The sequence below is a fragment of the Achromobacter seleniivolatilans genome, from assembly GCF_030864005.1.
Taxonomy (GTDB): domain Bacteria; phylum Pseudomonadota; class Gammaproteobacteria; order Burkholderiales; family Burkholderiaceae_B; genus Achromobacter; species Achromobacter seleniivolatilans.
Genome location: NZ_CP132976.1, coordinates 1,377,377 through 1,432,882, shown reverse-complemented (window position 1 = coordinate 1,432,882; position 55,506 = coordinate 1,377,377). Strand labels below are relative to the sequence as shown.

Genomic DNA, 55,506 nt, shown 5'->3' with positions numbered 1-55,506 from the left:
CACCTTGAACGCGTGCGTGAACAGCGGCATCAGCGGCTGGACGCAATACAACAAGGAAAAGGTGGAAAAACCGGCGGCGAACAAGGCCCATTGCGCGCGGCGCAATTCGGGCGTGCCACGGGCAAGATACTGCGGGGACGCGGTATCGCTGGGGGTGGCGGGACTAGCAGAGGCGGTAGACATCAGATTCTCGAATGACAACGGGCATCGAGCCCGTGCAATCAAAGTAGACTTTTGCCTTGCATATGTCCAATATATGAAACTTGCATAGCCCATACTTTAAAACGATGGAACTCCGCCACCTGCGCTATTTCACGGCCGTTGCCGAAGAACTGCATTTCACGCGGGCTGCCGCCCGCCTGGGCATCGGCCAGCCTCCGCTCAGCCAGCAGATCCAGCAGTTGGAGCGCGAAATCGGTACGCCGCTCTTTCTTCGCTTGCCCCGGGGCATTGAAATGACTGAGGCGGGCGTCCAGTTCTTGGAAGATGCCCGGGCAATTCTCACCAGCGCCGACCGCGCCATCGACACCGCCCGCCGCCTTGGCCGGGGAGAACGCGGAGCCGTCACCGTGGGTTTTACCGCTTCGGCCGTGTTCCACCCCTACCTGCCACGCGCCATCCGCGCCTATCGGGACCGCTACCCCGATGTGCGCGTGACGCTCACCGAAAGCAACACGATTTCACTGTTGCGCGGCTTGCGGATGGGCGACGTGGATGTTGCGTTTGTGCGGCCGCCCTACGTGCTGGACCCGGAATTCGAATCCGAACGGGTGTTGGACGAACCCATGCTGATCGCCCTGCCCCCTGATCACCCCTTGAGCCGACGCCGCAGCGTGCCCATTGCGGCGCTGGCGGAAGAAAACTTCGTGCTGTATCCCCGTCCCATCGGCGCTGGCCTATACGATGCGATCCAGTCCGCATGCCAACGCGCAGGCTTTGCGCCCAGGGTCATTCAGGAAGCCCCGCAAATGGCTTCCATCGTCAGCCTGGTTGCTGCCGGCGTAGGCATTTCGGTGGTTCCGGCCGCGATGCGGCACATGGGTGCGCAGGGCATCGAATACCGTCCGATCAAGGGCGACGCGCCGCACGCCTTGCTGGATATGGCGTACCGACGCCATGACAAGTCGATCGCCGCCGTCAATGCGGTGGAATTGCTTCGCGCGCTGGCTCACCCTGAGCGGTCCGAATGAATAAAAGCACGGGCGGAAAACCAAGGATAAAAACGGGGCGGTATTGCTCTGTCGCGTTTGTCATTTTCTGTAAACCCGTATTCCTGGCCGTAATGTAAATTTGCGCGCTATTGGCGATCTGTCCCTGACTTTGGGGCGGCGCTGTCGAACTCAACCTGAATAAAGGTGCCTCACCGTGCGACGTTCCCTTCTGGTCTTGGCCATTGCTGCGATTCCCGGCCTTGCCGCCGCAGCCGGGTTGCCGTCTTCCATCGGCGCGGTGACTGTCTACCAGGACCGCGCAGTCGTGACCCGGTCCGCCACCAGCGAACTCGCCGCAGGCGAGCATGAGCTGGTGCTGGAGAACCTGCCCGCGTCATTGCAAGAGAACTCCCTTCAGGTATCGGCCAAAAGTACAGGCCAGGCATCCCTGCTGGACGTGAAGGTGCGCGATGCCTATCAAGCCGAAAGCGCCAATGCCCGCGTTCGCCAATTGGAAGACCAGTTGCGCAAACTGGAAAGCCAGCAAGCGGAACTGGACGATCAGGCCGCCGTGCTGGACAACCAGCGTGAGCTTGTTCTGATGATGCAGCGCGGCGCGACGGAACCCGCGAAAGATGGCACGCGCCTGACTCTGGAAGAACTCAAAGCCATCCAGACGTTAAGCGCAGATACGCTGGGCAAGACGCTGGCCGCGTTGCGCAAGGTTGCGGAACAAAAGGAAGCGCTGGAACGCGAACAAGCTGTGCTCCAGAATCAATTGGGCACCGTGCGCAATCAGCTGAATCGCCGCACCAAGACCGTGACCTTGCGAGTGAACCTTGCCCGCGCCGGCAAGGTGGATCTGGCCGTTTCGTATGCGGTGGGTGGTGCGCGCTGGACACCGGCCTACGACGCCCGCTTGCGCCCCGCAGACCGCAATGTGGACCTGGGCTACTTTGGCGTGATTCGCCAGAACACCGGCGAAGACTGGACGAACGTCAAACTGACCTTGTCCACTGCCCGCCCGGCTCTGGGCGGCGGCGCTCCGGCGCTGCGCCCATGGGTCATTGATGTGGCGGCGCCTCCTCCGCCTCCCGTAGCGATGGCCGCGCCTGCTCCCGCCATCACCGGCGAGGTATCGGCCAAACGCTCGCGCCCGGCGCCGCTGGCCAGAGTTACCGCCGACGAAATGGTGGCCCAGCCCGAGCCCGAAGCCATCGAAGTGGCGACCGCCCAAGTGCAAAACGAAGCCACAAGCGCTTCGTTCCAGATCAAGAATCCGGCAACGCTGCTGTCCGACAACACCGCACAACGCGTCGCCATCGCCACCGCCAAGCTGCCCGCCACGTTGCAATACCAGTCCACGCCCGCCCTGCGTGAAGCCGCTTTCCTGACGGCGCTGGCTAGCAACAACACCGAATTTCCGTTCCTGGCCGGCCCGTTGAACACCTTCCTGGATGACGCCTTCGTTGCCTCCAGCGCAATGAAGTCGGTCATGCCCGGTGAAAAAATCGAACTGGCCCTGGGCGCTGACGAAGGCATTTCTATCAAGCGCCAGCTGGTAAACCGGTTTACCGAAAGCACGGGTTTTTCCGGCAGCGGCAAACGGGTCACCTATGAATACAAGATCACGGTGAAGAACAACAAGGCCACCAAGGAACAGGTCACCTTCAAGGACCGCCTGCCGGTGTCGCGCAACGAGAAGATTGTGGTCAAGCTGCTGTCGCCCGCTGATCGCGACATCAAGCGCGAAGAAGACGGCAAGCTGGTTTGGGATTGGGAAATGGAGCCCGGCAAATCACGCGAAACCGTGCTGAAGTTCTCGGTGGACTATCCGGGCGACATCGACGTGTCGGGACTCTGACCCGCGCAGCGCCTCTGCCGCCTCAGTGCTGGCGGCAGAATTCAATAAACGCGCCGGGTTCCAGTGGCATGGAAACGCCATAACCTTGCGCGATCTCGCAGCCCAGCTCACGCAGCAACTGCACATCGCGCTCCTGCTCCACGCCTTCGGCCACGACGCGGCGGCCCAGCACCCGGCCCATTTCAATGGCTGCGGCCACGACCGCGCGCGAGGCGGGTTCGCGGTGCATGTGTACGATGAAATCGCGATCAATCTTCAATTCGGTAAACGGCATGGCGGAAAACAGGCGCATGGACGCTATGCCCGCGCCAAAATCATCCATGGCCAGTTCAAAACCGCGCACGCGCAGCAGATTCAACGCGGACGACAGCGCCAGCCAATCGGTAACCGGCTCATCTTCGGTCAGTTCGATCTTGACTAATCGAGCCGGCAGTCCCGCCTGCCCTACCCGCTGCTCCAGCAACTCGGGCAGATCGCGGGAGCACAACGTGGACGCCGATGCATTGATGGCAATCGGCACGGCGATGTCATCGTCGTGCATGCGCCTTAATATCTCAAGCACGCGATCGGTCACGCGAGTGAACAGCATGCGGTCCATGCCCAGCCGGTGGGCTGCGGGCACGAAGTCGGCGGCGGCGATGGCGCCCAACTGCGGATGATCCCAGCGCGACAAGGCTTCGGCGGCCACCACGCGCCCCGATGACAGGCTGATCTGCGGTTGCAGCACCAGGCTCAAGCCTTCACCCGTAATCAGCGCCCGCGACAATTCGGCTTCAATGACCTCGCGCCGCACGGATTGCTGACGCGGCGATGTCACATCATCCACGCTATGCAGCGCCACCTTGATCGCATGCTGCATGGCAGATCGAGACACCGGTTTGGATAAGGCTTGTGCCGACGGGCAACCCGCCTGCAATGCCAGCCGCACGTGGGATTGCAGCAGTTCGTCGCTCAGACTGCTGATCCAGATGATGGGCGGCATGCTCTTTAAGCGGCCCACGTCCACCAGGCGGCGCAGCTCATTCGGCAGCCTGGTGCCGTCGCCCTCGCCCATGACGATGTCACTGACCACCACGTCATAGAACTGGCGGGCCAGCGCACTGATGGCCTCAGTGCTGCTTCCCAGACCCGCGACGCGGCGGTAACCCAACGCCAGCAGCATGTTCTGCAAATAAGCGCGTTCAACGGGGTGATCTTCAACCAGAAGAATCCGTCGGGTCGCTCCGGCGTCGGGCTTAGGCATCGCTTACCGTCCGAATGTGATGGGGCGGACCCTTACAGGCAGCCACTTGAAATCTCTGGACTCCATCCTACGTGAACTATGCCGTCAGTGTCCCCATCGCTAACGGGTTAATGCAATTTTCGCGCCAATAGGCTTAGGTTTTGGAGCATCGGCAGGCCATAGTCGGATATCGTTGCGCGGCTGCGACGCGAGCGCTAATCCAGACGGACGCCGCCGCCCGTCGCACTGCCCTGCGGCGGGTGCGATAATAGTGGACTTTTTCCGCATCTACGGCACGGAGCATCCCTTGACCCGCATTGACGACCCCCAGCACGACCGCGAGGTCGGCACGGCCGACTCGACCCAGGACAATACGCGTACCGACGACACCCGCATCAGCGCCGTGCGTCCGCTGATTTCGCCTGCGCTTCTTCAGGACGAGCTGCCCGTTTCCCCCGCCATCCAGAACCTGGTTGAGCAAAGCCGCACCGAGATCGCCGACGTGCTGCATGGCCGCGACGACCGTCTGGTACTGGTGGTTGGCCCCTGCTCCATCCACGATCATGGCCAAGCCATGGAGTACGCGCGCCACCTGCGCGATGCCGCCGAAAAGCACAAAAAAGACCTGCTGATCGTCATGCGCGTGTATTTCGAAAAGCCCCGCACCACCGTCGGCTGGAAGGGGTATATCAACGATCCGCGCCTGGACGGCAGCTTCCGCATCAACGAAGGGCTGCGCCGCGCCCGTGAGCTGTTGCTAGATATCAGCGGCCTGGGCCTGCCCACCGCTACCGAATTCCTGGATCTGCTGAGTCCCCAGTACATCGCCGACCTGATCGCCTGGGGCGCTATCGGCGCGCGTACGACCGAAAGCCCCAGCCATCGTCAGCTGAGTTCCGGCCTGAGCTGCCCGCTGGGGTTCAAGAACGGCACTGATGGTGGCGTGCAGATTGCCGCCGACGCCATGGTGGCCGCCAGCGCCAAGCACGCATTCATGGGCATGACCAAGATGGGCATGGCCGCCATCTTTGAAACCCGCGGCAACGAGGACACGCACGTCATCCTGCGCGGCGGCAAGCAAGGCCCGAACTATGACGCCGCGAGCGTGGACGCCTGTTGCGCCGCCCTGCGGGCCGCCGGCCAGCGTGAACAAGTCATGATCGACTGCTCGCACGCCAACTCCAACAAGTCGCACCTGCGCCAGGTTGATGTGGCCAACGACATTGCCGCCCAGCTCGCTCAAGGCGACGCCCGCATCACCGGCGTCATGATCGAAAGCCATCTTGAAGAAGGCCGCCAGGACTTGAAGCCGGGTCAACCGCTGCGCCCCGGCGTGTCCATCACCGATGCTTGCCTGGGCTGGTCCCAGACCGAGCCGGTGCTGGAAACCCTGGCTCTGGCCGTGCGTCAGCGCCGCGAAAAGGCCGCAACCCGCGCCTGATCAGCGGCGTACACCATAAGGCGCCGGGTCCATATCCGGCGCCTGGCCCGTGATCAGGCTGGCCAATAGCTTGCCTGTCACCGGGCCCAGCGTGAATCCATGATGCGCATGGCCAAATGCCAGCCACAACCCGGCATGATTGGGCGCAGGCCCGATCACCGGGCGCATGTCTGGCATGCACGGCCGGCTGCCCATCCACGGTTCGGCCTCGACAGCGGCGCCCAAAGGCAACAACTGGCGAGCCAACACGCTGGTGCGCTGAATCTGAATGGGTGAGGCAGGCGCGTCGCGGGGCGCGAACTCTGCGCCCGTCGTCAGCCGCACGCCCAAGGTCATGGGCGTCACCAAAAAGCCGCTTTCAATATCTGCCACAGGGTGGGACAGCGTCGCGCCATCTTCCAGCGCAAAGTGCTGGTGATAACCCCGCTTGACCGCCATGGGAATGCGGTAGCCCAAAGGCCGCAGCACATCTGGCGACCACGGCCCCAGCGCCACGACGGCATCACGGGCTTCGATCAAGCTGTCCGCACCCTGCACCTGCCAGCCCTTGCCCGCCGCCTTGAGGCTGCGCGCGTCTCCGCGCACAAGTTGGCCCCCGCGCTGCTCGAACAGGGCGGCATAACCGCGCGTCACCGCGCCGGGGTCCGACACATTCACCGGGTCCAGCCAATGCACCGCGCCCGCCATCCGGTCGGACAACGAGGGTTCGACAGCCGCCAGCGCCTGGCGATCCAGCACACGGTAGTTCAACCCATAAGGCGCCAGATCTTCCGCTTCGGCAATGGCACGGGCCAGTCCGGCCTCGCTGCGCACGCCGTCGATCCAACCATTGCGGCGAAACAGGTGCGAGATCTGCGCGTCCGCCATCAACGCCTCATGCTCGGCTACGCTGCGCTCGATCAACGGCAACATGGCCTCGGCCGCGCGCGCCAGCCGCGCTGGCGACGAATGCCACCAATAGCGCAACAGCCACGGCGCAATGCGCGGCAAAAATCGAGTGTGATAGCTGACGTCCGGGGTGTTGTTTTTCGCGTATCGCCACAAGCTGCGCCAGTCTCGGGGAAACGCATACGGAATGACGCTGGCTCGTTCAATCAGGCCGGCATTGCCATAGCTGGTTTCTTCACCCGGCCCGCGCCGGTCCAACAGCACCACCGACCGGCCGCGAGCCAGCAGATGCAGTGCCGTACTGACACCCACAATGCCCGCGCCTAGAACCACAACGTCTGTTTTCATGCGCCGCATTCTGCGCCTCGCCTTCGGGTTCGGCAAGACGTCAGGCGTAGTATCTTTTACTGCGCGCCATTCGAAGGAGCCCGCCGTCATGCTGCCACCGCTGCAACCTGTCACCCTGCAAGGCGATATTGTCCGTTTGGAACCCATGTCCGCGCATCACGCGCAAGCTTTGGCGGATGCCGGCCTGCATCCAGAGCTCTGGCGGTTGCAACCCGAACCGATGACCTCACTGGCCGACATGCAGCGCTACGTGGATCGTGCGTTGGCGGGGCAGCAAGAAGGTTCGTGCCTGCCGTTTGTCATCGTGCAGCAAAGCACGGGGGCCATCATCGGCACCACGCGGTATATGGATATTGCGCTGACGCACAAGCGATTGGAGATCGGCGCAACGTGGCTGACCCCGTCCAGCCAAAAATCCGGGGCCAATACCGAAGCTAAATTTCTTTTATTGCAACACGCCTTTGACACAATTGGTATCATACGGGTCGTGTTCAAGACGGAGTTGAGCAATACGCAATCGCGTCAGGCCATACTCCGTATCGGCGGCGTCGAAGAAGGTGTGTTTCGCAAGCACCTCATCGCGCAGTCGGGACGCACCCGTGACATGGTTTACTTTGCCATCCTCGATGAGGACTGGCCGTCGGTGAAAGCGCGCTTGCAGGCGCGTCTGCATCGCCCCCGGTAATCGGCGCCTTTCGTTCTTTTCGCAGCGGCTCCAAGTTGACCCAACCTGGAACCGTTATCGCAGTATCGGCGGGTATGCGGGCATCTTGCGTCCGCCCCGCCTTTTTCAAGTCAGATATGGATAGCACTCCCCTTGTTCCGGCCGCCAAGCCCTTGGCACGCCACAGCATTTTTATCTATACGGAAGAACAGCGCGGCAACCAGTTGGTCGAGTCGCTCGTGGTCGGCATGATGTCCGACGTTTCGGGCTCTGAAAAGCTGATCGTGGTGCAAGACCCCCACAGCAATCTGAAGTTCATCTATCGCATCGATAACGAAAGCAGCAACCTCGATGCGGCCGCTATCACGGAACAGGAAGAATCCGTCTTCAACGGCAAGACTTCCGTCCAGATCAACAGCATGTCCTACCGTTTGGGCACGGCTGAGAACGCCATGAAATTGCTGCGGGGCAAAACGCACTGGATTCAAGACAAGGGGGCGGTGCTATCCGTCCTGCTGCAAAACGCCGCCGCCAGAAAGACCCGCTTTTCGCCGCCGCGCATAGAGCGCGACCGCGTTCGCAAGGTGCCGGAAGGCGTGCCGGTCGAGCGATTGGCTACATAAAAAGGATAGTGCCGGCTGTGCGAGTTTTATCCACAACTTCTGTGGATAAAACTCACGCATACTCACGGCCCCTGGCCGTTCGGGCGATGCTGTTCGGACTGGTCATTTTTTGATCAACCGAATATTCTGGCACGTGCGGATGACATCCAAAATTCATGTCGCGCCGCCGCATCTGCGTTGATGATATTCTCCGCAAGCGCGAACGATACAAAATCTATCGCGCCCCTTCCGGGCGAGCGCCCGCGCAAGCGGACTCTCACTCTATAAGAAGCGCTAGCATGTCAGGAGCGGAAAGCGTGTTTGCCCTTGGAGCGTCTCGCGATACATCGCTGGCGCGTGCCGCGCCGTGACTATCATCATTGTTGATGACCACGGGGACTGGCGCGACACCATCGCCGAATACATCCATGACCTCGGACTGGACAAGGCGATACTTACCGCCGGATCGCTGGCCGAGCTGGATCAGCTGCTGCTGACCGTGACGCCAGGCATTCTGGTGCTGGACGCCATGCTGCCCGATGGCGATGGCCTGACCCGTGTATCGCATCTGCGCACCACGTACCCGTCCATGGGCATCATCATGCTGACGGGCCGCCTGCTCAGTGAAGACAAGGTGTCCGGCTTGAGCCTGGGCGCCGATCACTACCTGACCAAACCCGTCAATCTGGCCGAACTGGGCGCGACGCTGGTGTCCCTGTCACGCCGCTTGCGCGTGGTGCCCCCCGCTGACGCGGACGACGCAGAGTCCGATGCCTGGCGCTTCGATCCTGCCCGCCGCGTCCTGATTTCGCCCAAGCTGATACGGGTGGACATCACGGACACCGAATGCCGGCTGATCGGCGCGCTGATTCAAGCCGCGCCCTTGCCTCTGTCACGCACACGCCTGGTGGAAGCGCTGGGCGCCAGCGCCGAGGCCTACGACACGCACCGGCTTGATGCGCACATGCACCGCCTGCGCCGCAAACTGCGTGCCCAGGCGGGCGGTGACATGGGCATCCGCACCGTCTACGGTGTGGGTTACGTGTGCACCACTCCCGTCCAGATCGTTGGCAATTCCAAGAACTGATATGACAAGCCACAAAACCCTTGTCCGGCCCCGCCGTTCCGTCCTGTACATGCCGGGCGCCAATGCGCGCGCGCTGGACAAAGCCCGCAGCCTGGATGCCGACGCCCTGATTCTGGATCTGGAGGATGCGGTCGCACCCGACGCCAAAGAGCAGGCCCGCAGCCAGGTCGCTGCCGCTTTGCTCCAGGGCGGCTACGGGCGCCGCGAGTGCATCGTGCGCATCAACGCGTTGAACACGCCCTGGGGCTCAGACGACGTGCAAGCCATTGCCCGCGCCGGCGCGGATGCAGTGCTGCTGCCCAAGGTGGAATCAGCCGCCCAGCTTGCAGCGCTGGCCGACGCGCTGGACGCCGCAGGCGCGCCTGCTGGCTTGCCTATATGGGCAATGGCCGAAACACCGTTGGGTTTTTTGCGGCTGGACGCGATTGCAGGCGGCCACGCCAGGCTGGCGGCAATCGTGGTCGGCACGTCCGATCTGGTGAAAGACCTGCATGCGCGCCACACCCCATCGCGCGAAGAAACCCTGCTGGCCCGCTCGATGGCTGTGATGGCTGCGCGAGCACATGGGCTCGCCGTGCTGGATGGTGTCCACCTGGACTTGCAGGACGACGCCGGGCTGGACGATGCGTGCCGGCAAGGCCGCAACCAGGGGTTCGATGGCAAAACGCTGATCCATCCCAAGCAGATCGCAGCGGCCAACGCCGCGTTCGCTCCAACAAATGAAGAATTGGCCAGCGCCCGCAAGCGTCTGGACGGCTGGCGCGCGGCCCAGGCAGCCGGGCTGGGAGTGGCGGTGGTTGATGGCGCGCTAGTGGAAAACCTGCACGCCGAGGAAGCTGAACGCCTGCTGGCGCTTGCCGCCGCCATCGCGGCTCAATAGCGTTTTTCACGCAGTCGCGCCCCATTTATTCACCGCCCTTTAGCAAAGGCGCGCGCAGCCCGGTACAATACTGCCCACGATAGGACGGCTTGCCCGTCTATTTGGTCTTTCGCGCCTGGCGTTTTTTCACTCGCGCGCGATCCCGCCCCGGTTCCCTTTTTTGCGCCGCGCCTTGTGGCGGGAGCCTTGCCGCGCGCCTGCCGCGCCACCCCCTGCCACACGATTCATGATCCGCTTCCAACAAGTTTCACTCATGCGCGGCGTCAAGCCCTTGCTCGACAAGGTTGACCTGCTGTTGAACCCCGGCGACAAGATCGGCCTGATCGGCGCCAACGGCGCCGGCAAGTCGAGCCTTTTCGGCCTGCTGCGCGGCACCCTGCACGCAGACCAGGGCGACCTGGACTATCCCGCCAGCTGGCGCATGGCCTATGTGGCGCAGGAAACCCCCGCGCTGGACCGCCCCGCCATCGAATACGCGATTGACGGCGACGTCACGCTGCGCAAGCTGGAAGCCGAACTGGCCGCACTGGAAGCCGAGCCGGAAAGCGCCGAAAACGGCCTGCGCATGGGCGACATCTACGCCGCGCTGGCCGATGCGGATGCCTACACCGTGCACTCCCGCGCAGAACAACTGCTGACCGGCCTGGGTTTCACGCAAGCGCAAATGCACTTGCCGCTGACGAGCTTTTCCGGCGGCTGGCGCATGCGCCTGAATCTGGCCCAGGCGCTGATGTGCCCGTCCGACCTGCTGCTGCTGGACGAGCCCACCAACCACTTGGATCTGGACGCCATCATCTGGCTGGAAGACTGGCTCAAGCGTTACCCGGGCACGCTGCTGGTCATTTCCCATGACCGCGATTTCCTGGACGGCGTGGTCAACGTCATCGTCCACATCGACGAGCGCAAGCTCAAGCGCTACTCGGGCAACTATTCGTCCTTCGAGCGTCAACGCGCCGCTCAGCTGGAGCTGGCCCAAGGCATGATGGAAAAGCAGATGCGGCAGCGCTCGCACCTGCAATCCTTTATTGACCGCTTCAAGGCGCAAGCCAGCAAGGCGCGCCAGGCGCAAAGCCGTATCAAGGCGCTGTCCCGCATGGAAGAAATGGCGCCTTTGCGCGCTGCCGCCGAATTCTCGTTTGAATTCCGTGAGCCGCTGCGCGCGCCGAATCCGCTGCTGACCATGGACAAGGTCAGTGCGGGGTATCGCATCGAGGATGAAGAGACCGAAGCCGTGTCCGACAAAATCATCGTGTCGGGCATCAATTTCTCTTTGCAGGCTGGCCAGCGTATCGGTCTCTTGGGCATCAACGGCGCAGGCAAGTCGACGTTCATCAAAACCATTGCGGGTGAATTGGGCTCGCTGGCTGGCGACACGCAATTCAACAAGGGTTTGTCGATTGGCTACTTTGCCCAGCATCAGGTAGAGATGCTGCGTCACGACGAATCGCCCTTGTGGCACATGGCGAAGATTGCACCCACAGTCCGTGAGCAAGAACTGCGCAACTTTCTGGGCAGCTTCAACTTCAACGGCAATATGGCCACCAGCTCCATCGCGCCGTTCTCCGGCGGCGAAAAGGCCCGGCTGGCGTTGGCGCTGATTGTCTGGCAGCGCCCCAACCTGCTGCTGCTGGATGAACCGACCAACCACTTGGATCTGGAAACGCGCGAAGCCTTGACCACCGCGTTGGCTCAGTTCGAAGGCACGCTGATGCTGGTGTCGCACGATCGCCACCTGCTGCGCGCAACGACCGACGAATTCATCATCGTGGCCGATGGCGCGGTCAGCCCCTTCGACGGGGACCTGGATGACTACAAGGATTGGCTCTACAAAACGAAGTTGGCCGCCAAGGCTGCCTGATCGAGTTACAATCCCGCGAATTGCACGCTGTTTGCCGCATCCGGCCATAGCGCAGCAACCTTCAACCACGTCCCGCTGTATGCGGGACGCGTTTTTTTAGCGCTCGTAGATGACGATCAAAGACCAACTATTTCTCGCCAGCCAGTATCTTGCGCCCCACCACCTGGTGTCGCGCTTTTTCGGATACGCATCCGACTGCCGGGAACCCGCGGTCAAGAATTGGATGATCTCGCGCTTTGTCCGCAAGTACGGCGTGGACATGCGCGAAGCGGTGCAAGAAGATCCGCTGGCCTACGAGTGCTTCAATGACTTCTTCACCCGCGCGCTTAAAGACGATGCCCGGCCGCTGGACGACGAACCGGGCTCGGTGCTCTGTCCGGCCGACGGCGCGATCAGCCAGATGGGCGCCATCGAGCAAGGCCGCATCTTTCAGGCCAAGGGACACAGCTACGGCCTGACCGATCTGCTGGGCGGCGACAGCGAACGCGCTGCACCGTTTCAGGGCGGTGAATTTGCCACTGTCTATCTGTCGCCCAAGGATTACCACCGCGTGCATATGCCCGCCGCCGGCACCTTGCGTGAAATGGTGCACGTGCCCGGCCGGCTGTTTTCGGTGAATCCGCTCACCGCCCGCAATGTGCCGCGCCTGTTTGCACGCAACGAGCGTGTCGTCTGCATTTTTGATACCGAGCACGGCCCGATGGCCGTGGTGCTGGTCGGAGCCATGATCGTGGCGTCGATTGAAACCGTCTGGGCCGGGCTGGTCACGCCGCACAAGCGCCGCGTCAAAGCCGTACGCTATGACGACGCGGCGCGTGCCCCCATCCATCTGGCCAAGGGCGCGGAGATGGGGCGCTTCAAGCTGGGTTCGACCGCCATCGTGTTGTTCGGACCCGGCCAGATTCGCTGGACGGACGCAGTGCCTGGCCCGGTACGCATGGGCGAATTGATGGCGCTACCGGCTGGCGCCTGATCTGCTGGCGCAGAGGATGCCCGCCATCCTTTGCGCTTCTTCGCTTTAAGCGAAATAACTTATCGCTATATATTCGCTATATACGATCAAGCGGCGTTGCTAGATTACGGGCTTTTACCGGCCCGCCATGACATCAACTGCCCTGCCCGCCTCCACAGCCTCCGCCGTTGCCGCCCCACGCTTGTCGCGGGCGCTTACGCGCATACTCAGCCTGGATGACTTTGAAGCCGTTGCGCGGCGCCGCCTGCCGCGCCCCATCTTTGGCTATGTGGCGGGGGCTGCGGAAGACAATCAGTCATTACACGGCAACCGGCAGGCGTTTGCGCAATATGCGTTCGCGCCGCGAGTCCTGGTCGACGTGTCCCAACGCACACAGCAGATCGAACTATTCGGCCGCACCTACGCGTCGCCATTTGGCATCGCCCCCATGGGCATCAGCGCCCTGTCGGCCTATCGCGGCGACATTGTGCAGGCGCGTGCGGCACGCGCACAGAATATTCCCGCCATACTCAGCGGCACATCGCTGATCCCGCTGGAAGATGTGATCCGCGAGGCGCCCGGCACGTGGTTTCAAGCCTACCTGCCCGGTGACCCCGTCAAGATCGACGCGCTCGTCGAACGCGCCCGGCGCGCAGGTTATGAGACGCTGGTGTTGACCGTGGACATTCCCGTGTCCGCCAATCGCGAGAACAATGTGCGTACCGGATTCTCCACGCCGCTCAAACCCAGTCTGCGGTTGGCCTGGGACGGCTTGACGCACCCGCGCTGGCTGGCCGGCACGTTCCTGCGCACGCTGATGGCGCATGGCATGCCGCACTTTGAAAATTCCTTTGCCACCCGTGGCGCTCCGATCGTATCGGCATCGGTAATGCGCGACTTCACGGCTCGCGATCACCTCAGCTGGGAACATGTGGCGCGCATCCGCCGCCAATGGCCGGGCACATTGATCATCAAAGGCATCCTGCACCCGCAAGACGCTGCGCTGGCGCAGCAGCACGGCGCGGACGGCATCATCGTGTCCAATCATGGCGGCCGCCAACTGGACGGCGCGATATCGCCGCTGCGCGCTCTGCCGGGCGTGGTCGCGGCGGCGGGCGGCATGACCGTGATGATGGATAGTGGTGTGCGCCGTGGCAGCGACGTGCTGAAGGCCCTGGCGTTGGGCGCGCGCTGCGTGTTCGTTGGCCGGCCCTTCAACTACGCGGCGGCTGTTGGCGGAGAAGCGGGCGTTTCCCATGCCATCGCGCTGTTGCGCGCCGAAGTCGACCGTAACATGGCCATGCTGGGCATCAACCGCGTCCGCGAGATGGACGCCAGTTACCTCTGGCGCGACGGATTGGCCCCCGCCTGAACCCGGGCAGCCTGGACCGCAATCACGTCCCGCGGCATAGAATGGCGATTCCCTTGCTACGCGCGCGTCAGCCCAACGGGCGGGCGCGACCTTGTTGCCGCCCGTGTCCCTACGCCAATCCTCGTTTTTCCTGCGCTTTCTGACGCTCGGCGCCCTGGCCCACGTTTACGTCGGCGCCCGCCTGATTCCAGACGCCCTGATCAGTGACGCAGGCGCCGTCGCCGCCGCCCTTGCCTTGCTGCTGTCGTGCATCCTGATTCCGTTGGGAATGCTGGGACGCTCGTCCGTGCATCCGCCCTGGGGCGACCGTATTGCCTGGGTCGGCTTGATCGCCATGGGCTTGTTCTCGTCCTTGTTTGTGCTGACAGTCATTCGCGACGCGCTGTTGCTGCTGACCTGGCTGGCCAATTTGATGATCGGCGCAGACCTGCCCTGGATCACCTTGCGGCGTGTCAGCGCCTGGGCCGTAGCCGGTCTGGCCTTTGCCGGTACCGTGCTGGGCTTCTATAACGCGCGCCGCCGCGCCCGCGTCGTGGATGTGGATGTGCCGGTTGCAGGCTTGCCGCCTGATCTGGACGGATTCACGATCGTGCAGATCAGCGACATCCATGTGGGTCCGACCATCAAGAAACACTACGTACAGGCCATTGTTGATGCCGTGAACGAACTGTTGCCCGACGTGGTTGCCATCACCGGCGATGTGGTCGATGGAAGCGTTGAACAATTGGCGTCGCAAGCCAGCCCGCTAGGCCAGTTGCGCGCAACCTATGGCGTGTATCTGGTGACTGGCAACCATGAATATTATTCAGGCGCCACGCCCTGGGTGGCCGAATTCCGCCGCATGGGTCTGCGCGTGCTGATGAACGAACATGTATTGATTCACCCGTCCGGTCTGCCAGTGGTTGTGGCGGGAGTCACCGACTTCAGCGCGGGAGCGTTTGACCCGCAACAGCGCAGCAACCCCAAGGCTGCCTTGGCCGGGGCGCCGGCGGACGCCTGCCCCAAGATCCTGCTGGCGCACCAGCCGCGCAGCGCGGTCGCGGCCGAGCCCGTGGGCTACCACTTGCAGCTGTCCGGCCATACCCACGGCGGGCAGTTCTTTCCTTGGGGATTCTTCGTGCGTTTTCAGCAGCCGTTCACGGCTGGCTTGAATCGGCTGGGCAATATGTGGGTCTATACCAGCCGGGGAACGGGCTATTGGGGTCCGCCCAAGCGCCTGGGAGCCCCATCGGAAATCACCCGCCTGCGCCTGCGGGTGGCAAAGGCGCGCTGATACTGCCCGAGGCTCGCCGCCAGCTTGCGCGTTGAACGCGCCTGCGGGTCACGCGTCGTCCGGCAATGGACCGCGCTCCAGGTAGCTGGTCAGCGCGATGTCGCTGGTGGTGTTCGTGATGCCCTCAATCTGATGGATGCGCGCCAGCAGCAGTTCCAAGGCTTGGGTGTCGCGCACCCGCACCTTCAACAGCATCGCGCTCTTGCCGGTGATGGTGTGTATCTCTTCGACTTCGGTCAGCTCCGCCAAGCCCAGCACCTGCTGCGTGATGGTCCAGTTGTTGGTGTCCACATGCACGAACGCCAGCAAGGGACGGCCGATGCGGGCGCCATCCAGCTTGGCGGCGATGCCTTTGATCAGCCCATCGCGCTTTAAGCGCTTGACGCGTTCGTGCACTGCGGGCGCCGACAGGTTCAGCAACTTGCCCAATTCGGCATAACTGGGAGTGGCGTCGTCGGCCAGCAGCGTTAATAGTTTTCGGTCGCGATCGTCTAGGTCTGGCATTGGAATCAGGTTCTGCCGAATGGCATTCGAACTTTTATGGAATAAGGAAATACAGGAGTTAACCCTTATTTTATTCCAATAGAATCCGGGCATGCAGAATCGTAGCAACCGCAGCACGCAAGTGCCCTCACCCGTACCTGCCTTGATGTTCGCCGTCAGCGTCGTCGGCTCAAACGGATTGGCGCTCAGTCCCATTTTGAGCGACGTGGCGCGCACATTTTCCACGTCCGCACTGACCATCAGCACGGCCATCTCCGCCTATGGCGCGGCCACAGCCGCCAGCGCGTTTTTCCTGGCTGCGCGCATTGACCGCATCGGTATCCGCCGTTCTCTGTTGGGCGCGATGGTGGCGCTGATTGCTGCACTGATCCTGTCTGCCTGCGCTCCGCACTGGATGGTGTTGACGCTGGCGCAAGCGTTGGCTGGCGCCGCCGCCGGCGTGATTCTGCCCGCGGCATACGGATCGGCGTCGCTGGTAGCCGCGCCTGGGCAAGAGGCGCGCACACTGGGTCGCGTCATTGCGGGCTGGTCGGTATCGCTGGTGGCAGGCGTGCCCCTGTCGGCCCTGATCTCAGACGCCGTGGGCTGGCGCGTCACGTACGGCACCTTGGCGCTATGCGCGGCGATTGCGCTGCTGGGCCTGCGCAAGCTGCCTGAGCGCCGGGCCGAAAACCCCGCGCCGCTGCGCCTGTCGCGATTGCTGGCGCCGCTGTCCTACCGCGACGTGCCCGCGCTATTGCTGGCCTGCCTGGCATTCTCTTCCGCTTTCTATGGCGTCTACGCCTTTCTGGCGGACCACGTCCGCACCTTGCTGGCTTTGTCGGCCGGGCAAGTGGGCTTTATTGCCTTTGCCTATGGCGCGGGCTTTTTGCTGGCGGGTTTTGCTGGCGCGCCGCTGATCGAACGGCTGGGGCCGCGCCGCGCGCTACCCTTGGCCTTGGGCGCCATTTCACTTGTCTATCTGGGATTGCTGCCGGCGGCCCATTCGCTCACCGCCGTGCTGGCCATTGCCACACTCTGGGGCGCCGCGTCGCAACTCAGCTTGAATCTGCTGGTGTTGCTGCTGTCGCGCGCACGCCCCGAAGAGCGTGGCGCTGTGCTGGGTTTGAACACCTGCACAACGTATCTGGGCGCCAGTGTGGGCACCGCAATCGCGGGCACCCTCTACACCCATGTCGGCTTTGATGTGCTGGGCTTATGCGCGGCCGCCGCTCTGGCCGTTGCCGCGCTCGCGCTGCATTGGCGCCTGAACGGGCGCCGCCGCAGTACGAGCGAACAAGCCGCAGCCTGAAGGTTGTGCGGCGCCCGCAAGGCGCCAGCCCTTACCAGGGAAATGTGATCAGATCGCCGTACAGCCGCTTCAAGGTGGCCTTTACCTCGGGCGAGTTCTGATAGATCGAGATGAACTTCAACAAGCGCGGGTCCTGCACCTTGTCCGGCGTTGTCACCCAGCGGATGGCATAACGGCGGATGCTGGCCGGATCGGTGTTGTCGAATGCCAGCCCATCCTTTTCATTCAGCCCGGCTTGCTTGGCAAACGTCGTGTAGGTGACGGACGCCGTCACATCGTCGAACGTACGCGCCGATTGCGAGCCCTCAATCTGAACAAACTTCAGTTGCTTCGGATTCGAGACCACATCTTGCAGGGTCGCCTGATGCGCCACGCCGGGCGTAAGCTTGATCAGCCCGATCGATTGCAGCAACAGTAAGGCGCGCCCCGTGTTGACCGGATCATTCGGCACCGCAATCGTGGCGCCGTCCGGCACCGTGTCGCCCTTTTTGAGTTTCTTGGAAAACAATCCGATCGTGGTCGAGTACCCGTAGGCAATCGGCGTCAGGCTGGCATTGCGCCGCTGATTGAACAATTGCAGAAACGGTTCGTGCTGGAAGAAATTGGCATCCACCGAGCCATCGGCCACTGCGATATTGGGCAGCACCCAATCATTGAATTCGACCAGTTTGACGTCCAGCCCTTCTTTCTTGGCCTGGGCTATCGCAATTTCCGTAGCTTCGTTCGCCACACTGGGAATCACGCCGATGCGCAGCGGCTTGTCCTGTGCCATCGCATTCGCGCACGCCGCCAGGCCCAGCGCCGCCACGGCCACGCCGCGCGTCAGTTTCAAAAGCAAGTGGTGCAAAACCATGAAGATCATCCAGGGATAACTGAGAACACGGGAAAACCGGAATAAACCCGGCGCAGGCGCTATTGTGCAGCAGCTTGGACGCGGCGCCTGCAAAGGCCTTTGTCACGCAATGGCAATGCCACGCCCGGCACAGCGGCGCTAAGATGAACACAATCCGCCCCCGGGAGCCCCCCTATGAGCGCCGTTCTGACCACCCTGCCCGCCGCGCGCGCCGCCGCCCGGCGCCGCGACCAGATCGAAGACCAGCTGGGCGCACACAACTATCATCCATTGGATGTCGTGATCTCCCGCGGCAGCGGCGTCTGGCTGTACGACGTGGACGGCCGCAAGTATCTGGATTGCCTATCGGCCTATTCGGCCGTCAACCAAGGGCACTGCCACCCCCGCATTCTTGCCGCCATGATCGAACAGGCGCAGAAACTGACACTGACCTCGCGCGCGTTCCGCCATGATCAGATGGCGCCTTTGTACGAGGACCTGGCCCGCCTGACCGGATCTCACAAGATCCTGCCCATGAACAGCGGCGCGGAAGCGGTGGAAACGGCCATCAAAGCGGTGCGCAAATGGGGGTACGAGGTACGCGGCGTGCCGGCGGACCAGGCCGAGATCATCGTCTGCGCCAACAATTTCCATGGCCGTACGCTGGGCATCGTGGGGTTTTCCACTGACCCCGACGCCTATGGCCACTACGGCCCGTTTGCGCCCGGTTTCAAGGTGGTGCCGTTTGGCGACTACGAAGCCTTTAACGCCGCCGTCACGCCGAATACGGTTGCTTTCCTGGTCGAACCGATTCAGGGCGAAGCAGGCGTCGTGCTGCCGCCTGCCGGATATTTCAGCCGCGTGCGCCAGCGCTGCACCGAGCAAGGCATCACGCTGATTCTGGATGAAATCCAGACGGGGCTGGGGCGCACCGGCAAACTGCTGGCAGAAGAACACGAAGGTATCGAGGCCGATGTCACATTGATTGGCAAAGCGCTGTCGGGCGGCTTCTATCCCGTGTCTGCCGTACTATCCAACGCTGACGTGCTCGGGGTGTTTCAGCCCGGCCAGCACGGCAGCACCTTTGGCGGCAACCCGCTGGCCTGCGCCATTGCGCGTGCGGCACTGCAAGTACTGACCGACGAAGGCATGATTGAAAACGCCGCGACCGTCGGCGCCTATTTTCTGGAACGCCTGCGCGCTTTGCCCGGCCCTGTCCGCGAGGTGCGCGGCCGCGGCTTGATGCTGGCCGTGGAACTGGAACCCGACGCCGGTGGCGCCCGCCTCTGGTGCGAACGCCTGCAGGCACGCGGCATGCTGGTCAAAGATACGCATGGCCACACCCTGCGGCTATCGCCGCCCCTGATCGTGACGCGCGAGCAGATCGACTGGGCGTGTGACCAACTGGCCGCGGTACTATCCGCCTCTTGATGAACCCCACCGGAGTCCGCCTCTTGCAGAACACCGCCAGCTTGCCCACTCACATCTCCCTGATCGGCGCGCCCACTGATATCGGCGCAGGCGCACGCGGCGCGTCCATGGGCCCGGAAGCCTTGCGTGTGGCAGACCTGGGGCCCGTCATAGAAGCCCAAGGTTTTCAAGTGACGGACCGCGGCAATTTGTATGGCCCGGCCAATCCTTGGCTGCCGCCTGTGGACGGCTATCGCCATCTGGACGAAGTCACTGCCTGGAACCGGGCGGTGCACGATGCGGTGTACGAAGAATTGAGCCAAGGCCGCCTGCCGATTTTGCTGGGCGGCGATCATTGTCTGGGCATCGGGTCGATCAGCGCGGTAGCGCGTCATTGCCGCGCAGCTGGCAAGAAGCTACGCGTGCTGTGGCTGGACGCGCACGCGGATTTCAACACCAATGCGCTGACACCCACCGGCAATATCCATGGCATGCCCGTGGCTTGCCTGTGCGGCTATGGCCCGGCGCAGATTACCGGCATGTCGGGCCAGACGCCGGATATCGAACCCGGCTGGGTCCGTCAGATTGGCATACGCAGCGTAGACCAGGGCGAAAAGCGCCTGGTCCACACGGCAGGCCTGGAAGTCTTCGATATGCGCTATCTGGACGAAATGGGCATGCGCGCCACGATGGAAGCGGCACTCGCCGGCCTGGACGCCGACACCCATCTGCACGTGAGCTTTGATGTGGACTTTCTGGACCCCGAGATCGCTCCGGGCGTGGGCACGACGGTGGCCGGCGGACCAACCTATCGCGAAGCGCAGTTATGCATGGAAATGATCGCCGACACGGGGCTGATGCGTTCCCTGGATGTCGTCGAACTGAACCCCGCGTTCGACGTGCGCAACAAGACGGCGGAGCTGGCGGTGGACCTGATCGAAAGCCTGTTCGGCAAGTCCACGCTGATGCGTCGCGGGTCTTGAGCGCCCGTTCCTAACCCGCACGGGCGCGGCGGATCAGCTCTGCCGCCGCGACCAAAAACTCCACGTTTTTTTCGTGCTGGCCCCAAACGCGCGGTGTGGGGCCAGCCATACATAGGGCGTACCACTCGCCCCCCAGATCCAGCGCTACAGCCAGCCCCGTCAGGTCAGCCACGCTTTCCCCGACATTCGACGCCCACCCCCGCGCCTGAACTCGATCCACATCGGCCAGCAGCGCGTCGCGGCTGATCAATGTGCGTTCCGTATAGCGCGTGTAAGTTGCGGCCGCCAACGCAGTGTCGCGCTCGGCTGGCGGCAGGCGCGCCAAAATGGCCTTGGCCACCGCACTCGTATGCAAGGGCCGGCGCTCACCAGCGCGCGCTGCGTAGTGCACGGGTTGGGTCGACTCCGCCACATCTACAAACACCACTGCCCCGTCCTGGATCTTGCCCAGCATCACGGTCTCGTTCGAGGTGTCGCGCAGCGCGGCCAGTTCCGGACGCACTTGTTCCAGCCAGGGATCACCGCTATTGATTTGCACGCTCAAAGCGTGCAGCTTCGCCGTCGGGTAATAACCGCCCCGGCGGCGCACTTCATACAAATAACCCCGCGCCACCAGCGTGCGCACCAGCGCCAGGCAGCTAGACATGGGCGCGCCCAGTCCTTGCGCCAGCTCAGTCAGCGGCATCGGGCGGCGCGCCTGTGCAAACAGTTCGATCAGCTCCAGCGTGCGAGCCACTAATTTCACTTCCATGGTGGCAACCCCTGTTTGGATTTACCTGAGCAGAACCCGTCAATCTGCTAGGTAATCCACTATGTTGACTTTTCATATGGGCGAACCTAAATTCTTGCACAGGAATTTACTTTCACCAATAAGAAAGATTTTTCAGCCGGCTGGAGAACCGGCGCCCCGGTCCGCGGTATTGCGTCATCACCAAAATTCAATCATTCGGCCCGCACAGCGGCTGGGGAGACAAACAGATGCGTATCAAACCCGTTTTGGCGGCCGTGGCCGCGACGATGGCCGCCTGCGCGGCCCATGCACAATCCGATGTGGTTCGACTGGGCGTGTCAAACGACCGTTCAGGCATTTATTCGGACCTGGGCGGACTGGGCTCTGAAATGTCGGTGCGCATGGCCGTCGAGGATTTCGGCGGCAAGGTAGCCGGCAAGACGGTGGAAGTGGTGGGCGCAGACAACCAGAACAAGGCAGATGTGGCCTCCGCTCTGGTACGCCGCTGGTTTGATACGCAGGGCCTGGTCGCGGTGGTGGACGGCGGCGCCAGTTCCGCAGGTCTCGCCGCGCAAGGCGTAGCACGGGAAAAAGGCGGCACCGCGCTCATCAGCGGCGGTTTCGCGGGCGACTTCAGCGGCAAGCAATGCAGCAACCTCAGCACGCAATGGGCGCCCGATACCTATGCGCTAGCCAACGCGGTCGTCAAAAGCGTGGTCGAAGGCGGCGGCAAATCCTGGTACTTCATCACGACCGATTACGTGTTTGGCAAATCGCTGGAAAGCAACGCGACGCGCTTTGTGCAGGATGCCGGCGGCAAAGTGCTGGGCAGCACGCGGCACCCGCTGGGCGCCATGGACTTCGCCTCATTCCTGGTGCAGGCGCAATCGTCCAAGGCCGATGTGGTGGGCCTGGCCAGCGCGGGCGGCGATCTGGTCAACTTGATCAAGCAGGCACAGGAATTCGGGCTGACGGGCAGCAAGCAACGGATGCTGACCTTCCTGACCTTCATCAACGACGTGCAGGCCATGGGCCTGCCGGTGGCGCAAGGTTTGACGTTTCCCACCGGTTTCTATTGGGACGCCGACGAAGATACCCGCGCCTGGACACAGCGCTGGCAGAAGAAGATGGGCGTGACGCGCCCGCCTTCCATCGTGCAGGCGCTCAGCTATGTCGCCACTACGCATTACCTGCAGGCTGCGCAGGCCGCCGGCACTTTTGAAGGCGCCGCCGTCAACCAGAAGATGCGCGAGTTGCCCATCACCACGAAACTGATCAAGAATGCCCGCATACGTCCCGAAGACGGACGCGTCATCATGGATCTGTATCTGGTTGAAGTGAAGAAACCCGCCGAATCCAAGTACCCTGGGGACTTCTACCGCATCTTGTCCACGGTGCCGGGCGAAAAGGTGTTCGTGTCGCTCGCCGACAGCGAATGCCCCTTGGTCAAAAAGTAGTATCCCCACGCCGCGCCCATGCGGCGGGTCAGAAAAAATAAAGGAGACATCCCATGAAGTGCTATTGCGTCGTCAACTTCCGCGAACCCTTGCAGGAGATGAACCCGCCCACGCCCGAGCCGCAAGGGTCGCAGGTGCTGCTGAAAGTTCGCGCGGCGGGCGTATGCCACAGCGATATCCACTTATGGGAAGGCGGTTATGACCTGGGCCAGGGCCGCACCTTGTCGTTAAAGGATCGCGGCGTTTCACTGCCGCTTACGATGGGTCACGAAACCGTGGGCGCCGTGGTGTCCGCCGGACCGGATGCGAAAGGGCTTTCCGCCGACCGCAACTACCTTGTCTATCCATGGATTGGCTGCGGTAAATGCGTGCCCTGCACCGCAGGCATGGAAAACCACTGCGCCGCGCCAGCTTGCCTGGGCGTGCATCGCGCGGGCGGCTACGCCGACCACATCGTGGTGCCGCATCCGCGCTACCTGATCGACATCGGTGACCTGGACCCGGCGCAGATCGCGCCCTATGCCTGCTCCGGGCTTACTACCTATTCCGCGCTGAAGAAGATTGGCGCCGAGGTCTACCGCGAACATCCCGTCGTCATCTTCGGCGCGGGCGGTCTGGGCCTGATGAGCCTGACCTTGATCAAGGCGCTGGGCGGCGCGGGCGCCATCGTCGTTGACATCGACCCCGCCAAACGTCAGGCAGCGCTGGATGCTGGCGCATTGGCCGCAATCGACGGCGCGGCGCCCGATGCCGCGCAACAGATCATCAAGGCGGCAGGCGGCAAGCCCGTGCAGGCCGCGATCGATCTGGTGGGCGCGCCCGCCACCACGTCACTGGCCTTCGACTTCCTGACTAAGGGCGGCAAGCTCATCATCGTGGGCTTGTTCGGCGGCGCGTCGTCGTGGCCGATCGCGTTGATACCCATGAAGGCAATGTCCATCATCGGCAGCTACGTCGGCAACCTGACCGAGCTGCAAGAATTGATGGAACTGGTGCGGGCGGGCAAAGTGCCGCCGATGCCCGTGCATCGCCACGCACTGGACGAAGCCGACAGCGTGTTGGCTGCGCTGCGGGCCGGAAAGGTCGTGGGCCGCGCCGTCCTGACGGTGGACTAAGACAGGCGGGGATCGTAGATAAACCGTTCGCGCCGCACCACAACGATGTGGGCGGCATCGGGATGGGCCGGATTGATCAGCACATTGCAATCCGGCACACCCGTATGCGGCACGATGGCGCTGGGCAGTTCCAGCAACGCCGAAACGCCGGAGGCGACCCAGTTGTCGCCCACGGCCTGTGACGCCTCGGCAAAGGGCACGGCTTCCCAAAACGGGTAGTCCTGCTCCAGCTGCCCCAAGGTCAGCACCTGCCGCGCGTCATGCACAGCGCGGGGTACTGCCAGCTCGATCAGATAGCGGTTGGCCTGCTCTGATGCGCGCACGGCAAAATGCACAACCGTTTCCAGCACCGCCAACGCCACGCTTGATGAGCTATAGACAACGGCGGTGCCGGGGCTGTTGTAGCGGCCGCCTACGGCCGCGGCCCCAGCGCCGCTCAGATCATCCGCACGATAGGTGCCGGCCGTGGTGCCGATGCGCCACAACGAGACTAAGTCCGTCATGCGTAGACGCCAGCCGCCGCACGCGCCAAGGTATCTTCAACGATGCGGCTGCTGGCATCGGACGTCAACAAGGACAAGGGTTTTGCGTTGCCCAGCGCAGGCACGGGCGTGTTCAGCCACAGCACGGCTTCTTCGTCGCTGCCCAACACCTGCCGCGCCACGCGCGCCACGCGGGCAACCCGGGCCAAACGATCGGATTCACCCAGCGGCAGCATCTGCCCTTCCCGCGTCCAGCGCGACAAGGACGCCGCCTTGACCTCGGTGATGGCCATGATTTCCGATTTGGGCACTCGCAGGTAGTCGGCGGCGTCATCCACCATTTGCGCAGGCAGGCCCCGGCGCACGTCGCGGGCAATATCCGTCAACGGGCTGTCGACCAGCCCCAGGAACAGCTGCTTGCTGCGTACCGCCGCACGGCGCGGCGGACGCCGTACCGGCGCGGCGCGCTTGCCGGCGGGTTTATCAGCGATGGCGATGGTCATGACACACTCCGGTAGAGCCGGGCGCCCATCATGTGGGACGCTGGCCCAATGCTTCAAATCATATTCCAAACAGAATTTATAATATCCCATTTGGAATACCACAGGCAACTGGCGGGACTCCACATCTGACGCCCTGGCATGGCCCGATTTTGCGCATATCATAGGCGGCGTTACACATGATCACTTAAAGGACTGGCAATGACGGACCGGCAGCTCACGATACTCGCGGCGTTGAATCTCATGGTGGCAGTTGGTGCTGGCGCCTTCGGCGCGCATGGGTTGAAGCGCATGCTGACGCCTGAGCTGCTGTCGGTATGGCAAACGGGCGTGATGTATCACCTGATCCATGCGCTGGGCCTGTTCATCATTGCGCTGCTGGGGGCGCGGTTCGGATCACCGTTGCTATCCGCCGCTGGCGTGGTCATGTTTGTGGGCATTGTGCTGTTCTCGGGCAGCCTGTACATCCTGTCATTGACCGGAACCCACTGGCTGGGCGCCGTCACCCCGCTCGGCGGCGCGGCCTTTCTGGCTGCCTGGGCCATGGTGGCGCTGGCGGCGTACCGCGCCCAAGGCTGATCGGCCCCGCCACTGCTTGCGCACGTCCCCAATCCCCACGGCGGCAGGAACCGCCGATCTTGCAGGTTTCAGATGTCTTCCTCGACTGTATTACCCGCCGCCCGCGAGCACTCCGCCGCTGCAGGCATAGCCTGCGTGGTGGGCGGCATTTTCTTCCTGACGCTTAGTGACGCCAATGCCAAGTGGCTCGGCGCAAGCTATAACCCGCTGCAAATCCTGTTTCTGCGCGCCGTCATCGCGCTCCCATTTGTGATGACGCTGGCCGTGTGGCTGGGCGGCCGGCGCGTGCTCTACACCACCCACCTGGGTCTGCACCTGACACGCGGCGCCATTAACGTCGTGTCCGCCTGTTGCTTCTACCTGGGCCTGCGGGCGCTACCGCTCGCGGAAGCCACTGCCATCGCGTTTGCGGCGCCGCTGTTCGTTACCGCTTTGTCGGTGATGATTCTGAAAGAACGCGTGGACGGCCGCCGTTGGCTCGCGGTGTTGGCGGGGTTTGCTGGCGTGTTGATCGTTGTGCGCCCAGGCACTGATGCCTTTCAGGCGGCCACGTTGCTGCCCCTGACCACCGCCCTGCTCTACGCCGTCATGATGATTACCGCGCGCGGCATCAGCCGTGGCGAAGGCATGCTGACCACGACGTTCTACATCGTGCTGGGGCAATTGGTATGCAGCTCGGTGGGGCTGCCGTGGGTCTGGCAGACGCCTGCCATGGCAGACATGCCGTACTTTGCTGGAGTCGCGCTGTTCAGCACGCTGGGCCTGGCCCTCATCACGCAGGGTTTCCGCATCGGCCCCGCCTCGGTCGTGGCGCCGTTTGACTACACCGGTCTGATCTGGGCCACGATTCTGGGCTGGATTTTCTGGCGCGAGGCTCCCGACGCCTATTCCTATCTGGGCGCGCTATTCATTGCCGGCAGCGGCGTCTACATCGCCGTGCGCGAGGCGCGCAATAAAAGCCGCGCCAAACGCCGCCCCAAGCGCTAGATCTTCTTATTCGGTGGGCGGCGGAAAATTCCGCCGCAGCACGCGCGCCACGTTGGGTTCCAACGCCGCTTCACGCGCCACCGCAGTCAAGGCCGGGCACGCGGACTCAAACCAGGCTGGCCCGGGGCGCCAATGCGTCATGACCGTCACATACAGATCCAGCGCGGAAAAGCGCCGGCCCAGCATATGCGGCGCGCCGGCCTGGCGATCCAGCTCCTGCCACAACTCCGCCCGACGCGCATGCACCCGCTCACGCAAATAGTCAGCCGCCTGACCGTCCGGGGTCCATTGCGGCGGGTTGTCGCCATAGGTAAAGGTGGGGTAAATCGCCCCCACCAGACGCACCAGCAGATTCAGGAAACGCGCCCGCTCGGGTTTGTCGGCTGCCGGGGCAAGACCCGCCAGCGGCGCCACATCGTGCAGATGCAGAATCATTGCCGCGCTTTCCGTCATGACCTCGCCATCCGGTGTGATGAGCGTAGGCACCTGACCTAGCGGATTCAGGTGCAGCAGGCGGTCGCGTTCGGGGCCCGGTTTCAAATAGGGCACGTCTGTCAGCGTGTGCGGCACGTTCGCCAGCACCAGCGCCATTTCGACAATGGCCGAGCCGCAGCCCGCAGATCCGATCAGTTCATAGGTTTTCATCGCTCACCCTCCCGATTCGGCCGGCGCTACCCGCAGCAATTGGCCGGGTGAAGCATCGGTCAGCACATACACATAACCGTCCGGCCCTTGCCGCACGTCGCGTATCCGGCTCTTTCTGTCTACCAGCAGCCACTCCTGTCCCACTACACGATTGCCGTCCAAGGTCAGCCGGATCAGGTTTTGATTGGCCAACGCCCCAATGAACACCGACTTTTGCCAAGCCGGGAACCGGTCGGCGTTATAGAACGCCATGCCGCTGATGGCGGGCGACTTTGCCCACCAGAACAGCGGTTGCTCGGTGCCGGGCGCGGTCTCGCCACGAGCCTCGGGGATCGGCTCGCCTGAATAGTTGATGCCATACGTTGCGAGCGGCCAGCCGTAGTTCTTGCCGGGCTGAACCAGATTGATCTCGTCGCCGCCGCGCGGGCCATGCTCGTTTTCCCAAAGAGCGCCGGTCCACGGATTCAGCGCCATGCCTTGCGGATTGCGGTGGCCATACGACCAGATTTCCGGACGCGCGCCCGCCTTGCCTACGAAGGGGTTGTCGGCAGGCACGGAGCCGTCAACCTTCAGACGCACCACCTTGCCTTGCAGCTTGCCCAGTTCCTGCGCCGTCGGACGCTGATTGTTTTCGCCCAGCGAGATAAACAGATAACCCTTGCCGTCAAACACCAGCCGCGACCCAAAGTGCAGACCTGAAGACAGCTTTGGTTCCTGCCTGAACAGCACTTTGAAATCCTGCAAGCCAGTTGCATCGTCAGACAGACGCCCACGGCCAACCGCCGTGCCGCTCTTGCTGCCATCCGATTCGGCATAGGACAGATAGACGTAGCGGTCCTTGGCAAAGTCCGGCGACAGCGCCACATCCAACAAACCGCCCTGCCCCTGCGCGGCCACTTTGGGCACGCCGGTCAACGGTTTGGACAGTCCGCCGGGAGTACGCAACAGACGCAGGTTGCCGGGACGCTCCGTGATCAGCACGCCGCCGTCAGGCAAGAAGGCCATAGCCCAGGGGTGATCCAGGCCACCCACCACAGGCGTCACCCGAGCCGCAACGGACAGAGGCTCTTGCGCTGCGCCCGCGGGCGCAGCGGTCACGGAGAACGCAGCGGCAAGGGCCGTCAACGCAACAAAAAAGGGTAACGCGCGCATGCTCGCGGCGGTGCGTGACTGCATGGACATCTCCGGCGGCAACTGGATTGAATGCGGGCGCAAGAGGCAAGGCAGAGTGATGCGGACTGCGCCGCAGGTGGCGTACCATAGCGCCCAAGGACGGGGGGCCTCCCGTCTTTCCTCTTAGGAGACTCCCTTACATGAAACTGTACTACATGCCCGGCGCGTGCTCGCTCGCTTCCCACATTGTTCTGGAGTGGGTGGGAAAGCCCTACGAGGCGCACAAACTCAGCCGCGAAGAACTCAAGGGCCCCGAGTTCCTGAAGGTCAATCCGCTGGGTGCCGTGCCCGCTCTGACCGATGGCGGCTGGACCGTCACGCAGAACGCCGCCATTCTGGAATACCTGGCTGAACAGGCTCCGGAAAGCAAGTTGCTGGGCGATGGCACTGCGCGTTCGCGCGCTGACGTGCGCCGCTGGGTCGGCTTTATCAATTCCGACATCCACAAGACCTTCTCCATGATCTTTGGCGCGTCTCGCTTCTTGACCGACGAGAAGGCTCAGAAGGAATTGGCAGGCTCTGCGTCGACGCTGCTGACCAAGCTGTTCGCGCAACTCGATGCGCAACTGGCCGGCAAGTCCTACCTGACGGGCAACGCGCCGTCGATCGCAGACGCGTACCTGTACGTCGTGCTGCGCTGGGCGCACGCGAAGGAAGTGGATCTGTCCGGGCTAGACAACCTGGCCGCCTTCTTCAAGCGCATGGAAGCCGACAAGGCCGTGCAGGCCGCTTTGAAAGCCGAAGGTCTGTAAGCGGGTACCGGGGTAAACGCCCGTGCGCGCAAACCCCGGCCCGCTTAACAATCACGCAACATCCGCCTGCGTGGGCAACGCCGCAGCTTCCAGCGTCTTCTTCACCGCCGCCAGAAACCGCCGCGCCAGCAAGGGCGGCGCGCTCAGATTGGAGTGCGTGGCCCATATTTCGACGCTGGCTTCGGGCAAGATCGGCCGCAACACCATGTGCGCCGCCTGATCCGGGGTGACGCACCACGCGTCCACCAAGGCTGGCCCCAATCCCTGTTGAACGAATGAACAGGCCGTCACGGGCGAATGCACCTCGACGGCTGCCGCGCAGCGCGGCCCTGCGCCAAAGAACGGTTTCAACGCATGGCCCAGCGGCGTGTCCTGCGGATAGCCGATCCATGCCGCCGACGCAAAATCCTCCGGGTGCACCACTTGATGGCTGGCCAGCGGATGGTTTTTGGGCATCACGCAAATCACCGGCACCCGAGCCAATCGCACCGACGTCAGGTTGGGATGGTCTGGCGGCTGCATGGAAATGCCGATGTCGGCCTTGCCCGAAAGAAAATATGCCGCAAGCTCGTCAAAGGTAACGCTGCGGTAATCCACCCGCGCATCGGCATTGCGGCCGCGAAACCGGTCCAGCGCCATCGGAATCAGGCGCTGCCCAAAGCTGGCGCTGGCCACGATCTTCAACATACCCGCGCCCGACTGCCCCAGGCTCGCCGCCAGATCGTTCACCCGCTCGATCCCGCCATAGACCTGTTCCACCTCGGCATACAGGCGACGTGCCTCGGCGGTGGGCGACAGGCGGCTCTTGACCCGCTCGAACAGGCGGTAGCCCAAACGGCTTTCCGTCAGCGCCAGCACCCGGCTGACCGCGGGTTGCGACACGTGCAACATGCGTCCCGCGCCACTGATCGATCCGGCCATCATGATGGCGCGGAACACCTCAATCTGGCGCAGATTCAGTGGCCGCCCGGCGCTCGGGCCTACCTCGTCGGCATAGGCGTCCGCTTCCATTTTTTTCCCCTTGATCGATAACGCCGGATTATAGGATTGCGACATTTTTCGATGATGCTGCGCCGCACAGCGGGTGTAATCTGCGCCCCTCAACACAAGAAAACAAGGGGAAATCCACCATGCAACGCAAATTCCTTCGCTGTCTGACCGCGCTGGCCATCAGCGCTTCCTTTGCCAGCGCCGCCTCGGCCGGCGCCTACCCAGACAAGCCCATCACCTTTGTGGTGCCGTCGGCGGCGGGCGGTTCGCCCGATGTGCTGTCGCGCCTGATCACGACCCAGATTGCCAAGGACACCGGCGCCACCATGGTCGTGGAAAACCGCCCGGGCGCTGCCGGCAACATCGGCATCGCTCTGGTCAAGCGCGGCGCGCCTGACGGCTATACCGTTGGCTACGGAAACATCAACACGCTAGCCGTCAACCGTTCGCTGTTCAAGCGCCTGCCCTACGACGTGGATCAAGACCTGACCCCGGTCGCGCACATGTTCGACCTGTACAACGCGCTGATCGTGCCCGCAGATTCTCCCGTCAAAAGCGTGCAGGGCCTGATCGACCTCGCCCGCCAGCAGCCTGGCCGCCTGTCCTACGGGGCATCCGGCGTGGGCACCACCGGCCACATGGGCGGTGAGCTGTTCAAAAGCATGGCCAAGGTCGATGTCATGTTCATCCCGTACAACGGCGGTCCGGCCGCCATTCAGGACCTGCTGGGCGGACGTCTGGACTATTTGTTCGTCAACACATCAGAAGCCGGCCCGCTGGTCAAAAGCGGCAAGGTCCGCGCCATTGGCGTCAGCAGCTTGAAGCGCCTGTCGCTGATGCCCGACGTCCCGACGTTGGACGAGTCCGGTCTGAAGGGCTATGAGACCGTCGCCTGGGGCGGCGTGGTGGCTCCCAAAGGCACGCCTGCCGACGTGGTTGCGACCCTGAACAAAGCAATCCAAAAGGCGTTGCAGGCGCCCGAAGTGCGCACCGGCCTTGCGACCTTGGGCGCAGAACCCGCTACCGGTTCGCCAGAGGAATTCAAGCAGCTGATCGATCGTGAAACGGTCAAATGGCAGAAGATCATCGAAACCGCCGGCATCGAAAAACTGGACTAAGCAGCTCTTATGACGGAACGCGTCTTGCAGGCAGACTTCATCGTGGCGGGCGCCACGCTTATCGATGGCTCGGGCGACCCTGCGCGTCAGGGCGACCTGGCCGTGCTGGGCGACCGCATCGTGGCGGTTGGCAACTTTGCCCATCCTGCTGGCGTGCCCGTGATCGATGGCCGGGGGCAGGTTCTGGCGCCGGGGTTTATCGATTCACACACGCACGATGATGGCTACCTGCTGGCGCATCCAGACATGCTGCCCAAGGTGTCGCAAGGCATCACCACGGTCGTAACCGGCAACTGCGGGATCAGTCTGGCGCCGCTCGTACGCGCCGATATTCCGCAGCCGCTGGATCTGTTGGGGCCCAACGAACTGTTCCGCTTCGGCACGTTCCTGGCCTGGATGGACGCGCTGCGCAGCACGCCCGCCGCCGTCAACGTCATTGCGCTGGTGGGTCACACCACCTTGCGCGTGGCAGTCATGGACGACACTTCGCGCGCGGCCAACGGCGAGGAGCGCACAGCGATGCGCGAGCTGATGCAAGAAGCGTTGGACGCTGGCGCTTTCGGCGTGTCCACCGGCACTTTCTATCCACCGGCCAGCGCCGCGCCCACGGACGAAATCATCGACGTGTGCCTGCCGCTGAAAGCCGCAGCAGATTCCGGCCGCCGCGGCATCTACGCCACCCATTTGCGCGACGAAGCCGACCATATCGTGCCGGCAATGGAAGAAGCGCTGTTGATCGGCCGCGAACTCGATTGCCGCGTGGTGTTTTCTCATCACAAATTGGCGGGCGAACGCAATCATGGCCGCACGCGTGAAACGCTGGACATCATCAGCCGCGCCGCCGCCCGCCAGCCTGTCTGCCTGGATTGCCATCCCTACCCGGCCACGTCCACCATGCTGCGGCTGGACCGCGCGCGGCTGGCCAGCCGCACGATGATCACGTGGTCCAAAGGGTATCCGGAAGCCACCGGCCGCGACTTCAGCGAGGTCATGGCCGAACTGGGTCTGGATGACGAAGCCGCTGTCGCCCGTCTGACGCCAGCCGGCGCGATCTATTTTCTGATGGACCCGGCCGACGTCAACCGCATTTTCACGCATCCGCTGACGATGGTCGGCTCGGATGGGCTGCCATTCGATCCGCACCCGCACCCCCGCCAATGGGGCACGTTCACCAATGTGCTGCGCACGATGGTGCGCGAGCAGCAATTGTTGTCGCTGGAAGCCGCAATCCACAAAATGACGGGCTTGGCTGCCAGCCAGTACGGGGTCTCCCAGCGCGGTCTGCTGCGCGAGGCGTATTATGCTGATCTGGTGCTGTTCGATCCCGCCACGGTGACAGATGTGGCCACTTTTTCAGCTCCCATTCAGGCTAGCCAAGGTATCCATGCGGTTTGGGTCAATGGCAAGCGGGTATGGGACGGGCAACAGACCAGCACTGAACGCCCGGGCCAAGTTCTGACGCCCGGTGATGCATGAGCACGGAGTTTATAAAGTGAAGACGTTTTCCCAGGACTGCTACCTGGGTGTATTAGGCGGCATGGGCCCGATGGCCGGCGCAGCATTTGCGCTCCGTTTGGCGGCGCTTACGCCCGCCGCAATTGATCAGCAGCACATCCCGACCTTGCTGCGTAACGATCCCCGTATCCCCGACCGGTCCAGCGCCTATATGGCCGGCGGCGCCAGCCCGCTGCCTCATATGGTTGATGGCGTGCGCTTTCTGGAGCAATCCGGCGCGCAGTTGATCGCCATTCCGTGCAACACCGCCCATCTTTGGTATGACGAGATCGCGGCGTCTACCGGCCTGCCGGTGCTGCACATTATTCAAGCGGTCGCGGATGACCTGCGCCGTCTGGGATTGTCCAGCGGGCGCATCGGTTTGATGGGCACGGCGGCCACATTGAAGCTGGGGCTGTATCAGAAGCACCTGGAAGCGCAGGGCTATGAATGTATTGTGCCCAACGATGATGAAGTCGAGCGCTACTGCATGGGCTCGATCCGCGCAGTCAAGGGCAACCGTCTGGAAGAGGCGTTTGCGCCTGCGGCTGAGTGCATCGCTTTGCTCAAGGCCCGCGGCGCAGATGCCGTGGTGCTGGGCTGCACCGAACTGCCGTTGGCCGTACCGCACGCGCTGCGCGCCAGCCTGGGCGTGACGCTGACGGATTCGATCGATGCGCTGGCCCGCGCGGCAATTTCGCACTACCAGGCAGATCAGCCGGAAGCGCTTATTGCGGCGTAGCGGGTTGAACAAAAAAAAGGCGCATCTTTCGATGCGCCCAATTTCCCTTCGCGGGGAATGGATCAACGAAGGCGTCAGCCGCCCAGGTACGCTTTGCGCACCTGATCGTTGACCAGCAAATTGGCGCCGGTGTCTTGCAGAACGACTCGGCCGTTTTCCAGCACGTAGCCGCGATCCGCAACGCCCAGCGCCTTGTTTGCATTTTGCTCCACCAGGAACACCGTCACGCCCTGCTCCCGGATTTCGCGGATGATGTCGAAAATCTGCGCAATCACCAGCGGGGCCAAGCCCAAAGTCGGCTCATCCAACAGCAGCAGGCGCGGACGCGTCATGAGCGCGCGGCCGATAGCCAGCATCTGCTGTTCACCGCCCGACATCAGGCCGGCGCGTTGGGCGGAACGTTCCTTCAAACGCGGAAACAGCCCATAGACGTGCTCGATGCCCGCTTCAATCTCTGCTCGCTTGGAGAAGAAGCCGCCCATCATCAGGTTCTCGGCAACCGTCAGGTCCTTGAAAACCCGGCGGCCTTCCGGCGAAATGGCGATGCCGCTACGCATGATGTGGTGCGTGTCTTTGTTCGTGATGTCCTCGCCTTCGAAGGTAACCTTGCCTTCCTTGGCTCTGGGATTTCCGCAGACGGTCATCAGCAGCGTCGTCTTGCCTGCGCCGTTGGCGCCAATCAGCGTGACGATCTCGCCCTGTTGGACTTCCACCGACACCCCGTTCAACGCCTGAATGGCGCCGTAGTAGGTGTGTATGTTTTCCAGCTTAAGCATTATTCCTCCCCCAGGTACGCTTTGATGACGCGCTCGTCGTTGCGCACCTGCTCGGGGGTGCCGGTAGTAATGGGCTTGCCGTGTTCCATAACCAGAATACGATCCGAAATGCCCATGATCAGGCTCATGTCGTGCTCAATCAGCAGCACCGCAACGCCAAACTCGCGCCGCAGCTGATCGATAAGCGATTGCAAGTCGCGCTTCTCGTGAGGGTTCAGACCCGCCGCCGGTTCGTCCAGCATCAGCAAGCGCGGCTTGGTGATCATGCAGCGCGCGATCTCCAGGCGGCGTTGATGGCCATAGGCCAGATTGCCGGCCTCCCGGTTGGCGAATTCACGCAGACCCATGAAGTCCAGCCATTGCGCGGCACGCGAGAGCGCATCGGCTTCGGACTGCCGGTAGCCTTTCAGCTTCAACAGACCCGGCAACAGGCGCGACTCCACCTGCGTGTGCTGCGCAACCAGCAGGTTTTCCAGCACCGTCAGTTGCTTGAACAGGCGCACGTTCTGAAACGTGCGCACCAGTCCGTGCCGCGCCACCTTATGGCTGGGCAAGCCAGTGATCGGCTTGTCGTCCATGAGGATATCGCCTGCCGTCGGCGCGTAAAACCCGCCCACGCAGTTGAACACCGTGGTCTTGCCGGCCCCATTGGGGCCGATGATGGCAAACACCTCGTCGGATTTGACTTCGAACGCCACGCTGTCAACGGCCAACAAACCGCCGAACCGCATGGTGAGTCCGGATACTTTAAGCAATGCCTCGCTCATTTAGACAGCTCCACGTGGGGACGCTTCATGGGCAACAACCCCTGCGGACGCCACATCATCATCAACACCATCACCAGACCGAACATCAACATCCGGTACTCGGCGAACTCACGCGCCAGCTCAGGCAGGACCGTCAACAGAATGGCCGCAAGAATCACGCCCACCTGAGAGCCCATGCCACCCAGCACAACAATCGCCAGGATCAGCGCGGATTCGATGAAAGTGAAGGACTCCGGGTTCACCATGCCTTGGCGCGCCGCGAAGAACGCCCCGCCGAAACCGGCAAAGGTTGCGCCCAGCGTAAACGCCGACAGCTTGATGCGCGTGGGATTCAATCCCAGCGAGCGGCACGCGATTTCATCTTCGCGCAGCGCTTCCCAGGCGCGGCCGACCGGCATGCGGATCAGACGCGTCGATACGAACAATGTCACCAGCGCCAGCATCAGCGCCATCATGTACAGATACACGACCATGTGCTGGTTCTGGAACGTCAGCCCGAAGAAATCATGGAACGTCGTGCCGCCTTCCGTGCTGGCGCGACGAGTCATTTCCAAGCCAAACACCGTCGGTTTCGGAATACCCGAAATGCCGTCAGGACCGCCCGTCAGCGTATTCAGGTTGATCAGCAGCAAGCGGATCATTTCGCCAAAACCCAGCGTCACAATGGCCAGATAGTCTCCCCGCAAGCGCAGCACCGGGAACCCCAGTACGAAGCCGAACAGCGCGGCCATCGCGCCCGAGAACGGCAGCGCTTCCCAGAAGCTCCACCCGCCCCAGTGATACAGCAAGGCGTACGTGTAGGCGCCCACGGCGTAGAAACCCACGAAACCCAAATCCAGCAGCCCAGCAAACCCCACCACGATGTTCAGGCCCAGGCCCAGCATCACGTAGATCAGCACCAGCGTGGCGATGTCCACCGAACTGCGGCCCGCGAAGAACGGCCAGATCACCGCCACCGCCAGAATCAGCACCATCAGCGCCTTGTGGTTCTTGGCTGGCGTCGAAGGCAAGGTCGGAAGACTCTTCTTGAGATTCTGGAACGGCTTGGCAATCCACGGCCGCAGCATCTGGAACACGAACACCACCGCTGCGGCAAGCGCCACCAGCGACCAGTGCGATTCCATCGATGTGCGCGCGCCCTGACGGATCAGTTGCAGGCCGAACACCGGGGTCACGATAACGGCCGTCAGCACGGCCGCCATCGTGGCGTTTTTCAGATTGTTTTTCGACATCAGACTTTTTCCACCTCAGGTTTGCCCAGCAGCCCGGTGGGACGGAACAGCAGAATCAGGACCAGCAGCGAAAACGCCACGATGTCCTTGTACTGCGACGAAATATAGGCAGCCGCAAAGGTCTCGGCCAGTCCCAGCAACACGCCGCCCAGCATCGCGCCGGGGATGCTGCCAATACCACCCAGAACGGCCGCCGTGAATGCCTTGATACCGGCCAAAAAGCCGATGAAGGGATTCAGTTTGCCGATAGTGATCGCGATCAACACGCCACCCACCGCCGCAAGGATCGCACCCATCACGAACGTGAACGAGATCACGCGGTTGGTGTCGATGCCCAGCAGATTGGCCATGTGCATGTCTTGCGAGCAGGCGCGCGATGCGCGGCCCATGCGGGAATACTTGATGAAGAGCGTCAAGGCCACCATCAGCACCACCGTCACCACGATGATCATGATGCGCGAGTACGGCACGGTAACGTCAAAGTCCGTGCCCATGTGGAACTGCACGGCGCCGGACACCAGCGAAGGCACGGCCATGTCGCGCGCGCCCTGGCCCAAGGCCACCCAGTTCTGCAGGAAGATGGACATACCGATGGCGGAGATCAGCGCCACCAGACGGGGACTGCCCCGGACGGGCCGGTAGGCCACGCGTTCAACGGAGAAACCGTAGATACCCGTAACCGTGATCGCCACCAGCAGCATGGCGGCAATGATGAACGGCACCGGCAAACCGCTATTGGTGCCGATGGACGTCAGGGTGACCAGGCCGACATAGGCGCCGATCATATAAATTTCGCCGTGAGCGAAGTTGATCATTCCGATGATGCCGTAGACCATTGTGTAGCCGATGGCGATCAGCGCGTAGATCGCGCCCAGAGACAATCCATTGAAGAATTGCTGGGTAAGTTGGGGTATGAGGTCAGACATTATTTCTCTTGCTCCAAATAGTTCCGGCTCCGGTAGAGAGACCCGGAGCCGGAAACCTGGGCGTATTTTATAAGGGCCTGTAGTCACCGCCCGCCGGCCGCACAGCGCTTTTGGCGCATCGCTACGCGGATTACGGCACAACGTGAACAACAGGCCCTACACGCCGGCACCACGCCGGCGGGATCGCGAGTTTACAGCTGGGTCTTCTTCCCGTTTTTGTCCCACTTATAGACGGCGAATTCAAAGTTCTTCAAGTCGCCCTTGGCATCGTATTCAACCTTGCCGATGCCGGTGTTGAACGTGGTCTTGTGCATGTAGTCAGCGACCTTGGCGGGGTCTTCGCCCACCGCGTTGATGCTGTCGGCCAGAATTTGCACGGCGGCATAAGCGGGCATCTGGAAGGCGCCATCCGGATCACGCTTGGCGTCCTTGAAGGCCTTCACGATGCTTTCGTTGCCAGGCAGCTTGGTGAAGTCAGCCGGCAGCGTGACCAGCAAGCCTTCGATAGCCGGGCCGGCAATAGCCACCAGATCCTGGTTGGCTGTGCCTTCCGGACCCATGAACTGAACCTTCAGGCCTTGTTCACGCGCTTGACGCAGCAACAGGCCAAGTTCGGGGTGGTAACCGCCGAAATAGACCAGATCCACGCCAGCCGACTTGAGCTTGGTGATGATGGCCGAGTAATCGCTGTCGCCGACGTTGATGCCTTCGAACAGCGCGACGTTCACGCCTTCTTTGCCCAACGCGTCCTTGACTTGCGTAGCCACGCCCGAACCGTAGGTCTGCTTGTCATGCAGGACGGCAACCTTCTTGGGCTTGAGCGACTTGGCGATGTAGCTGGCGGCGTACGGACCTTGCTGGTCGTCACGGCCAATCGTGCGGAAGAAATAATGCGGCTTGATCGTGTCGGTAACCAGCGGCGACGTGGCGCCCGGGGTAATGCCGACAATGCCCTCTTCTTCGTAAACCTTCACGGCGGCAACCGTGACACCCGAGCACGCATGGGCCACAGCGAACTTGGCGCCGGAGTTAACGACGCGGTTGGCGGCAGGCACGGCCTGCTTGGGCTCGCAGCCATCGTCGATCAAGATCGGCTCAAGCTTCTTGCCTTTGACGCCGCCCTTGGCGTTGATGGTCTCGATGGCGGTCAACGCGCCGGCCTGGATCTGGTCACCGTATTGCGTGTTGGGACCAGTCATGGGCTGCGGAATGCCGATCTTGATCGTGTCGGCGGCGTGCGCGGCGCCAGCCAAGGCAAGTGCCCCAAGCGCCATGGCTACCGGGGTAAGGCGATTCAGAAACTTCATGCGGAATTCTCCAGCGAGGTTTTGAGCGGCTCTGATCGATTCGGTTTATCAGGAGGGTGCCCTGTAATCCGTATCGTGCGTCGCCGGCTTCTTGGGCAAAAACACGGTGTGGGCGGTATTCTGGAAGCAAGCCGCCATACTGTCACTGCGTGTAATCCCCAATATTTTCCATTGGACCATTAATCGTGACGGATAGCCTAGCCAAGCCCATGAATTCATGGCACAAATCGAAAGTCGGCTTTATTTATTCACTGGCGCCACACAAGCAGCTGCTGCAGCGATATATATGAAAAATCATTAATACATTGTTTAAATACGCATTTAAATACAGTACTTACGCAGGCCTTACGAATAATTCAAATATAAAAAAAGCGCACCGGGCAGATTAACTGCCGCAGCACGCTTTTTATTGCCCCGCCGGATAGTTCTGAATCAGGCGTTGGCTGGTTTGCCCAGATTCCACATCAACGCCCGGAACGGCGCCAGCATGCTGATATTGACGACCAGTTTGATGGCCAGATCGCCCATCATCCAGGTGGTCCACGGCGCCCCGGTTGCCGCAAACGCCACGCTGAAAAACACTGCCGTATCCAGAATTGCGCCCAGTACGCCAGAGACCAATGGCGCGCGCCACCAGCGCTGATCACGCAAGCGGTCAAAAACCTGGATATCGACCAATTGCGCGCACACATACGCCAGTCCAGAAGCCAGGGCGATGCGCGGCGAGGCCACCCATACGGACACCACCAACGCTGCGGCAAAGCCGAACCAGACGACACGGCGAGCAGCAGCGGGGCCAAAACGGCGATTCAATACATCCGTCACCAGGAAGGCGATCGGATAAGACAAGCCGCCCCAGGTCAGCCAGTCATTGAGCGGAACCTGGACCAGAATGTTCGAGCCCACCACCACGGCCAGCATGCACAGCACGGCAATGCCGAACTGCACACGGCTCATGGATGGAAAGCGAGTCACCCCCTGCTTCATTTTCCAAACTCCTCCGCCAGTTCACGCGATCGCAGCGCAGCGGCCGCCATGGCGTCTTCAACAATGCCGGTAAAGCCCGCAGCGCCAAACGCGGCCAGCGCCGCCGCTGTCGTACCGCCCTTGGAGGTCACGCGTTCGCGCAGCACTGCCAAGGGTTCGGTCGACTCCGCCGCAAGGCGTGTGGCGCCTGCCAGCGTGCCCAATGCCAATTGCTTGGCCTGGTCTTCGGTGAGGCCCACTTTAAGCCCACCCGCCACCAGCGCTTCAAGGAACAGGAATACATAGGCCGGACCGCTGCCCGATAACGCCGTCACGCCATCTAAGGCCGCGTCATCCGCTACCCACACGACCTGCCCCACGCTCGCCAGCAGGCTGGCGGCCAATTCACGGTCGGCGTCGCTCACTCCATCCAGGGCGGCCAGACCGGTGATGCCAGCGCCAACCAAAGCAGGCGTATTGGGCATGCAACGCACCAGACGTTCAAACGGCGCGTCCGGCGTACCCAGCCACGCAGCCAAGGTATCGGCGCGGATACCAGCGGCCACGCTTACCACCAAGGTGTCGTCCCGCAACCACTGACGCGTAGAAGCCACAACATCTTTCATGTTCTGTGGCTTCACTGCGAACACCCAGACGCGGCAGCGCGCCAGGGCCTCGCCCGGGGCGGTGGCAGTGGTCATGCCACGGGCCTGCCAGGCCGCATGCCCATCCTGGTTTATGTCAATGACATGGATGTTCCCCGCGGGGCATACTTTACCGGCCAGACCCGATGCCAACGCGGCAGCCATATTGCCGCCGCCAATGAACGCAATCGAAAGTTCGTTTTTCATAGCTGCGCATTGTAAACGGTCATCTTCGTTGGGGAAAAAAAACAAAATGTTCGTTCGCGCCTAAAACGCGCAATTTGACAGGCGTTTGGTCTGATGTGAAAGTCACGGTTTTGTCACAAACAATTCATAAGGTGACGTGTTTTCTGCGTCCGGACAACCCGGCCGCAACACGCCCAACTGGAGGAACTTCCCTATGCGATCACACCGTATTGCCTTAACCTTTGCCGCCATCATGACGGCTTTCGCAGGCGCTTCCGCGCATGCGGCCACCGAGATCCAATTCTGGCACTCGATGGAAGGCGCTCTGGGCGACCGCGTCAATGGCCTGGTCGACGAGTTCAACAAGAAGAACCCCGACTACCAAATCAAAGCCGTCTACAAGGGCAACTACGGTGAATCGATGAACGCAGGCATCGCCGCGTTCCGCGCTGGCAATGCTCCGGACATCCTCCAGGTGTTTGAAGTCGGCACTGCCACCATGATGTACGCCAAGGGCGCCATCAAGCCGGTGCAGCAGATGTCCGAAGAAGTCGGCAACCCGATCGACCCGAAGGAATTCATCGGCGCAGTCGGCGGCTACTACTCGTCGGCCGACGGCAAGCTGGTGTCGATGCCCTTCAACAGCTCGACCGTGGTGTTCTACTACAACAAGGATGCCTTCAAGAAGGCAGGCCTGGACGCCGATAAGCCGCCCAAGACCTGGGAAGAATTGGCTGTCGTCGGTCAAAAGCTGAAGGCCGCTGGTCAAGAGTGCGGCTACACCACCTCCTGGCCGTCCTGGGTCCAGCTGGAAACGTTCTCGGCCTGGCATAACGTGCCGTACGCCACCAAGGACAACGGTTTCGGCGGTCTGGACGCACGCATTGCCATCAACACCCCGCTGCACGTGCGCCACCTGGAAAACCTGGCCAAGCTCGGCAAGGAAGGCATCTTCATGTACGGCGGCCGCGGCGACGAGCCGAACTCGCTATTCATCAGCGGCAAGTGCGCCATGATCACCGGTTCGTCCGGCCTGCGCGCCAACATCGCCAAGAACGCCAAGTTCGAATTCGGCACCTCGACCGTGCCCTACTACGCTGACGTGCAAGGCGCGCCGCAAAACACCATCATCGGCGGCGCTTCGCTGTGGGTCTTCGCCAACAAGAAGCCGGAAACCTACAAGGGCGTGACCGCGTTCTTCAAGTTCCTGGCCAGCCCGGAAATCGCCGCTCGCTGGCACCAGCAAACGGGTTACGTGCCGGTTACCAAGGCCGCTTACGAACTGACCAAGAAAGATGGGTTCTACGAAAAGAACCCGGGCACCGAAGTCGGCGTGAAGCAATTGAACGTTGAAACCACTGCACAATCGCGCGGCCTGCGCCTGGGCTTCCTGCCGCAGATCCGCGAATTGGAAGATGCAGAAATCGAACGCATCGTGTCGGGCAAGGTTTCGGCCAAGGACGGCGCTGAAAACATCGTCAAGCGCGGCAACGAGCTGCTGGAAAAGTTCGAGAAGAGTGTAAAGTAGCGCCCTTCCCGCAGCGCTGAAAATTCCTGGCCGCTGGCATAATCCATGCCATGACAAGGACTTAGAGGCGATTGCGGGTGGCAAACACTGCCAAACGCGAGGCTTAAAGCCCTGGTTTTTTTAGGGCTTTAAGCCTATCGTGTTTTTACAAAAAGACGTTTCGCAAGAGACGTTTTACGAAGGCGGCTTCAGGCGGCGGTTAATCCAACCGCCGCTTTTCTGTACCTTGGGTTCCCCCTATGGAAAAACGCGTTGTATTTGGGCATAAGACCTTGCCCTACCTGCTGCTTCTGCCGCAGTTGATCATTACCGTGGTCTTCTTCTTCCTGCCCGCCGGACAAGCCATGTGGCAGTCCATGCGCCTGGAAGATGCCTTCGGTCTGTCCTCCGAGTTCGTCGGACTGGACAACTTCATGGAACTGTTCTCGCAACAGGCCTACCTCGATTCCTTCCGTGTCACCGCCGTCTTCTCGATTCTGGTGGCAGGGGTCGGTCTTAGCGTGTCCTTGCTGCTGGCCGTCATGGCCGACCGCGTCATCCGCGGCTCAGGACTCTACAAGACCTTGCTGATCTGGCCCTACGCCGTGGCGCCTGCCGTCGTCGGCGTGCTGTGGCTGTTCATGTTCTCGCCTTCCGTGGGCATCCTGGCCGTTGCATTGCGCAAATCGGGCGTGGACTGGAATCCGCGCCTTGATGGCAACCAGGCCATGATGCTGGTGATGGTGGCGGCGGTCTGGAAACAGGTGTCGTACAACTTCCTGTTCTTCCTGGCTGGCCTGCAATCGATTCCGCGCTCGCTCATTGAAGCCGCCGCTATTGATGGCGCAAGCCCGGCGCGCCGCTTCTGGAGCATCGTGTTCCCGCTGCTGTCGCCCACCACCTTCTTCCTGCTGGTGGTCAACATCATCTATGCCTTCTTTGACACCTTCGCCGTTGTGGACACCACGACGCAAGGCGGTCCCGGCACGTCGACCTCGATCCTGGTCTACAAGGTGTACAGCGATGGTTTCCGCGGCCTGGATCTCGGTTCGTCCGCTGCCCAGTCCGTTGTGCTGATGTTCATTGTGGTTGCCTTGACGGTCGTACAGTTCCGCTACGTCGACCGCAAAGTGCAGTATTGATTTTGTTCGAGGCTAATAACAATGGTTGAACGCCGTCCCTGGCTGGATATTCTGGCCCACGTCATTCTGCTCTGCGGCGTGGCGATGGTGGCATTTCCGCTGTACGTCACTTTCGTCGCGTCTACCCAGACCGCTCAGGAAGTCGCGCAAGCGCCGATGTCGCTGATTCCCGGTCCGCATTTTGTCGATAACTACATGCAAGCGCTGTTCGGCGGCTCGTCCGGCGGTTCGTCGGGCGCGCCCGTCGGCCGCATGATGTACGTCAGCCTGATCATGGCGCTGACGATCTCCATCGGCAAGATTGCGATTTCGCTGCTGTCGGCCTTCGCGGTGGTGTACTTCCGCTTCCCCGGCCGCATGTTCTTTTTCTGGATGATCTTCGTCACGCTCATGCTGCCCGTTGAAGTCCGTATCGCGCCTACCTACAAGGTGGTCGCCGATCTGGGCATGCTCAACAGCTATGCGGGTTTGACCTTGCCGCTGATCGCGTCGGCCACGGCCACCTTCCTGTTCCGCCAGTTCTTCCTGACGGTGCCGGACGAGCTGATCGAAGCCGCCCGCATTGACGGCGCGGGTCCGGTGCGTTTCTTTTTCGACGTGCTGCTGCCCCTGTCCAAGACCAGCATTGCCGCCCTGTTTGTGATCCAGTTCATCTATGGCTGGAACCAATACCTGTGGCCGCTGCTCGTCACCACGCAGGAAGACATGTACCCCGTCGTCATCGGCATCAAGCGGATGATCAGCGGCGGCGATAGCGTGACCGAATGGAACATCACCATGGCCACCGCCATGCTGGCAATGATTCCGCCGGCGCTGGTCGTCATCCTGATGCAGAAATGGTTCGTCAAGGGTCTGGTCGACACTGAAAAGTGACGCTTGCCTGCCCTCGCCCACCCGAACACGACTCTGAATACGAATAACACATGGCTACTCTCAGCTTCCGTAAAGTCAAGAAAACCTATGCCGGCAACGTGCCGGTCATCCATGGCATCGACATGGATGTCAAAGACGGTGAATTCATCGTCATCGTTGGCCCGTCCGGCTGCGGTAAATCCACGCTGATGCGCATGGTCGCCGGCCTGGAAACCGTGACCAGCGGCGAAATCGTGATTGACGACAAGGTCGTCAATCAACTGGAACCCGCCGAACGCGACATCGCGATGGTGTTCCAGAACTATGCGCTCTACCCGCACATGACCGTGTTCGAGAACATGGCTTATGGCTTGAAGATCCGTAAATTCTCCAAAGATGAAATCAAGAAGCGCGTTGACGCCGCCGCGCAGATCCTGGAACTGAGCCACCTGCTGGACCGCCGCCCGCGCGCGCTGTCGGGCGGCCAGCGCCAACGTGTTGCCATGGGCCGCGCCATCGTGCGTGAACCCAAGGTGTTCCTGTTTGACGAACCTCTGTCGAACCTGGACGCCAAGCTGCGCGTGGCAATGCGCCTGGAAATCATGAAACTGCATCGCCGTCTGGGCACCACCAGCCTGTACGTGACGCACGATCAGGTTGAAGCCATGACGCTGGCCCACCGCATGATCGTCATGTATCAAGGCGTGCCCGAGCAGATCGGCACCCCGATGGAAGTGTTTGAAAAACCCGCCTCGACGTTTGTGGCCGGCTTTATCGGATCGCCTCCGATGAACCTGATGGAAGTTGACGTGGCCGGCGACGGCACCGTCAAGACCACCGACGGCATGCCGCTGGAGATCTCGCCCCTGCAAGTGCCCTCGCAAGTGCGCGGCCGCAAGATCATCATGGGCATGCGCCCCGAGCACATGCTGTTGAACACGCAAGGCGTGCCGGCCGAAGTCGAAATGGTCGAAACGCTGGGTTCCGAACAGCTGGTTCACTGCCGCTGCGGCAAGACCACGCTGGTCGTGCGCTGCACGACGCGCCAGTTGTCCGAGTCGTCTGCCAAGGTGGGCGACCGCGTCAACGTCGGCCCGGATGGCCGTCACCCCCTGCACTGGTTCGAGGCCGACTCCGGCCGCCGCGTTCAAGGGCTGTAAAAGCATAGACCCGTCCCCTGCCAGGGACGGGTTTTTTTCTCCGCCTTAGTACGTGTACGTCACCATCGTGCCAACGCTGAACTGGTTGCGTTCTTTCACGAACGGGCTGTCCGCGGCGTCGCCAAACAAGCGCCGCGTTTCGGCTGCCATGGTCCACGACCAATCCTTGCCCATCGGCACCGTCCACGTCGCACCCAAACCAATGCTTTCCAAGCCGCCCTTCGGGTTGTAGGCGCGATACCCGGATTTCACCGACTGCTGGTTGCTGACGCCGTACCAGGTACGCATATAGTTGCCATCGCCAAAGGTACCGCTCAACGCCAGCGACACCGCGCCTGCCGAGCCTTCGTATACCGTCGTGCTGGCACCCAGATTGAACAGCGTGTAGGCACTGCCTACATCGCGGTCATCGCCCTTCTTGAACGCGTGGGCTATCGTGGCCGACAAGGTCACCGGTCCCACCATCGTCTCGGCATCCATGCCGATCTGTGCGCGGCTTTTGATGTCGCCCAGGCCGCGCAGCTTGTCTGACCCTTGAAAGCCTTTCTTGTGATCTTTGCGCGAGGCGCTTGGCGCGACGTAGAAGCGGAATGTGCTGTCCAACGCCTGCGTCTCCCAGCCCAAGCCATGGTCGGTGCTTAAGAAAAAACCGTTGGGACTGCGTACGCCTGCTCCCACGATAGGCACAACCGAACTTTCATCGCTCCCGCTGTAGCGCGGGGCATAGCCGATGCCCGCCGTACCATACAAGGTCCATTGCCCCTCTGGCCGTTCGTCTCCCGTGGCCACCGTCAATCCACGGGAGCTGGGTCCTTTCTGGCCGTAGACAGAACTGGCGTCTGCCAATGGCGAACCACCTTCGGCAAAGGACAGTCCGGGCATTACTGCCAGAACGCCCGCCGCGGCCACACAACGCGGGACGAAAGACAAAGGGAAATTTCGCTTCATAAGTGCTTCCAGGAAACGAGGTTGAGGAAAATTGTGCAGGCGCGCCGCGCCCGCTTTGTGCATGTTCAGTCGACGGCAGGGCCATACTTGGCCGACCGCATCAAATTCATGGCAAGCGTGGATACGGCGGCCACCAGCGGCTCGCCCGTATCGGAATTGCTCATGACCAGCACTGCGATCTTGTCGCGCGGCGCCAGTAGAAAGCGCGAATGGAAGGCTTCGGTAGCGCCGCTATGGGCGCGTAGTGCCGGACCTGCGATGTCGTCGTCCTCGCAAGGCGCGGCGAGCCAAGACAGGGCCAGGCGGCAGCCCAAGTCCATGCCGGCCGCCACCGTTTCCAGGTTCATCACCGTTTGTGCGGATTCGTCTTTCAGCACTCGCTTGCCTTGATACAGGCCATTGGCAAACAACATGGCCGAAAAGCGCGCCATTTCGGACGTGCTCATCCACAGGCCGTCGGCGGCCTCGTTGGGTTGCGGGGTCTCGGCCCAAGCCAAGCCGCGCCGGTAGCCCGCGGCGCGCTGCTCCAACATGCGGGCATTTACCTGAAAACCGGCGCGTGGCATGTTCAAGGGTTGCAGAATGGTGCGGCGGACGTAGCCATCCAGCGACTCCTGCGCCGCATGCGCCACCATGTCGCCTAACAGCGCATAGGCCATATCGGCGCGGGCGCGGCCCATGGTGTCTTCAAGAGTGTCGGGGCGTTGATCCAGCAGGTGGCGCGCCGTGAAGGGATCGGCGCCCATCCACTGCATGGCGTTGCGGCGGGGTTGTACTTCCCATTCCGGCAGGGTCTCAGACGCGGGCGCATCCAACGCCAGACGGCCCTCGTCGGCGGCCCGCAAGACGCCGGCGGCCGTCACAATCTTGGAGATGGCGCCCACCCGGTACAGCGTGTCGCTGGTTGCCGTGCGATGCAAAGACGGATCGGCGTAGCCGAAACCCGTGCTCCAGACCACGCGCTGATCGTCCACGATGGCGATCGACAGGCCGGGCACTTTATAGGCGCGCATGTCGTAGGGAATGCGCAGCGCCAAGTATTCCCGCACTGCCGCGTAATCACCCTTGGCGATCGCGGCCGGCGCAGCGGGCGGAACGCTCTGACAGCCGCCTGCTAAGACCAGCAATGACGCGATGACGACCAAACGGCTGAGGGAAAACATGGCTAGCGGCAAACCCTTTGAAGGAGACTGCCGTCATGCTAGCCACGGGACCGGACCTGATCTTTCCCGCTTTGTATGGAGTTTGTGAAGAAGCGGAGCGCCGTTTGTGAAGTTTCTTTACGACTGGCCGCGCTGAACGCTAAACGACTTTCCAGCTGATCGTAAAGCGGGCGCCGCCCAACGGGCTGTCCGACGCTTGCGCCGTGCCGTTATGCCAGCGAGCTACGCGGCTGACAATGGCCAAGCCCAAGCCTGTACCACCGGTGCCACGATCCCTGCTTTCATCCAGGCGGATGAAAGGCTCGAAGATGCGTTCCCGGTCTGGCAGCGGAATTCCCGGGCCGTCGTCGTCCACCGTCAGCACATATTCGCGCAAAGCCGGGCTGGTCAGGCTGACCTGGACGCGTCCGCCCGCATGGCGAATGGCGTTCTGCAACAGGTTCAGAAGCGCCCGCGTCATGTAGCGCGGGTGCAGGTGCACTTCCTGCGGCTCGCATTGCGCCACTTCACAGCGCACGCCAGACACGCCTGCCTCAAATGCCGCGTGCTGCACCACCGAATCCAGCCAGCCGCGCGCGTCTTGCGCCTGCAACGCCACATCGTCGTTCTTTTGTTCCAGGCGCGCGTACATCAGCAATTCCGAAGCCATGCTGTCCAGCTCGGCGACGTCGCTTTTCATTTCTTCGACCAGGCGTTTACGGGCTTCGGGGTCTGCCTCGCGGTCGATCATATCCAGTTCGAACGCCAGCCGGGCAATCGGTGTACGCAACTCATGCGAGACCGCGTTGGTGAGATCGCGCTGGTTGCTGATCAGCGCGCTGATGCGATCGGACATCTGGTTGAAGGCATCACCCAAATTGCGGACGCTGGAATGGCGCGAAAGACGCGCGCGCGCTTGCAGATCGCCCTGCCCCATACGCTGCGCCGCGCCCTGCAAGGCTTCCAGATCACGCCAGATGGGCAGCGCCCACACCAACATGAATGCGCACAGCAGCAGGCCCAGCGCCGAATAGATGGCTGCGATCACCCACGGTCCGATGGGCGGGTCTTCCGGCATCTTGACCTCTAGCCATTGCGCGCCTTCGCCCGGAATGGCTTTTACGAAGGTCATCATCTTGTCGCGCAAGAAGAAGCCGCCTTTTGCAATCGTCCCGCGTTCCTCGTCAGTCAGTTGATATTCCGAGGCGTTGTAGTCGGCGGCGTCCAGCACACGCAGGCTGAGCCCATAGTGTGGAATCAGTGCGTCGCGAATGTAGGCAGGACGCGCCTTGGGCTCGACCTGACCCAACTCCTGGGTCAGGCTGTGCAACTGGCCGCGCACGGCTTGGCGCGTGTAATCGTCGTTCAGCGATTCAAAGAAGTAATTCGCCGTGCGATCCACCACTTCATTGGAAATCACAAACCCGATTGCCAGCACCACGAACAGCCTCAGAACGAACTTAAGCATCTCCGCCCTCGTGTGCCTTGGGCGAAAACAGATAGCCCTTGCCCCACACGGTCTTGATACGCGCCGGATCGCGCGGGTCGTCGTCAAGCTTACGGCGCAGTTTGCTGACGCAAACATCGACGCTGCGGTCCAGGCCGTTGAATTCGATGCCCCGCACGGCGTTGAGTAGATCGTCGCGTGTCAGCACCTGGCCTGCCTGGCTGGCCAGCGCCCACAGCATTTCGAATTCCATCGTGGTCAGATCGACCTCAATGCCAGCATGAACCACGGCGCGCGTGCGCCGGTCGATCGTGAGCGGTCCGAACTCCAGGTGCTCCGGCGGCTCGTCCAGCTGATTGTGACGCCGCATCAAGGCCCGGATACGCGCCAGCAATACACGCGGTTCGACGGGTTTGATGACGTAGTCGTCGGCGCCCGATTCCAGGCCCAGAATCTGGTCCAGGTCATCTTCCCTGGCGGTCAACATCAAAATGGGGGCCGATGAAAAGGCGCGCAGATCGCGGCAGACCTGTAGGCCATCCCGGCCCGGCAGCATCAGGTCCAGGATGGTGATGGCCGGGTCATGGCGGCGGAATGCTTCCACGGCGTGATCGCCGCGGTAGGCCTGGGCGACGTTGAACCCGTGTTGCTCCAGAAACTGCGCGATCAGGCGCGCGAGCTTCGGATCATCTTCGACTAACAAGGCCTTGGTCATAGTGTCCAGACTAAAAAGTTCGATGGCGCCGCGACACCAATACCAAGCGGCAGGCGTTCGACACCGGTTGTTCGATCAGGTTCCAAGCGAAAAAAATCCGGACCGGAAGACTGTCGCTTCCGGCCCGGTTTCATGCATGCATTACTGCATTGTCTACCGATGCCGCGGGTACGAAACCCGCGCTGGCATCACTTATAGACGGTCTTCGATCCATCCTTGTGCCAAGTAAACACCTGGAATTCGAAGTTTGTCAGGTCGCCCTGCTTATTCCAGGCCACCTTGCCGATCGGGGTATCGAACGAGTTCGCGTGCAGGTACTTGGCGACCTTGGTTGGGTCATCGCTGCCTGCGCCCTTGATGCCGTCCGCAATGACTTGCGTGGCCGTGTAGGCCGTCATCTGGAAAGCGCCGCCAGCATTGCGCTTCTTGTCCGCAAACGCCTTCACGATGTCGGCGTTGGCGGCGTTTTGGGTGAAGTCGGCCGGCAACGTCAGCAACATGCCTTCAGAGGCATCACCAGCGATGGCGTTGATGTCCGGGTTACCCACGCCTTCCGGCCCCATCCACTTGGCCTTTACGCCTTGTTCGGCGGCCTGGCGCAGCAACAGACCCATTTCGGGGTGATAACCGCCGTAGTAGACAAAGTCCACGCCCTGGCTCTTCAACTTGGTAATAACGGCCGAGTAGTCGCTATCGCCGGCATTGATGCCTTCGAACACCGCGACGGGCACGCCGCCCTTTTCCAGGTCGTTCTTGACTGCCGTGGCAATGCCCTGGCCGTACGACTGCTTGTCATGCAGCACGGCGGCCTTCTTCGGCTTGATCTTTTCCAGCACGAACTTGGCGGCGGCGGGACCTTGCTGGTCATCGCGGCCGATGGTGCGGAAAATGAACTCGTAGTTCTTGCCGTCCGTCAGTGCGGGCGAGGTGGCCGAAGGCGTCACCATGACCACGCCTTCGTTGTTATAGATGTCGGCAGCGGCGATGGTCGCGCCCGAGCACACGTGGCCCACGACAAAACCGATCTTGCTGTTGACGACGCGGTTGGCGGCGACCGGACCCTGTTTGGGTTCGCAGCCGTCGTCGATCACCACGGTTTCCAGCTTTTTGCCGTTGATGCCGCCGGCGGCGTTGATGCGTTCGACGGCGGTGTCGACACCTTCACGGACCATGTCACCATATTGGGTGACGGCGCCGGTCGTGGGACCGACGACAGCGATCTTGATCGTCTGCGCGTGTGCTCCTGCGGCAAACGTCAGACCGGCGGCGACTCCCAGCGCCGCAATGACCGGGGTCAGACGAAATACTGGCTTCATGAGTGGACTCCTCTATTCTGGCTTGTAATCGTTGGTTCGTTAACCGGGCGGGCGTCGGACAACGGTACGGCCACGCCCCGTTACGGTGCATTTGCACGGCAAGCATACACCGAAAGAACCTAGTATTTGGCGGCCATCCGGCCCGGCTTCCAGGCCGCCCCGGAGCATGCAGTGCCGCATCGCGGCGCATGCCGCCTTATACCCGCTGCGGTATATGCAAAAGACGATTTATTCGTTTGAGTTACTAAAGGGGCGCGGCATCATCCTTTCCATGAGACTCCAACCGATCATCGTCCCGGGATGGAAAAACTCCGGTCCCGAACACTGGCAATCGCGCTGGGCAGCGCTGTTGCCGCATGCCGTGCGCATTGAGCAGCGCGACTGGGAAAGCCCCGCCCCGGCGGAATGGATTTCCACGTTGGCAGCCGAAGTTGACCACGCCCGCAGCCCGGTGCTGCTGATCGCCCATAGCCTGGGCTGTCTGATCAGCGCAGCCTTGCCCGTTCCATTGCGCGCCAAGGTGGCCGGGGCGTTGCTGGTGGCGCCGGCCGACGTGGAACGCGCCGACGCGCCGACTTGTCTGCGCAGCTTCGCCCCTATTTCGCGCCAGCCCTTGCCATTTCAAAGCGTCGTTATCGCCAGCGATGACGATCCCTACTGCCGGCTGGATCGCGCCCGAGCCTTTGCGCAGGACTGGGGCAGCCGGATCGTAGTGCTATCGGGGGCCGGACACATCAACGGAGACAGCGGGCTGGGCGACTGGCCGGAAGGCTTAAAGCTCTTTGGCGCCTTGCGCCGCCGCGCATCCTGGCGCATTCCCACGCCAGCCAAGCGCATCTCTCCGGTGCCGGTATGCAGTGTGTCCTGACGGCCTGATCGCACTGGTATTCGCGAACGGCTTCTGTTGACGCAAAACAATGGCGCGCCAAGGCGCGCCATTGTTATTGCTGACGCCGAAGCGGCGCCGCCTGCGCTTATTCCTGCAACAGGCTGCGCAGCATCCAGGCGTTCTTTTCATGCACGTCCAGACGCTGCGTCAGCAGGTCGGCCGTGGGCTGGTCGTTGGCCGCGTCGGCCTTTTCGAAGGCGGCGCGGGCGGTTTTGGCGACCGATTCGTTGCCATCAACCAGCAGGCGCACCATTTCCAGCGCTTGCGGCACGGTTTCCGGTTCCGAGATCGACGACAGCTTCGAGTACTCGCGGTAGGTGCCCGGAGCGTAGTGGCCCAGCGCGCGGATGCGTTCAGCGATGCTGTCCAGCGCGGTCCACTCTTCGGTGTACTGCGTCATGAACATCTGATGCAGCGTGTTGAACATGGGACCCGTGACGTTCCAATGGAAATTGTGCGTCATCAGATACAGCGTGTAGGAATCGGCCAGCAGCTTGGACAATTCGCCAGCGACGGCGGCGCGGTCCTTATCCGAAATACCGATGTTGATGCGCGGAACGCTTGAGGTCTTCTTGGTGGACTTGGCCATGGGCTAGCTCCTGGGGATGAAAGGACGAATAAAGGATACCACTGCAATCACGACGAATTGACGGCAACGCAAACCGGCAGACGGCTTGGCGATGCAATGGTTTGACGCCGCTCAACGCGTGCGTTCGCGGCCGCCTGCCATATCTTGAAAATCAATCCTGGATGGCCGCAACTTCACCCACCAGCATCTTCACGCCCGGCAATTCGCATTCGTACACGGCTTGCGCCAGCGCCTCGATGGCAGCCAGCCTTGGGAAGCTGCGGCGCCATGCCAGCACCACACGGCGTTCGGGCACGTGGCCTTCGAAAGGCAGATAGCGCAGCAAACTGTTGGACGGCGGATGCTCGGGCACGGCAGTCACCGGCAGTACGGTAACGCCGATACCGGCGGCAACCATATGGCGGATCGTTTCGAGCGACGAGCCTTCAAAGGTGCGCTGGATGCCATCGCTGGCGGCCGAGAAGCGCGAGAGCTCTGGGCACACTTCCAGCACCTGATCGCGGAAGCAGTGGCCGCTGCCCAGCAGCAGCATCGTCTGCTGCTTCAGATCTTGCGCGTCGATGGACTTGCGTTGGGCCAGCTCGTGGTCTTGCGGCACGGCGACGATGAAGGGTTCATCGTATAGCGGCTGCATGACCAGCCCTGCCTCGGGCAAGGGCAAAGCCATGATGGCGCAATCAATCTCGCCCTGGCGCAGCAGTTCCACCAGTCGCACGGTGAAGTTCTCTTGCAGCAGCAGCGGCATTTGCGGCGTGCGGCCGATCTGCACCGGCACCAGCTTGGGCAACAGATAGGGGCCGATCGTATGAATGACGCCGACGCGCAAAGGGCCGGCCAAGGGATCATGCCCCTGCCGCGCAATCTCTTTGATGCTGGCGCTTTCTTCCAGCACTTTCTGCGCCTGGGCCACGATGCGCTGGCCGATCGGCGTGACGCCCACTTCGGCGCCGCCTCGTTCGAATAGGGTCACGCCCAATTCGTCTTCCAGCTTGCGGATGGCAACAGACAAGGTCGGCTGGCTGACGAAACAGGCCTCGGCCGCCCGGCCGAAATGCCGTTCGCGCGCCACGGCGACGATGTATTTGAGTTCGGTGAGAGTCATGATGGACTACGCCCCCGGTTGCGCGCAGGCCAGCAGGCCGGCGCATGATAGATGAACGTTCGGAATGGGCCGCATAGGGTCAGGTACGCAGAAAGTCCTCGCGGCCACGCATCCAGCGCGTCAGATGGGCCTCGACAGCGGCCGGGTGTTCAGCGCGCAGCCATACCGCGGCATCGCGCGCATCTTCCGCAATCGCGGCGTCAGTTTCCAAATCGGCAAAACGCAACAACGCCATGCCCGACTGGCGCGTGCCCAGGAATTCACCGGGGCCGCGTTGCTCCAGATCGCGCCGGGCGATTTCAAAGCCGTCCGATGTTTCAAACATGGCGCGCAGGCGTTCCCGCGCAACTTGCGATAAGGGCGTCTGGTACAGCAGCACACAGACTGATTCCGCCGTGCCGCGCCCTACCCGGCCGCGCAACTGATGCAGCTGCGCCAGGCCAAAGCGTTCGGAATGCTCGATCACCATCAGCGAGGCATTTGGCACGTCTACGCCGACTTCAATGACGGTGGTGGCCACCAGCAAGTCCACCTCGCCTTCGCGGAAGGCCTGCATGACGGCAGCCTTTTCGGCTTGAGGCAAACGGCCATGCACGAGGCCGATGCGCAGATCAGGCAGATCTACCCGCATCCCTTCATAGGTGTCCACTGCCGTTTGGAGCTCAAGCGCTTCGCTTTCTTCGACCAGCGGACAGACCCAATAAACCTGTTGGCCGCCACGCGCTGCCTGCGCAACGTGGGCAATGACCTCTTCGCGGCGCGCGTCCGACACCAGCTTGGTCAGCACCGGCGTGCGGCCAGGCGGCAATTCATCAATCACGGACACATCCAGATCCGCGAAGAAGGTCATGGCCAGCGTGCGCGGAATGGGGGTGGCGCTCATGTTGAGTTGATGCGGCACGATGCGTCCGCGCACCGTCTCGCCTTTCTTTGTCAACGCCAGGCGCTGGCCGACGCCAAAGCGGTGCTGCTCATCAACAATAGAGAGCCCCAATCGATGGAATTCCACATGGTCCTGAATAAGCGCCTGTGTGCCGACTACCAGTTGCACGCTGCCGTCTGCGGCGGCGGCTACGGCTTCGCGCCGCGCTTTGGCCGTCAGGCTGCCGCTCAACCAGGTCACGTTTACGCCCAAAGGCTGCAACCACGACACCAGCTTGCGGAAATGCTGTTCGGCCAGAATTTCGGTGGGCGCCATCAGCGCCACTTGCGCGCCGCCTGCTATAGCCTGGGCGGCTGCAATGGCCGCCACTACGGTCTTGCCGCTGCCTACATCGCCCTGCAGCAAACGGTGCATGGGGTATGGCTTGGCCAGATCGGCGGATATTTCCTGAACGACCCGCTGCTGTGCGCCCGTCAGCTTGAACGGTAAGGTTTCATACAGCTTGGCCACCAGCCCGCCCGGCGCGTTCTGCACCGGCAGCGACTCCGCTTCCTTGACGCGCCGGGCGGCCCTTGCAGCAGCCAGAGACAACTGCTGCGCCAGCAATTCATCGAATTTGATCCGCCGCCAGGCCGGATGCACGCGATCCAGCAGCGCCTGTTCGGACTCGCCCTGGGCAGGCGTGTGCAGGGCGCGGATCGCCGGCTCGAAGGTCGGCAGATCGTAACGGGCAAGGGCCTCGTCCGGCAGCGTGTCGGACAGGTCGGCGCGATCCAGCGCCTGCGCAATCGCGCGGCGCAAGGTCAGCTGCGGCAACCCTTCCGTGGTGGGATAAACAGGGGTCAGCGCGGTAGGCAATGGCGCGTCCGCATTGGTCATGCGGGGATGCACCATCTGACGGCCAAACAGGCCGCTGCGGACTTCGCCGCGGGCACGCAAACGCTTGCCCACGCTGATTTGTTTTTGCTGGCTGGGATAGAAATTCAGCCAGCGCAATTGCAATTCGCCCGTGTCGTCCACCAATGTGGCGGTCAACTGGCGCCGAGGCCGGTATTGCACCTCGGACTTGGTGATCTCGCCTTCGACCTGCCCGGCGTATCCCGGGCGTAAGGCGCTGATCGAAATGACGCGGGTTTCGTCCTCGTAGCGCAGCGGCAGATGCAGCACGAAGTCTTCGGGCAGCACCAAACCCAGGTTACGGAGCTTGCGCTCTGTATCTGACAAGGGTTTGCCAGCGCCTTTTTTATCGGCGCCGGTTTGCTTGGAAGCCACTGCCGCGGCCGGCATCTGGGGACGAAGCCCTGAACTAAAACGTCTGGCTATGCCTTACAGCACCATGATCGCTTCGACTTCAAACTGCGCGCCCTTGGGCAGGCTGGCCACGCCAATGGTCGAGCGTGCCGGGAACGGCTGGGGGATGATCTCGGCCATGATCGAGTTGGCAGCCGTGAACTTGCCCAGATCGGTCAGGAAGAGCGTGAGCTTGACCACGTTTTCCAGCGTACCGCCAGCAGCGGTGATGACTTCCTGCATATTCGCAAAAGCCTGACGCACTTGCGCGTCGAAGTTTTCGGAAACCAGATCGCCCGTACCAGGTTCCAGGCCAATTTGGCCCGAAAGATAG

54 protein-coding genes (2 of these 54 only partly in view) are annotated in these 55,506 nt (G+C 62.1%); 27 read left to right on the top strand and 27 right to left on the bottom strand.

Annotation, left to right across the window (positions count from 1 at the left end):
• A protein-coding gene (locus tag RAS12_RS06425; RefSeq protein WP_306946390.1) for an MFS transporter crosses the window boundary here: on the bottom strand, positions 1 to 183 show its 5' portion. 1,134 nt of this gene lie to the left of the window's left edge; only the first 183 of its 1,317 coding nucleotides appear in the window; it begins with the start codon at positions 181 to 183; its stop codon lies beyond the left edge, outside the window.
• 104 nt (positions 184 to 287) lie between these two features.
• Between RAS12_RS06425 and RAS12_RS06420 the strand changes: the two genes are divergently transcribed.
• Both RAS12_RS06420 and RAS12_RS06415 read left to right on the top strand, forming a co-directional pair.
• Positions 288 to 1,190 carry a LysR family transcriptional regulator gene (locus RAS12_RS06420; protein WP_306946388.1) on the top strand — a complete coding sequence of 301 codons (903 nt, stop codon included), beginning with the start codon at positions 288 to 290 and terminating at the stop codon, positions 1,188 to 1,190.
• A 175-nt stretch (positions 1,191 to 1,365) separates the two neighbouring features.
• On the top strand, positions 1,366 to 3,015 hold the full coding sequence (locus RAS12_RS06415; protein ID WP_306946386.1) for a mucoidy inhibitor MuiA family protein: 1,650 nt from the start codon (positions 1,366 to 1,368) through the stop codon (positions 3,013 to 3,015).
• Positions 3,016 to 3,037: 22 nt separating this feature from the next.
• Here the strand turns inward: RAS12_RS06415 and RAS12_RS06410 are convergent, their stop codons facing one another.
• On the bottom strand, positions 3,038 to 4,258 hold the full coding sequence (locus RAS12_RS06410; RefSeq protein ID WP_306946384.1) for an EAL domain-containing response regulator: 1,221 nt from the start codon (positions 4,256 to 4,258) through the stop codon (positions 3,038 to 3,040).
• A gap of 286 nt (positions 4,259 to 4,544) precedes the next feature.
• Here RAS12_RS06410 and RAS12_RS06405 point away from each other — a divergent pair, with 286 nt between their 5' ends.
• Positions 4,545 to 5,678 (top strand): 3-deoxy-7-phosphoheptulonate synthase, encoded by a 1,134-nt coding sequence (locus RAS12_RS06405; protein WP_306946382.1) that lies wholly within the window; start codon positions 4,545 to 4,547, stop codon positions 5,676 to 5,678.
• On the opposite strand, the gene RAS12_RS06400 is transcribed toward RAS12_RS06405, so the two are convergent.
• Positions 5,679 to 6,914, bottom strand: coding sequence for an NAD(P)/FAD-dependent oxidoreductase (locus RAS12_RS06400; protein WP_306946380.1), 1,236 nt, complete (start codon positions 6,912 to 6,914; stop codon positions 5,679 to 5,681).
• A gap of 88 nt (positions 6,915 to 7,002) precedes the next feature.
• Here RAS12_RS06400 and RAS12_RS06395 point away from each other — a divergent pair, with 88 nt between their 5' ends.
• The 8 genes from RAS12_RS06395 to RAS12_RS06360 all read left to right on the top strand — a co-directional run bounded on the left by RAS12_RS06395 (position 7,003) and on the right by RAS12_RS06360 (position 15,602).
• The gene (locus tag RAS12_RS06395) at positions 7,003 to 7,599 is read left to right on the top strand and encodes a GNAT family N-acetyltransferase (protein ID WP_306951331.1); all 597 of its coding nucleotides are present in this window, start codon (positions 7,003 to 7,005) and stop codon (positions 7,597 to 7,599) included.
• Between the two features lie 116 nt (positions 7,600 to 7,715).
• Positions 7,716 to 8,201 carry a hypothetical protein gene (locus tag RAS12_RS06390; protein ID WP_306946378.1) on the top strand — a complete coding sequence of 162 codons (486 nt, stop codon included), beginning with the start codon at positions 7,716 to 7,718 and terminating at the stop codon, positions 8,199 to 8,201.
• A 346-nt stretch (positions 8,202 to 8,547) separates the two neighbouring features.
• The gene (locus RAS12_RS06385) at positions 8,548 to 9,267 is read left to right on the top strand and encodes a response regulator transcription factor (RefSeq protein WP_306946375.1); all 720 of its coding nucleotides are present in this window, start codon (positions 8,548 to 8,550) and stop codon (positions 9,265 to 9,267) included.
• Position 9,268: 1 nt separating this feature from the next.
• A complete protein-coding gene (locus RAS12_RS06380; protein ID WP_306946373.1) occupies positions 9,269 to 10,147 on the top strand; it encodes an HpcH/HpaI aldolase/citrate lyase family protein in 879 nt (292 codons plus the stop codon).
• Positions 10,148 to 10,373: 226 nt separating this feature from the next.
• On the top strand, positions 10,374 to 12,005 hold the full coding sequence (locus RAS12_RS06375) for an ATP-binding cassette domain-containing protein (RefSeq protein WP_306946370.1): 1,632 nt from the start codon (positions 10,374 to 10,376) through the stop codon (positions 12,003 to 12,005).
• Between the two features lie 109 nt (positions 12,006 to 12,114).
• Positions 12,115 to 12,978, top strand: a complete 864-nt coding sequence (asd, locus tag RAS12_RS06370; RefSeq protein WP_306946368.1) for an archaetidylserine decarboxylase — start codon at positions 12,115 to 12,117, stop codon at positions 12,976 to 12,978.
• Between the two features lie 127 nt (positions 12,979 to 13,105).
• A complete protein-coding gene (locus RAS12_RS06365; RefSeq protein WP_306946365.1) occupies positions 13,106 to 14,329 on the top strand; it encodes an alpha-hydroxy acid oxidase in 1,224 nt (407 codons plus the stop codon).
• 103 nt (positions 14,330 to 14,432) lie between these two features.
• On the top strand, positions 14,433 to 15,602 hold the full coding sequence (locus tag RAS12_RS06360) for a metallophosphoesterase (protein WP_306946364.1): 1,170 nt from the start codon (positions 14,433 to 14,435) through the stop codon (positions 15,600 to 15,602).
• A 48-nt stretch (positions 15,603 to 15,650) separates the two neighbouring features.
• Here the strand turns inward: RAS12_RS06360 and RAS12_RS06355 are convergent, their stop codons facing one another.
• Complete coding sequence (locus RAS12_RS06355) at positions 15,651 to 16,106, bottom strand: Lrp/AsnC family transcriptional regulator (protein WP_306946362.1); 456 nt, start codon at positions 16,104 to 16,106, stop codon at positions 15,651 to 15,653.
• Positions 16,107 to 16,197: 91 nt separating this feature from the next.
• On the opposite strand from RAS12_RS06355, the gene RAS12_RS06350 reads away from it, so the two are divergent.
• The gene (locus RAS12_RS06350; RefSeq protein ID WP_306946360.1) at positions 16,198 to 17,397 is read left to right on the top strand and encodes an MFS transporter; all 1,200 of its coding nucleotides are present in this window, start codon (positions 16,198 to 16,200) and stop codon (positions 17,395 to 17,397) included.
• Positions 17,398 to 17,428: 31 nt separating this feature from the next.
• On the opposite strand, the gene RAS12_RS06345 is transcribed toward RAS12_RS06350, so the two are convergent.
• Positions 17,429 to 18,250 carry a MetQ/NlpA family ABC transporter substrate-binding protein gene (locus RAS12_RS06345; protein WP_306946357.1) on the bottom strand — a complete coding sequence of 274 codons (822 nt, stop codon included), beginning with the start codon at positions 18,248 to 18,250 and terminating at the stop codon, positions 17,429 to 17,431.
• Positions 18,251 to 18,424: 174 nt separating this feature from the next.
• On the opposite strand from RAS12_RS06345, the gene rocD reads away from it, so the two are divergent.
• Both rocD and rocF read left to right on the top strand, forming a co-directional pair.
• On the top strand, positions 18,425 to 19,660 hold the full coding sequence (rocD, locus tag RAS12_RS06340; protein WP_306946355.1) for an ornithine--oxo-acid transaminase: 1,236 nt from the start codon (positions 18,425 to 18,427) through the stop codon (positions 19,658 to 19,660).
• Positions 19,660 to 20,622, top strand: a complete 963-nt coding sequence (rocF, locus tag RAS12_RS06335) for an arginase (protein ID WP_306946353.1) — start codon at positions 19,660 to 19,662, stop codon at positions 20,620 to 20,622. Before rocD ends, rocF begins: the two co-directional genes overlap by 1 nt.
• Positions 20,623 to 20,632: 10 nt before the next feature.
• On the opposite strand, the gene RAS12_RS06330 is transcribed toward rocF, so the two are convergent.
• Positions 20,633 to 21,373, bottom strand: coding sequence for an IclR family transcriptional regulator (locus tag RAS12_RS06330; protein ID WP_306946351.1), 741 nt, complete (start codon positions 21,371 to 21,373; stop codon positions 20,633 to 20,635).
• 227 nt (positions 21,374 to 21,600) lie between these two features.
• Between RAS12_RS06330 and RAS12_RS06325 the strand changes: the two genes are divergently transcribed.
• Together RAS12_RS06325 and RAS12_RS06320 are read left to right on the top strand one after the other, a co-directional pair.
• On the top strand, positions 21,601 to 22,809 hold the full coding sequence (locus RAS12_RS06325; protein ID WP_306946350.1) for an ABC transporter substrate-binding protein: 1,209 nt from the start codon (positions 21,601 to 21,603) through the stop codon (positions 22,807 to 22,809).
• A gap of 53 nt (positions 22,810 to 22,862) precedes the next feature.
• Positions 22,863 to 23,924 carry an alcohol dehydrogenase gene (locus RAS12_RS06320; RefSeq protein ID WP_306946347.1) on the top strand — a complete coding sequence of 354 codons (1,062 nt, stop codon included), beginning with the start codon at positions 22,863 to 22,865 and terminating at the stop codon, positions 23,922 to 23,924.
• Here RAS12_RS06320 and RAS12_RS06315 read toward each other — a convergent pair.
• Positions 23,921 to 24,427 carry an RES family NAD+ phosphorylase gene (locus tag RAS12_RS06315; protein ID WP_306946345.1) on the bottom strand — a complete coding sequence of 169 codons (507 nt, stop codon included), beginning with the start codon at positions 24,425 to 24,427 and terminating at the stop codon, positions 23,921 to 23,923. The two genes, RAS12_RS06320 and RAS12_RS06315, sit on opposite strands and share 4 nt — an antisense overlap.
• Complete coding sequence (gene parS / locus RAS12_RS06310) at positions 24,424 to 24,909, bottom strand: type II RES/Xre toxin-antitoxin system antitoxin (RefSeq protein ID WP_306946343.1); 486 nt, start codon at positions 24,907 to 24,909, stop codon at positions 24,424 to 24,426. Before parS ends, RAS12_RS06315 begins: the two co-directional genes overlap by 4 nt.
• A 198-nt stretch (positions 24,910 to 25,107) precedes the next feature.
• Between parS and RAS12_RS06305 the strand changes: the two genes are divergently transcribed.
• Together RAS12_RS06305 and RAS12_RS06300 are read left to right on the top strand one after the other, a co-directional pair.
• Positions 25,108 to 25,485: a DUF423 domain-containing protein gene (locus tag RAS12_RS06305; RefSeq protein WP_306946341.1), complete on the top strand. Its 378-nt coding sequence runs from the start codon at positions 25,108 to 25,110 to the stop codon at positions 25,483 to 25,485.
• A gap of 72 nt (positions 25,486 to 25,557) precedes the next feature.
• Positions 25,558 to 26,472 carry a DMT family transporter gene (locus tag RAS12_RS06300; RefSeq protein WP_306946340.1) on the top strand — a complete coding sequence of 305 codons (915 nt, stop codon included), beginning with the start codon at positions 25,558 to 25,560 and terminating at the stop codon, positions 26,470 to 26,472.
• Positions 26,473 to 26,478: 6 nt separating this feature from the next.
• Here the strand turns inward: RAS12_RS06300 and RAS12_RS06295 are convergent, their stop codons facing one another.
• Together RAS12_RS06295 and RAS12_RS06290 are read right to left on the bottom strand one after the other, a co-directional pair.
• The gene (locus RAS12_RS06295) at positions 26,479 to 27,117 is read right to left on the bottom strand and encodes a glutathione S-transferase (RefSeq protein WP_306946338.1); all 639 of its coding nucleotides are present in this window, start codon (positions 27,115 to 27,117) and stop codon (positions 26,479 to 26,481) included.
• Positions 27,118 to 27,120: 3 nt separating this feature from the next.
• Positions 27,121 to 28,293, bottom strand: coding sequence for a PQQ-dependent sugar dehydrogenase (locus RAS12_RS06290; RefSeq protein WP_306946335.1), 1,173 nt, complete (start codon positions 28,291 to 28,293; stop codon positions 27,121 to 27,123).
• Between the two features lie 137 nt (positions 28,294 to 28,430).
• Here RAS12_RS06290 and RAS12_RS06285 point away from each other — a divergent pair, with 137 nt between their 5' ends.
• Complete coding sequence (locus RAS12_RS06285; RefSeq protein WP_306946333.1) at positions 28,431 to 29,042, top strand: glutathione S-transferase family protein; 612 nt, start codon at positions 28,431 to 28,433, stop codon at positions 29,040 to 29,042.
• 51 nt (positions 29,043 to 29,093) lie between these two features.
• Here RAS12_RS06285 and RAS12_RS06280 read toward each other — a convergent pair whose 3' ends face one another.
• The gene (locus RAS12_RS06280) at positions 29,094 to 30,053 is read right to left on the bottom strand and encodes a LysR family transcriptional regulator (protein ID WP_306951330.1); all 960 of its coding nucleotides are present in this window, start codon (positions 30,051 to 30,053) and stop codon (positions 29,094 to 29,096) included.
• A 119-nt stretch (positions 30,054 to 30,172) separates the two neighbouring features.
• On the opposite strand from RAS12_RS06280, the gene RAS12_RS06275 reads away from it, so the two are divergent.
• From RAS12_RS06275 to cuyB, 3 genes are read left to right on the top strand one after another with little or no spacing between them, the layout of a single operon-like run.
• Positions 30,173 to 31,150: a Bug family tripartite tricarboxylate transporter substrate binding protein gene (locus RAS12_RS06275; protein ID WP_306946331.1), complete on the top strand. Its 978-nt coding sequence runs from the start codon at positions 30,173 to 30,175 to the stop codon at positions 31,148 to 31,150.
• A gap of 9 nt (positions 31,151 to 31,159) precedes the next feature.
• Positions 31,160 to 32,626, top strand: a complete 1,467-nt coding sequence (locus tag RAS12_RS06270; protein ID WP_306946329.1) for an N-acyl-D-amino-acid deacylase family protein — start codon at positions 31,160 to 31,162, stop codon at positions 32,624 to 32,626.
• A 16-nt stretch (positions 32,627 to 32,642) separates the two neighbouring features.
• Positions 32,643 to 33,386 (top strand): cysteate racemase, encoded by a 744-nt coding sequence (cuyB, locus tag RAS12_RS06265; RefSeq protein ID WP_306946327.1) that lies wholly within the window; start codon positions 32,643 to 32,645, stop codon positions 33,384 to 33,386.
• A gap of 74 nt (positions 33,387 to 33,460) precedes the next feature.
• On the opposite strand, the gene RAS12_RS06260 is transcribed toward cuyB, so the two are convergent.
• From RAS12_RS06260 to proC, 7 genes are all read right to left on the bottom strand, one after another.
• Positions 33,461 to 34,162: an ABC transporter ATP-binding protein gene (locus RAS12_RS06260; protein ID WP_306946325.1), complete on the bottom strand. Its 702-nt coding sequence runs from the start codon at positions 34,160 to 34,162 to the stop codon at positions 33,461 to 33,463.
• Positions 34,162 to 34,929, bottom strand: a complete 768-nt coding sequence (gene livG, locus RAS12_RS06255) for a high-affinity branched-chain amino acid ABC transporter ATP-binding protein LivG (protein WP_306946322.1) — start codon at positions 34,927 to 34,929, stop codon at positions 34,162 to 34,164. Before livG ends, RAS12_RS06260 begins: the two co-directional genes overlap by 1 nt.
• Positions 34,926 to 36,161 carry a high-affinity branched-chain amino acid ABC transporter permease LivM gene (locus RAS12_RS06250; protein WP_306946320.1) on the bottom strand — a complete coding sequence of 412 codons (1,236 nt, stop codon included), beginning with the start codon at positions 36,159 to 36,161 and terminating at the stop codon, positions 34,926 to 34,928. Before RAS12_RS06250 ends, livG begins: the two co-directional genes overlap by 4 nt.
• Positions 36,161 to 37,087 (bottom strand): high-affinity branched-chain amino acid ABC transporter permease LivH, encoded by a 927-nt coding sequence (gene livH, locus RAS12_RS06245; RefSeq protein WP_306946318.1) that lies wholly within the window; start codon positions 37,085 to 37,087, stop codon positions 36,161 to 36,163. The genes RAS12_RS06250 and livH overlap by 1 nt, the downstream gene beginning before the upstream one ends.
• 191 nt (positions 37,088 to 37,278) lie before the next feature.
• Complete coding sequence (locus tag RAS12_RS06240; RefSeq protein WP_306946316.1) at positions 37,279 to 38,394, bottom strand: high-affinity branched-chain amino acid ABC transporter substrate-binding protein; 1,116 nt, start codon at positions 38,392 to 38,394, stop codon at positions 37,279 to 37,281.
• A 432-nt stretch (positions 38,395 to 38,826) separates the two neighbouring features.
• Positions 38,827 to 39,381 (bottom strand): queuosine precursor transporter, encoded by a 555-nt coding sequence (locus tag RAS12_RS06235; protein ID WP_306946314.1) that lies wholly within the window; start codon positions 39,379 to 39,381, stop codon positions 38,827 to 38,829.
• Positions 39,378 to 40,211, bottom strand: a complete 834-nt coding sequence (gene proC / locus RAS12_RS06230; RefSeq protein ID WP_306946313.1) for a pyrroline-5-carboxylate reductase — start codon at positions 40,209 to 40,211, stop codon at positions 39,378 to 39,380. Before proC ends, RAS12_RS06235 begins: the two co-directional genes overlap by 4 nt.
• Positions 40,212 to 40,404: 193 nt before the next feature.
• Between proC and ugpB the strand changes: the two genes are divergently transcribed.
• The 4 genes from ugpB (at position 40,405) to RAS12_RS06210 (ending at position 44,851) form a co-directional block, all read left to right on the top strand.
• Positions 40,405 to 41,718, top strand: a complete 1,314-nt coding sequence (gene ugpB, locus RAS12_RS06225; protein ID WP_306946311.1) for a sn-glycerol-3-phosphate ABC transporter substrate-binding protein UgpB — start codon at positions 40,405 to 40,407, stop codon at positions 41,716 to 41,718.
• A gap of 239 nt (positions 41,719 to 41,957) precedes the next feature.
• Positions 41,958 to 42,839, top strand: a complete 882-nt coding sequence (gene ugpA / locus RAS12_RS06220) for a sn-glycerol-3-phosphate ABC transporter permease UgpA (RefSeq protein ID WP_306946310.1) — start codon at positions 41,958 to 41,960, stop codon at positions 42,837 to 42,839.
• A gap of 21 nt (positions 42,840 to 42,860) precedes the next feature.
• On the top strand, positions 42,861 to 43,712 hold the full coding sequence (ugpE, locus tag RAS12_RS06215) for a sn-glycerol-3-phosphate ABC transporter permease UgpE (RefSeq protein ID WP_050728696.1): 852 nt from the start codon (positions 42,861 to 42,863) through the stop codon (positions 43,710 to 43,712).
• A 50-nt stretch (positions 43,713 to 43,762) separates the two neighbouring features.
• Complete coding sequence (locus RAS12_RS06210; protein WP_306946308.1) at positions 43,763 to 44,851, top strand: sn-glycerol-3-phosphate import ATP-binding protein UgpC; 1,089 nt, start codon at positions 43,763 to 43,765, stop codon at positions 44,849 to 44,851.
• A gap of 45 nt (positions 44,852 to 44,896) precedes the next feature.
• Here the strand turns inward: RAS12_RS06210 and RAS12_RS06205 are convergent, their stop codons facing one another.
• From RAS12_RS06205 to RAS12_RS06185, 5 genes are all read right to left on the bottom strand, one after another.
• Positions 44,897 to 45,799, bottom strand: coding sequence for a MipA/OmpV family protein (locus RAS12_RS06205; protein ID WP_306946306.1), 903 nt, complete (start codon positions 45,797 to 45,799; stop codon positions 44,897 to 44,899).
• 65 nt (positions 45,800 to 45,864) lie between these two features.
• Positions 45,865 to 46,962 carry a serine hydrolase domain-containing protein gene (locus RAS12_RS06200; RefSeq protein ID WP_306946305.1) on the bottom strand — a complete coding sequence of 366 codons (1,098 nt, stop codon included), beginning with the start codon at positions 46,960 to 46,962 and terminating at the stop codon, positions 45,865 to 45,867.
• A gap of 139 nt (positions 46,963 to 47,101) precedes the next feature.
• Positions 47,102 to 48,409 carry an ATP-binding protein gene (locus tag RAS12_RS06195; protein WP_306946303.1) on the bottom strand — a complete coding sequence of 436 codons (1,308 nt, stop codon included), beginning with the start codon at positions 48,407 to 48,409 and terminating at the stop codon, positions 47,102 to 47,104.
• Complete coding sequence (locus RAS12_RS06190) at positions 48,402 to 49,103, bottom strand: response regulator (protein ID WP_306946301.1); 702 nt, start codon at positions 49,101 to 49,103, stop codon at positions 48,402 to 48,404. The genes RAS12_RS06195 and RAS12_RS06190 overlap by 8 nt, the downstream gene beginning before the upstream one ends.
• Before the next feature lie 188 nt (positions 49,104 to 49,291).
• Positions 49,292 to 50,419, bottom strand: a complete 1,128-nt coding sequence (locus RAS12_RS06185; protein ID WP_306946298.1) for a branched-chain amino acid ABC transporter substrate-binding protein — start codon at positions 50,417 to 50,419, stop codon at positions 49,292 to 49,294.
• A 271-nt stretch (positions 50,420 to 50,690) separates the two neighbouring features.
• Here RAS12_RS06185 and RAS12_RS06180 point away from each other — a divergent pair, with 271 nt between their 5' ends.
• Positions 50,691 to 51,287 carry an RBBP9/YdeN family alpha/beta hydrolase gene (locus tag RAS12_RS06180; RefSeq protein WP_306946296.1) on the top strand — a complete coding sequence of 199 codons (597 nt, stop codon included), beginning with the start codon at positions 50,691 to 50,693 and terminating at the stop codon, positions 51,285 to 51,287.
• A gap of 106 nt (positions 51,288 to 51,393) precedes the next feature.
• Here the strand turns inward: RAS12_RS06180 and RAS12_RS06175 are convergent, their stop codons facing one another.
• The 4 genes from RAS12_RS06175 to RAS12_RS06160 form a co-directional block, all read right to left on the bottom strand.
• A complete protein-coding gene (locus tag RAS12_RS06175) occupies positions 51,394 to 51,897 on the bottom strand; it encodes a Dps family protein (protein WP_306946294.1) in 504 nt (167 codons plus the stop codon).
• Between the two features lie 151 nt (positions 51,898 to 52,048).
• A complete protein-coding gene (locus RAS12_RS06170) occupies positions 52,049 to 52,999 on the bottom strand; it encodes a LysR substrate-binding domain-containing protein (protein WP_306946292.1) in 951 nt (316 codons plus the stop codon).
• 79 nt (positions 53,000 to 53,078) lie between these two features.
• A complete protein-coding gene (gene recG / locus RAS12_RS06165) occupies positions 53,079 to 55,169 on the bottom strand; it encodes an ATP-dependent DNA helicase RecG (protein WP_306946290.1) in 2,091 nt (696 codons plus the stop codon).
• A 39-nt stretch (positions 55,170 to 55,208) separates the two neighbouring features.
• On the bottom strand, positions 55,209 to 55,506 hold the 3' portion of the coding sequence (locus RAS12_RS06160) for a Rid family detoxifying hydrolase (protein WP_306946287.1). 89 nt of this gene lie beyond the right edge of the window; the window shows 298 of its 387 coding nt (coding positions 90-387); its start codon lies beyond the right edge, outside the window — the gene reads right to left on this strand; it ends in the stop codon at positions 55,209 to 55,211.

Excerpts from the sequence above, each read along its gene's own strand:
- RAS12_RS06420 (WP_306946388.1), top strand. The coding sequence starts at position 288 with ATGGAACTCCGCCACCTGCGCTATTTCACGGCCGTTGCCGAAGAACTG.
- RAS12_RS06410 (WP_306946384.1), bottom strand. The coding sequence starts at position 4,258 with ATGCCTAAGCCCGACGCCGGAGCGACCCGACGGATTCTTCTGGTTGAA.
- RAS12_RS06400 (WP_306946380.1), bottom strand. The coding sequence starts at position 6,914 with ATGAAAACAGACGTTGTGGTTCTAGGCGCGGGCATTGTGGGTGTCAGT.
- RAS12_RS06395 (WP_306951331.1), top strand. The coding sequence starts at position 7,003 with ATGCTGCCACCGCTGCAACCTGTCACCCTGCAAGGCGATATTGTCCGT.
- RAS12_RS06390 (WP_306946378.1), top strand. The coding sequence starts at position 7,716 with ATGGATAGCACTCCCCTTGTTCCGGCCGCCAAGCCCTTGGCACGCCAC.
- RAS12_RS06380 (WP_306946373.1), top strand. The coding sequence starts at position 9,269 with ATGACAAGCCACAAAACCCTTGTCCGGCCCCGCCGTTCCGTCCTGTAC.
- RAS12_RS06375 (WP_306946370.1), top strand. The coding sequence starts at position 10,374 with ATGATCCGCTTCCAACAAGTTTCACTCATGCGCGGCGTCAAGCCCTTG.
- asd (WP_306946368.1), top strand. The coding sequence starts at position 12,115 with ATGACGATCAAAGACCAACTATTTCTCGCCAGCCAGTATCTTGCGCCC.
- RAS12_RS06365 (WP_306946365.1), top strand. The coding sequence starts at position 13,106 with ATGACATCAACTGCCCTGCCCGCCTCCACAGCCTCCGCCGTTGCCGCC.
- RAS12_RS06355 (WP_306946362.1), bottom strand. The coding sequence starts at position 16,106 with ATGCCAGACCTAGACGATCGCGACCGAAAACTATTAACGCTGCTGGCC.
- RAS12_RS06350 (WP_306946360.1), top strand. The coding sequence starts at position 16,198 with ATGCAGAATCGTAGCAACCGCAGCACGCAAGTGCCCTCACCCGTACCT.
- RAS12_RS06345 (WP_306946357.1), bottom strand. The coding sequence starts at position 18,250 with ATGGTTTTGCACCACTTGCTTTTGAAACTGACGCGCGGCGTGGCCGTG.
- rocD (WP_306946355.1), top strand. The coding sequence starts at position 18,425 with ATGAGCGCCGTTCTGACCACCCTGCCCGCCGCGCGCGCCGCCGCCCGG.
- rocF (WP_306946353.1), top strand. The coding sequence starts at position 19,660 with ATGAACCCCACCGGAGTCCGCCTCTTGCAGAACACCGCCAGCTTGCCC.
- RAS12_RS06330 (WP_306946351.1), bottom strand. The coding sequence starts at position 21,373 with ATGGAAGTGAAATTAGTGGCTCGCACGCTGGAGCTGATCGAACTGTTT.
- RAS12_RS06325 (WP_306946350.1), top strand. The coding sequence starts at position 21,601 with ATGCGTATCAAACCCGTTTTGGCGGCCGTGGCCGCGACGATGGCCGCC.
- RAS12_RS06320 (WP_306946347.1), top strand. The coding sequence starts at position 22,863 with ATGAAGTGCTATTGCGTCGTCAACTTCCGCGAACCCTTGCAGGAGATG.
- RAS12_RS06315 (WP_306946345.1), bottom strand. The coding sequence starts at position 24,427 with ATGACGGACTTAGTCTCGTTGTGGCGCATCGGCACCACGGCCGGCACC.
- parS (WP_306946343.1), bottom strand. The coding sequence starts at position 24,909 with ATGACCATCGCCATCGCTGATAAACCCGCCGGCAAGCGCGCCGCGCCG.
- RAS12_RS06305 (WP_306946341.1), top strand. The coding sequence starts at position 25,108 with ATGACGGACCGGCAGCTCACGATACTCGCGGCGTTGAATCTCATGGTG.
- RAS12_RS06300 (WP_306946340.1), top strand. The coding sequence starts at position 25,558 with ATGTCTTCCTCGACTGTATTACCCGCCGCCCGCGAGCACTCCGCCGCT.
- RAS12_RS06295 (WP_306946338.1), bottom strand. The coding sequence starts at position 27,117 with ATGAAAACCTATGAACTGATCGGATCTGCGGGCTGCGGCTCGGCCATT.
- RAS12_RS06290 (WP_306946335.1), bottom strand. The coding sequence starts at position 28,293 with ATGCAGTCACGCACCGCCGCGAGCATGCGCGCGTTACCCTTTTTTGTT.
- RAS12_RS06285 (WP_306946333.1), top strand. The coding sequence starts at position 28,431 with ATGAAACTGTACTACATGCCCGGCGCGTGCTCGCTCGCTTCCCACATT.
- RAS12_RS06280 (WP_306951330.1), bottom strand. The coding sequence starts at position 30,053 with ATGGAAGCGGACGCCTATGCCGACGAGGTAGGCCCGAGCGCCGGGCGG.
- RAS12_RS06275 (WP_306946331.1), top strand. The coding sequence starts at position 30,173 with ATGCAACGCAAATTCCTTCGCTGTCTGACCGCGCTGGCCATCAGCGCT.
- RAS12_RS06270 (WP_306946329.1), top strand. The coding sequence starts at position 31,160 with ATGACGGAACGCGTCTTGCAGGCAGACTTCATCGTGGCGGGCGCCACG.
- RAS12_RS06260 (WP_306946325.1), bottom strand. The coding sequence starts at position 34,162 with ATGCTTAAGCTGGAAAACATACACACCTACTACGGCGCCATTCAGGCG.
- livG (WP_306946322.1), bottom strand. The coding sequence starts at position 34,929 with ATGAGCGAGGCATTGCTTAAAGTATCCGGACTCACCATGCGGTTCGGC.
- RAS12_RS06250 (WP_306946320.1), bottom strand. The coding sequence starts at position 36,161 with ATGTCGAAAAACAATCTGAAAAACGCCACGATGGCGGCCGTGCTGACG.
- livH (WP_306946318.1), bottom strand. The coding sequence starts at position 37,087 with ATGTCTGACCTCATACCCCAACTTACCCAGCAATTCTTCAATGGATTG.
- RAS12_RS06240 (WP_306946316.1), bottom strand. The coding sequence starts at position 38,394 with ATGAAGTTTCTGAATCGCCTTACCCCGGTAGCCATGGCGCTTGGGGCA.
- RAS12_RS06235 (WP_306946314.1), bottom strand. The coding sequence starts at position 39,381 with ATGAAGCAGGGGGTGACTCGCTTTCCATCCATGAGCCGTGTGCAGTTC.
- proC (WP_306946313.1), bottom strand. The coding sequence starts at position 40,211 with ATGAAAAACGAACTTTCGATTGCGTTCATTGGCGGCGGCAATATGGCT.
- ugpB (WP_306946311.1), top strand. The coding sequence starts at position 40,405 with ATGCGATCACACCGTATTGCCTTAACCTTTGCCGCCATCATGACGGCT.
- ugpA (WP_306946310.1), top strand. The coding sequence starts at position 41,958 with ATGGAAAAACGCGTTGTATTTGGGCATAAGACCTTGCCCTACCTGCTG.
- ugpE (WP_050728696.1), top strand. The coding sequence starts at position 42,861 with ATGGTTGAACGCCGTCCCTGGCTGGATATTCTGGCCCACGTCATTCTG.
- RAS12_RS06210 (WP_306946308.1), top strand. The coding sequence starts at position 43,763 with ATGGCTACTCTCAGCTTCCGTAAAGTCAAGAAAACCTATGCCGGCAAC.
- RAS12_RS06205 (WP_306946306.1), bottom strand. The coding sequence starts at position 45,799 with ATGAAGCGAAATTTCCCTTTGTCTTTCGTCCCGCGTTGTGTGGCCGCG.
- RAS12_RS06200 (WP_306946305.1), bottom strand. The coding sequence starts at position 46,962 with ATGTTTTCCCTCAGCCGTTTGGTCGTCATCGCGTCATTGCTGGTCTTA.
- RAS12_RS06195 (WP_306946303.1), bottom strand. The coding sequence starts at position 48,409 with ATGCTTAAGTTCGTTCTGAGGCTGTTCGTGGTGCTGGCAATCGGGTTT.
- RAS12_RS06190 (WP_306946301.1), bottom strand. The coding sequence starts at position 49,103 with ATGACCAAGGCCTTGTTAGTCGAAGATGATCCGAAGCTCGCGCGCCTG.
- RAS12_RS06185 (WP_306946298.1), bottom strand. The coding sequence starts at position 50,419 with ATGAAGCCAGTATTTCGTCTGACCCCGGTCATTGCGGCGCTGGGAGTC.
- RAS12_RS06180 (WP_306946296.1), top strand. The coding sequence starts at position 50,691 with ATGAGACTCCAACCGATCATCGTCCCGGGATGGAAAAACTCCGGTCCC.
- RAS12_RS06175 (WP_306946294.1), bottom strand. The coding sequence starts at position 51,897 with ATGGCCAAGTCCACCAAGAAGACCTCAAGCGTTCCGCGCATCAACATC.
- RAS12_RS06170 (WP_306946292.1), bottom strand. The coding sequence starts at position 52,999 with ATGACTCTCACCGAACTCAAATACATCGTCGCCGTGGCGCGCGAACGG.
- recG (WP_306946290.1), bottom strand. The coding sequence starts at position 55,169 with ATGCCGGCCGCGGCAGTGGCTTCCAAGCAAACCGGCGCCGATAAAAAA.